55 protein-coding genes (2 of these 55 cut by a window edge) are annotated in these 57,671 nt (G+C 58.7%); 36 read left to right on the top strand and 19 right to left on the bottom strand.

The annotated features are described in order from the left end of the window. Window positions 1-639, top strand: partial view of an ATP-binding protein gene (locus GT019_RS19810; RefSeq protein WP_161744922.1) — the 3' portion only. It extends 618 nt beyond the left edge of the window; 639 of the gene's 1,257 nt are visible here — the last part of the coding sequence; its start codon lies beyond the left edge, outside the window; it ends in the stop codon at window positions 637-639. A 103-nt stretch (window positions 640-742) separates the two neighbouring features. On the opposite strand, the gene GT019_RS19805 is transcribed toward GT019_RS19810, so the two are convergent. After that, entirely contained in the window at window positions 743-2,599 is a 1,857-nt protein-coding gene (locus GT019_RS19805) for an LTA synthase family protein (RefSeq protein ID WP_161744921.1), read from the bottom strand. A 164-nt stretch (window positions 2,600-2,763) separates the two neighbouring features. Here GT019_RS19805 and GT019_RS19800 point away from each other — a divergent pair, with 164 nt between their 5' ends. Beyond that, window positions 2,764-4,005: an MFS transporter gene (locus tag GT019_RS19800; protein ID WP_161744920.1), complete on the top strand. Its 1,242-nt coding sequence runs from the start codon at window positions 2,764-2,766 to the stop codon at window positions 4,003-4,005. Between the two features lie 85 nt (window positions 4,006-4,090). On the opposite strand, the gene yhbH is transcribed toward GT019_RS19800, so the two are convergent. Both yhbH and GT019_RS19790 read right to left on the bottom strand, forming a co-directional pair. Next, complete coding sequence (gene yhbH / locus GT019_RS19795; RefSeq protein WP_161744919.1) at window positions 4,091-5,248, bottom strand: sporulation protein YhbH; 1,158 nt, start codon at window positions 5,246-5,248, stop codon at window positions 4,091-4,093. A gap of 175 nt (window positions 5,249-5,423) precedes the next feature. Then, window positions 5,424-5,882 carry a hypothetical protein gene (locus tag GT019_RS19790; protein ID WP_161744918.1) on the bottom strand — a complete coding sequence of 153 codons (459 nt, stop codon included), beginning with the start codon at window positions 5,880-5,882 and terminating at the stop codon, window positions 5,424-5,426. An 83-nt stretch (window positions 5,883-5,965) separates the two neighbouring features. Between GT019_RS19790 and GT019_RS19785 the strand changes: the two genes are divergently transcribed. Then, on the top strand, window positions 5,966-6,355 hold the full coding sequence (locus GT019_RS19785; RefSeq protein WP_161744917.1) for a DUF423 domain-containing protein: 390 nt from the start codon (window positions 5,966-5,968) through the stop codon (window positions 6,353-6,355). A 132-nt stretch (window positions 6,356-6,487) separates the two neighbouring features. Here the strand turns inward: GT019_RS19785 and GT019_RS19780 are convergent, their stop codons facing one another. Further along, window positions 6,488-6,949 carry a hypothetical protein gene (locus tag GT019_RS19780; protein WP_161744916.1) on the bottom strand — a complete coding sequence of 154 codons (462 nt, stop codon included), beginning with the start codon at window positions 6,947-6,949 and terminating at the stop codon, window positions 6,488-6,490. A gap of 194 nt (window positions 6,950-7,143) precedes the next feature. Between GT019_RS19780 and GT019_RS19775 the strand changes: the two genes are divergently transcribed. Both GT019_RS19775 and GT019_RS19770 read left to right on the top strand, forming a co-directional pair. Further along, window positions 7,144-7,449, top strand: a complete 306-nt coding sequence (locus tag GT019_RS19775; protein ID WP_161744915.1) for a YunC family protein — start codon at window positions 7,144-7,146, stop codon at window positions 7,447-7,449. A gap of 186 nt (window positions 7,450-7,635) precedes the next feature. Next, window positions 7,636-8,370, top strand: a complete 735-nt coding sequence (locus GT019_RS19770) for a suppressor of fused domain protein (RefSeq protein WP_161744914.1) — start codon at window positions 7,636-7,638, stop codon at window positions 8,368-8,370. A 130-nt stretch (window positions 8,371-8,500) separates the two neighbouring features. Here the strand turns inward: GT019_RS19770 and mtnA are convergent, their stop codons facing one another. Both mtnA and mtnK read right to left on the bottom strand, forming a co-directional pair. Then, window positions 8,501-9,565 (bottom strand): S-methyl-5-thioribose-1-phosphate isomerase, encoded by a 1,065-nt coding sequence (gene mtnA, locus GT019_RS19765; RefSeq protein WP_161744913.1) that lies wholly within the window; start codon window positions 9,563-9,565, stop codon window positions 8,501-8,503. Between the two features lie 18 nt (window positions 9,566-9,583). Next, window positions 9,584-10,804 carry an S-methyl-5-thioribose kinase gene (gene mtnK, locus GT019_RS19760; protein ID WP_161744912.1) on the bottom strand — a complete coding sequence of 407 codons (1,221 nt, stop codon included), beginning with the start codon at window positions 10,802-10,804 and terminating at the stop codon, window positions 9,584-9,586. A 157-nt stretch (window positions 10,805-10,961) separates the two neighbouring features. On the opposite strand from mtnK, the gene GT019_RS19755 reads away from it, so the two are divergent. The 6 genes from GT019_RS19755 to sufB all read left to right on the top strand — a co-directional run bounded on the left by GT019_RS19755 (window position 10,962) and on the right by sufB (window position 16,903). After that, a complete protein-coding gene (locus GT019_RS19755; RefSeq protein WP_235948725.1) occupies window positions 10,962-11,549 on the top strand; it encodes a DUF1802 family protein in 588 nt (195 codons plus the stop codon). Window positions 11,550-11,708: 159 nt separating this feature from the next. Beyond that, window positions 11,709-12,488: a Fe-S cluster assembly ATPase SufC gene (sufC, locus tag GT019_RS19750; protein ID WP_161744911.1), complete on the top strand. Its 780-nt coding sequence runs from the start codon at window positions 11,709-11,711 to the stop codon at window positions 12,486-12,488. A gap of 20 nt (window positions 12,489-12,508) precedes the next feature. Next, window positions 12,509-13,816 (top strand): Fe-S cluster assembly protein SufD, encoded by a 1,308-nt coding sequence (gene sufD, locus GT019_RS19745; protein ID WP_161744910.1) that lies wholly within the window; start codon window positions 12,509-12,511, stop codon window positions 13,814-13,816. Next, entirely contained in the window at window positions 13,813-15,039 is a 1,227-nt protein-coding gene (locus GT019_RS19740) for a cysteine desulfurase (protein WP_161744909.1), read from the top strand. Before sufD ends, GT019_RS19740 begins: the two co-directional genes overlap by 4 nt. After that, window positions 15,026-15,454 (top strand): Fe-S cluster assembly sulfur transfer protein SufU, encoded by a 429-nt coding sequence (sufU, locus tag GT019_RS19735; RefSeq protein ID WP_161744908.1) that lies wholly within the window; start codon window positions 15,026-15,028, stop codon window positions 15,452-15,454. The genes GT019_RS19740 and sufU overlap by 14 nt, the downstream gene beginning before the upstream one ends. Window positions 15,455-15,505: 51 nt before the next feature. Continuing rightward, window positions 15,506-16,903 (top strand): Fe-S cluster assembly protein SufB, encoded by a 1,398-nt coding sequence (sufB, locus tag GT019_RS19730; protein WP_161744907.1) that lies wholly within the window; start codon window positions 15,506-15,508, stop codon window positions 16,901-16,903. Window positions 16,904-17,003: 100 nt separating this feature from the next. On the opposite strand, the gene GT019_RS19725 is transcribed toward sufB, so the two are convergent. After that, window positions 17,004-18,059, bottom strand: a complete 1,056-nt coding sequence (locus GT019_RS19725; RefSeq protein WP_161744906.1) for an HD-GYP domain-containing protein — start codon at window positions 18,057-18,059, stop codon at window positions 17,004-17,006. A gap of 152 nt (window positions 18,060-18,211) precedes the next feature. Continuing rightward, window positions 18,212-18,949 carry a molybdenum cofactor biosynthesis protein gene (locus tag GT019_RS32320; protein ID WP_161744905.1) on the bottom strand — a complete coding sequence of 246 codons (738 nt, stop codon included), beginning with the start codon at window positions 18,947-18,949 and terminating at the stop codon, window positions 18,212-18,214. A 112-nt stretch (window positions 18,950-19,061) separates the two neighbouring features. Between GT019_RS32320 and moaA the strand changes: the two genes are divergently transcribed. From moaA to GT019_RS19655, 13 genes are all read left to right on the top strand, one after another. Next, window positions 19,062-20,063 carry a GTP 3',8-cyclase MoaA gene (gene moaA / locus GT019_RS19715; RefSeq protein WP_161744904.1) on the top strand — a complete coding sequence of 334 codons (1,002 nt, stop codon included), beginning with the start codon at window positions 19,062-19,064 and terminating at the stop codon, window positions 20,061-20,063. A gap of 50 nt (window positions 20,064-20,113) precedes the next feature. Next, window positions 20,114-20,581 carry a hypothetical protein gene (locus GT019_RS19710; protein ID WP_235948713.1) on the top strand — a complete coding sequence of 156 codons (468 nt, stop codon included), beginning with the start codon at window positions 20,114-20,116 and terminating at the stop codon, window positions 20,579-20,581. Window positions 20,582-20,603: 22 nt separating this feature from the next. After that, window positions 20,604-22,043: a bifunctional metallophosphatase/5'-nucleotidase gene (locus GT019_RS19705; protein ID WP_235948710.1), complete on the top strand. Its 1,440-nt coding sequence runs from the start codon at window positions 20,604-20,606 to the stop codon at window positions 22,041-22,043. Window positions 22,044-22,145: 102 nt separating this feature from the next. Further along, window positions 22,146-22,994 (top strand): undecaprenyl-diphosphate phosphatase, encoded by an 849-nt coding sequence (locus GT019_RS19700; protein WP_161744903.1) that lies wholly within the window; start codon window positions 22,146-22,148, stop codon window positions 22,992-22,994. Between the two features lie 123 nt (window positions 22,995-23,117). Further along, the gene (locus GT019_RS19695) at window positions 23,118-24,233 is read left to right on the top strand and encodes an HD-GYP domain-containing protein (protein ID WP_161744902.1); all 1,116 of its coding nucleotides are present in this window, start codon (window positions 23,118-23,120) and stop codon (window positions 24,231-24,233) included. Between the two features lie 192 nt (window positions 24,234-24,425). Continuing rightward, the gene (yfkAB, locus tag GT019_RS19690) at window positions 24,426-25,541 is read left to right on the top strand and encodes a radical SAM/CxCxxxxC motif protein YfkAB (RefSeq protein ID WP_161744901.1); all 1,116 of its coding nucleotides are present in this window, start codon (window positions 24,426-24,428) and stop codon (window positions 25,539-25,541) included. A gap of 52 nt (window positions 25,542-25,593) precedes the next feature. Continuing rightward, window positions 25,594-26,934, top strand: coding sequence for a hemolysin family protein (locus tag GT019_RS19685; RefSeq protein ID WP_161744900.1), 1,341 nt, complete (start codon window positions 25,594-25,596; stop codon window positions 26,932-26,934). 189 nt (window positions 26,935-27,123) lie between these two features. Continuing rightward, a complete protein-coding gene (locus GT019_RS19680; protein ID WP_235948697.1) occupies window positions 27,124-27,360 on the top strand; it encodes a spore coat associated protein CotJA in 237 nt (78 codons plus the stop codon). After that, window positions 27,353-27,616: a spore coat protein CotJB gene (locus GT019_RS19675; RefSeq protein WP_161744899.1), complete on the top strand. Its 264-nt coding sequence runs from the start codon at window positions 27,353-27,355 to the stop codon at window positions 27,614-27,616. The genes GT019_RS19680 and GT019_RS19675 overlap by 8 nt, the downstream gene beginning before the upstream one ends. A 27-nt stretch (window positions 27,617-27,643) precedes the next feature. Further along, entirely contained in the window at window positions 27,644-28,213 is a 570-nt protein-coding gene (locus GT019_RS19670; RefSeq protein ID WP_161744898.1) for a manganese catalase family protein, read from the top strand. Between the two features lie 91 nt (window positions 28,214-28,304). Continuing rightward, window positions 28,305-28,430, top strand: a complete 126-nt coding sequence (locus GT019_RS32315) for a hypothetical protein (protein ID WP_268896073.1) — start codon at window positions 28,305-28,307, stop codon at window positions 28,428-28,430. A gap of 341 nt (window positions 28,431-28,771) precedes the next feature. After that, window positions 28,772-29,845 carry a phosphodiester glycosidase family protein gene (locus GT019_RS19660; protein WP_161744956.1) on the top strand — a complete coding sequence of 358 codons (1,074 nt, stop codon included), beginning with the start codon at window positions 28,772-28,774 and terminating at the stop codon, window positions 29,843-29,845. A 128-nt stretch (window positions 29,846-29,973) separates the two neighbouring features. Continuing rightward, the gene (locus GT019_RS19655; RefSeq protein WP_161744897.1) at window positions 29,974-30,657 is read left to right on the top strand and encodes an HAD family hydrolase; all 684 of its coding nucleotides are present in this window, start codon (window positions 29,974-29,976) and stop codon (window positions 30,655-30,657) included. Between the two features lie 112 nt (window positions 30,658-30,769). Here the strand turns inward: GT019_RS19655 and GT019_RS19650 are convergent, their stop codons facing one another. From GT019_RS19650 to GT019_RS19625, 6 genes are all read right to left on the bottom strand, one after another. Continuing rightward, a complete protein-coding gene (locus tag GT019_RS19650) occupies window positions 30,770-32,050 on the bottom strand; it encodes a YheC/YheD family endospore coat-associated protein (RefSeq protein ID WP_161744896.1) in 1,281 nt (426 codons plus the stop codon). 325 nt (window positions 32,051-32,375) lie between these two features. After that, window positions 32,376-32,828, bottom strand: coding sequence for a GNAT family N-acetyltransferase (locus GT019_RS19645; protein WP_161744895.1), 453 nt, complete (start codon window positions 32,826-32,828; stop codon window positions 32,376-32,378). Between the two features lie 16 nt (window positions 32,829-32,844). Next, entirely contained in the window at window positions 32,845-33,990 is a 1,146-nt protein-coding gene (locus tag GT019_RS19640) for a YheC/YheD family endospore coat-associated protein (protein WP_161744894.1), read from the bottom strand. Then, the gene (locus GT019_RS19635) at window positions 33,990-35,366 is read right to left on the bottom strand and encodes a YheC/YheD family endospore coat-associated protein (protein WP_161744893.1); all 1,377 of its coding nucleotides are present in this window, start codon (window positions 35,364-35,366) and stop codon (window positions 33,990-33,992) included. The genes GT019_RS19640 and GT019_RS19635 overlap by 1 nt, the downstream gene beginning before the upstream one ends. After that, on the bottom strand, window positions 35,363-36,544 hold the full coding sequence (locus tag GT019_RS19630; protein WP_161744892.1) for a YheC/YheD family endospore coat-associated protein: 1,182 nt from the start codon (window positions 36,542-36,544) through the stop codon (window positions 35,363-35,365). The genes GT019_RS19635 and GT019_RS19630 overlap by 4 nt, the downstream gene beginning before the upstream one ends. A gap of 20 nt (window positions 36,545-36,564) precedes the next feature. Then, a complete protein-coding gene (locus tag GT019_RS19625) occupies window positions 36,565-37,932 on the bottom strand; it encodes a YheC/YheD family endospore coat-associated protein (RefSeq protein WP_161744891.1) in 1,368 nt (455 codons plus the stop codon). 290 nt (window positions 37,933-38,222) lie between these two features. Between GT019_RS19625 and GT019_RS19620 the strand changes: the two genes are divergently transcribed. Continuing rightward, complete coding sequence (locus GT019_RS19620; RefSeq protein WP_161744955.1) at window positions 38,223-39,521, top strand: DRTGG domain-containing protein; 1,299 nt, start codon at window positions 38,223-38,225, stop codon at window positions 39,519-39,521. Between the two features lie 25 nt (window positions 39,522-39,546). Here the strand turns inward: GT019_RS19620 and GT019_RS19615 are convergent, their stop codons facing one another. The 3 genes from GT019_RS19615 to GT019_RS19605 form a co-directional block, all read right to left on the bottom strand. After that, complete coding sequence (locus tag GT019_RS19615) at window positions 39,547-39,843, bottom strand: YtpI family protein (RefSeq protein WP_161744890.1); 297 nt, start codon at window positions 39,841-39,843, stop codon at window positions 39,547-39,549. Window positions 39,844-39,997: 154 nt separating this feature from the next. Beyond that, a complete protein-coding gene (locus tag GT019_RS19610; protein ID WP_161744889.1) occupies window positions 39,998-40,510 on the bottom strand; it encodes a hypothetical protein in 513 nt (170 codons plus the stop codon). Between the two features lie 3 nt (window positions 40,511-40,513). After that, entirely contained in the window at window positions 40,514-40,840 is a 327-nt protein-coding gene (locus tag GT019_RS19605; RefSeq protein ID WP_161744888.1) for a YtrH family sporulation protein, read from the bottom strand. A gap of 271 nt (window positions 40,841-41,111) precedes the next feature. Here GT019_RS19605 and GT019_RS19600 point away from each other — a divergent pair, with 271 nt between their 5' ends. The 8 genes from GT019_RS19600 (at window position 41,112) to GT019_RS19565 (ending at window position 50,958) form a co-directional block, all read left to right on the top strand. Next, window positions 41,112-44,936: a DNA polymerase III subunit alpha gene (locus GT019_RS19600; protein WP_161744887.1), complete on the top strand. Its 3,825-nt coding sequence runs from the start codon at window positions 41,112-41,114 to the stop codon at window positions 44,934-44,936. 231 nt (window positions 44,937-45,167) lie between these two features. Further along, complete coding sequence (locus tag GT019_RS19595; RefSeq protein ID WP_161744886.1) at window positions 45,168-45,665, top strand: phosphatidylglycerophosphatase A family protein; 498 nt, start codon at window positions 45,168-45,170, stop codon at window positions 45,663-45,665. Window positions 45,666-45,841: 176 nt separating this feature from the next. Then, window positions 45,842-46,036, top strand: a complete 195-nt coding sequence (locus tag GT019_RS19590; RefSeq protein ID WP_161744885.1) for a glutamate decarboxylase — start codon at window positions 45,842-45,844, stop codon at window positions 46,034-46,036. Window positions 46,037-46,291: 255 nt separating this feature from the next. Continuing rightward, the gene (gene accD, locus GT019_RS19585) at window positions 46,292-47,164 is read left to right on the top strand and encodes an acetyl-CoA carboxylase, carboxyltransferase subunit beta (protein ID WP_161744884.1); all 873 of its coding nucleotides are present in this window, start codon (window positions 46,292-46,294) and stop codon (window positions 47,162-47,164) included. Then, entirely contained in the window at window positions 47,154-48,161 is a 1,008-nt protein-coding gene (locus GT019_RS19580; RefSeq protein WP_161744883.1) for an acetyl-CoA carboxylase carboxyltransferase subunit alpha, read from the top strand. Before accD ends, GT019_RS19580 begins: the two co-directional genes overlap by 11 nt. A gap of 45 nt (window positions 48,162-48,206) precedes the next feature. Beyond that, entirely contained in the window at window positions 48,207-49,961 is a 1,755-nt protein-coding gene (gene pyk, locus GT019_RS19575; RefSeq protein WP_161744882.1) for a pyruvate kinase, read from the top strand. Between the two features lie 84 nt (window positions 49,962-50,045). Further along, entirely contained in the window at window positions 50,046-50,540 is a 495-nt protein-coding gene (locus GT019_RS19570; RefSeq protein WP_161744881.1) for an acyl-CoA thioesterase, read from the top strand. A gap of 25 nt (window positions 50,541-50,565) precedes the next feature. Further along, on the top strand, window positions 50,566-50,958 hold the full coding sequence (locus tag GT019_RS19565; RefSeq protein ID WP_161744880.1) for an FxsA family protein: 393 nt from the start codon (window positions 50,566-50,568) through the stop codon (window positions 50,956-50,958). 151 nt (window positions 50,959-51,109) lie between these two features. On the opposite strand, the gene ytvI is transcribed toward GT019_RS19565, so the two are convergent. After that, complete coding sequence (gene ytvI / locus GT019_RS19560; protein ID WP_161744879.1) at window positions 51,110-52,225, bottom strand: sporulation integral membrane protein YtvI; 1,116 nt, start codon at window positions 52,223-52,225, stop codon at window positions 51,110-51,112. 201 nt (window positions 52,226-52,426) lie between these two features. Between ytvI and ppk1 the strand changes: the two genes are divergently transcribed. Further along, entirely contained in the window at window positions 52,427-54,523 is a 2,097-nt protein-coding gene (gene ppk1 / locus GT019_RS19555; RefSeq protein WP_161744878.1) for a polyphosphate kinase 1, read from the top strand. Here the strand turns inward: ppk1 and GT019_RS19550 are convergent. Beyond that, entirely contained in the window at window positions 54,489-56,018 is a 1,530-nt protein-coding gene (locus GT019_RS19550; RefSeq protein ID WP_161744877.1) for a Ppx/GppA phosphatase family protein, read from the bottom strand. The two genes, ppk1 and GT019_RS19550, sit on opposite strands and share 35 nt — an antisense overlap. A 330-nt stretch (window positions 56,019-56,348) precedes the next feature. Here GT019_RS19550 and citZ point away from each other — a divergent pair, with 330 nt between their 5' ends. Both citZ and icd read left to right on the top strand, forming a co-directional pair. Beyond that, window positions 56,349-57,461, top strand: coding sequence for a citrate synthase (gene citZ / locus GT019_RS19545; protein ID WP_161744876.1), 1,113 nt, complete (start codon window positions 56,349-56,351; stop codon window positions 57,459-57,461). Window positions 57,462-57,611: 150 nt separating this feature from the next. Then, window positions 57,612-57,671: the 5' portion of an NADP-dependent isocitrate dehydrogenase gene (gene icd / locus GT019_RS19540; RefSeq protein ID WP_161744875.1), read on the top strand. The gene runs 1,233 nt beyond the window's last position; only the first 60 of its 1,293 coding nucleotides appear in the window; its start codon is at window positions 57,612-57,614; its stop codon lies off the right edge, out of view.

Below are 57,671 nucleotides of genomic sequence, written 5' to 3'. Positions count from 1 at the left end.
GCCGCTTCGATCTCCCACGAGGTGCGCAATCCGCTGACGATGACGAGCGGGTTTCTGCAAATGATGGGCAAGCCGAGCATCAATCCGGAGACGTTGGAACGCTATCGGAAACACGCGATGGAGGGGATCGATCACGCGACCTCCATCATTACGGATTATTTGAACTACGCCAAGCCGACGGTGGAGGAAGCGAGGCCGCTCGACGTCAAAGCGGAGATCGAAGCGCTGGTGCCGTGGATTTCGTCCATGGCCGTCATGGCCGGGGTCGAGATCCGGATCAAGCATGATCGCGAGGTTCCGATCTTTATCTTGGGTGAGCCGAAGAAATTCCAGCAGTGTCTCCTGAACATTATGAAAAACGCGATCGAAGCGATGCCCGGCGGAGGAACGCTGACCGTCAAGACGAAGGTGGACGACGGTCAAGTATGCATTACGATCGCGGATACCGGCGTAGGCATGAACAAGCTGCAGCTGAAGCGGATCGGCACGCCGTTCTTCACGACGAAAGAGAAGGGGACCGGTCTCGGGTTGATGGTCGTCGTCAGCCTCATCAACGTCATGGGCGGCCAAATCGCGTTCAACAGCAAGCGCGGGCAGGGCACGGTATGCGAGATTCGTTACCGCATCTGCAATGTCTGAACGGGCGTTCTCTGACGCGGGGGCGGTTGCTGCGTAATCACCATATCAAAAAATCCCCGAGCCGCATCCGGCAAGGGGATTTTTTGATTCGGTTCAAGTCTTGTCAGGGATTCACCGGCGGCAATTGGGTGACGTAGCTGTCCGATAGCTGAAGCAGCTTGAGCGCCCGATTATACTGATCCTCGGTCGTCGGCACGGCCGACTGCGCATTGCCGTGCAGCGGATGGTTGGTCCCGTCCTTGAACGAGGTGCCCGGAACGAACATCTCGGTATCCGTAATCAGCGAACCCGAAGGCAAGTAATAACGTTCGGGCAAAATATTCGACGGTTGGTTGAGCAGGTCCTGTCCGAAGTGAATATGGTCCTGCAGCGAAATGCCGAGGAGGTTCGCGACGGTCGGCATAATATCGGATTGGCCGCCGGTTTGCTTGAGCTCCATCGGCGTCGCGACGCCGGGCGAAGAAATGATGAGCGGAATGTTGATCATGTCCGTATTCCCGTATTCGCGGCCGTAAATTTCTTTCATCAGCTTCTTCTCGTCGCTGTTCAGCGAGTAGATCGGGAGACCGAGATGGTCGCCGTAGATGACGAAGACGCTGTTATCCCAGATGCCGCGTTTCTTCAGATCGTCGATGAACAGCCCCAGCGAATAATCGGCGTAGTTCTGCGCGCGAATATAATCGCCGACGAACGTCCCGTCGTAGCGGGCCGGCAGCTTGATCTTGTATTTTCGCTCCGGAATCGTGAACGGATGGTGGGACGACATGGTGATCAGCTGCGAGTAGAAAGGTCCGGCTTTCTGCATCTCGTCCAGCTTTTCGGCCGTCTTCTGGTACAGCACTTCGTCGGACGGACCGAAGAAGACCGTGTCGTCTTGGCCGAAGAAGTTCTGGTCGTAATACTTTTCGAACCCGATGGCTTTATACAAGTCGGACCGGTTCCAGAATTCCACGAAATTCGTATGGAACGTCGCGGTCTGGTAGCCGCTCGCCTGCAGCAGTTTGGGCAGGCTCGGCAGCGCCCGATCGGTATAGACGACGGAAGCGGCTCCAGTGGGCGGCGTATAGAAGGACGTATTCACGACGAACTCGGCGTCGGAGGTGTTGCCTTGTCCGACCTGCTGGTAGAAGTTCGAGAAATAAATATGCTCCTTGGCCAGCTTGTTCATGTTCGGGGTTACTTCCTGCCCGTCGATCTTCAAGCCGATCAGAAAATTTTGGAACGCTTCCATTTGCACGATGATCAGATTCTTGCCTTTCGCTGCCTGCCAATATTTCGGCGAAGCCGGCTCTTGGATGCCTTTCTGCTCATCGATGGCGGCCTGCGTAATCTCGCTCATCGGCACCGTCGGCTGCTTCGGATCGGAGAAGAGCGTGTACAGCTCATAATTGAGGATGCCCATATCTTCGGCTTTCACGATCTCGTTCATGCTCGCCCGGTTCGGCAAAATATTGAAGAGGCAGAGCGCCAGCGAGACGATGAAGACGACGGAAACGATCGCGCGGTTGATCGGCAGCTGGCTGAGCCGTTTCCAGTTGACGGCGTGCTTGCGCCGCAGCAGCAGGTAGAAGAACACGATAATATCCAGGAAGATAAACAAATAATAGGGATCGAGAAGCGAGAACACGCTGCTCTTCACAGCGGTCACCTGATTGACCTGCTCGAGCGCGTGATACGTGACGATAATGCCGAAATACTTGTAATACATGATGACGGCGAAGAAAATCGCGGTCACGAGCAGGTTTACCGTTACGTAGTAAACGAGCTTACGCTTCGACGCAAACCATTCGATCAGGCAGAACAGCAGCCAGAAGAACGGCATTTCGGTTACGAGCAGCGTCCACGACGGACCCCCGTCGAAAATAACGAAGTAAGCAAGCATGCTTTTAATGACCAATAGGATGGTAAAAAAGATGAACGGCTTGACCTCGAACAACCGTCGGAATGACCATGCGGGCATGAAAATATCCTTCCTTTCAAAACGCGTACTGCAATTCTCATAACGTTCATTATGCTCCCAATCATAAGGATTTGTCAAAATGGCAATGAAGCGAAATACTGGCGTCATCCCATGGTATACTGGGTCTGAAACGAACTGTTACCCGGAGAGGATTGCCGACCGTCATGATCGCATTCAAAACAAAGCTGGATTCCGTCAAGCTGAGCCTCGGGCCTCGAGCGTGGCATAATTTCCGTATCGATGTAGGCGCTTCCGTATTATTCAGCTTCTTTAATGTCGTGTTCAACCAGTTTTATCTTCCGATGGCCATTCAGCAGGGAGCGTCCAATCTGCAGGTCGGCATTATTTCGGCCGCGCCGGCGGTCGGGCTGCTGTTCTCGCCGCTATGGGCCGCTATCATCGAACGGTCGGATCCGAAGCCGTACGTCGTCGTCCCGAACCTCGTCGCGCGGGCGCTGATCGTGCTGCCGGCGCTCTTCGGCGTGCCGCTCGTCTATGTCGCCGCCGCGCTTTGCTTCCAGATGCTGATGGGCATCCAATCGCCCGGCTACGCCGCGCTCGTCATTCGCATGTACCCGCCGGAGCATCGGGGCAAGCTGATGGGCAACACCCGGGTCTTCATGGGCGGACTGATGGTTCCCGTGGCGTTCGTCATCGGCAAATGGACCGACGCGACGGGGCCGACGGGGCCGCTGCTGTTCGCCGCGGCGACCGGCGTGCTGTCCATTCTCGTATTCTCGCGCGTCAAGGCGCGGAAAGCCGCGCCGCCGAAGCTGCTCGGAGCCAAGCGGTTCAATCTCGGCGAGCAGCTGCAGCTCGTCAAGCAAAACAAGGAGATCGCCGTCTTCTTCCTGGCCTGCACGTTCACCGGCTTCGGCAATCTCGTGGCGGTGCCGCTGTACAATATCATGCAGGTCGACCGGCTCGAGCTCTCCAATACGCAGATCGGCATCGCCCGCGCGACGTACTTCGTCTGCTTGCTCTCGTCCTATTACGTATGCGGCCGCGTCATCGACAAGCTGTCCGCGAAGCACACGGTCGCATTCGGGCTGGCGGCCTTCAGCATCGTGCCGTTCTGTTACGCGCTGCTCGGCAATTACGGCGCGGTACTGATCGGAAGCGGCATCCAAGGAATCGGCGACGCGATATGGGACATCGGCTTCCTCGCCTATATGTTCCGGCTCGCGCCGGGGCGGGAAGCGGTCGTCGTCGGATTGCATTTCATGCTCTTCGGCGTCCGGGGCACGGTCGGCCCGCTGCTCAGCACGTACTTGTCCGACGCGGTACCGTTGTCGTATCTGTTGTCCGGCGCCGGCTGCTTTGGACTTGCCGGACTCGCGACGTTCATCGTCTATAACGGCGGGAAACTCGGATCGAGGGGAACGTCGAGGCGATTGGGCGGATAAAAGAAGCCTCCGCGGCTGCCGGGGTACGTCCCAGGCGCCGCGGAGGCTTTTTATGATTGGCGTAATGCCTTGATGCGCGTTCCCTTTATACGGCAAGCTCCCGTTTGCGGAAGAAGGATTTCAGCGCGTTGTACACCTCGCCTTTTTCCTTGATGACATAGTGCATGAAGTTCGGCAAATTGATGTGCTTGTAGGCGGACATCAACGTGCTCGAACGGTTGTATTGGTTGACCTCGCCGTAGCCGAACAAGTTGGCCCGTTTCAGCAGCTCGCCGATCAGCTTGACGCAGCGCTCGTTGTCGCTCGTCAGGTTGTCGCCGTCGGAGAAATGGAACGGGTAGATGTTGTACATGGAAGGCGGGAAGCGGTTGTCGATGATATCGATGGCCTTGATGTAGGCGGAGGAACAGATCGTGCCGCCGCTTTCGCCGCGGGTGAAGAATTCTTCCTCGGTCACTTCCTTCGCTTCGGTATGATGCGCGATGAAGACGATTTCCACGTGCTCGTATTGATGGCGGAGGAAGCGGGTCATCCAGAAGAAGAAGCTGCGGGCAACGTATTTCTCGAAGCTCCCCATGCTGCCGCTCGTGTCCATCATCGCCAGGATGACGGCATTGGATTGCGGCTTTACGATTTCCTCCCAGGTCTTATAGCGAAGATCGTCCGGCGAGATGTCGTGAATGCCGGGCGCGCCGCTTGTCGCGTTGCGCTTCAGATTCTCGAGGATGGTCCGCTTCTTGTCGATGTTCGACATGATGCCCTTCTTGCGGATGTCGTTGAACCGGATTTCCTTCGTTTCCAGCTGGTCGCGGTCCTTTTGCTTCAGGAAGGGCAGCTCCAGCTCCTCGAACAGCATCGTTTCGAGCTCCGCGAGGCTGATCTCGGCTTCGACGATATCGTCGCCGGGCTGATCGCCGGCGTTCTCGCCCTTGCCGCCCTTCTGCGAAGCGGGATCGACGCCGAGCACGTCCCCGACCTGGCTGTCGCCGTCGCCTTGGCCGACATGCTTGTTTTTGTTGAAATTATAGACGAAGCGGAATTCATCCAAGCTGCGGATCGGCACTTTGATGACCTGCTTGCCGTCCGACATGATAATATTTTCCTCGGAGACGAGGTCCGGCAAATTTTGCTTGATCGCCTCGCGGACTTTCTGCTGGTGTCTGGCTTGATCCTGATGCCCTTTCCGGTGCAGCGACCAATCCTCGCGCGACACGGTATACAGCGTTCCATTATTATCTGCCATGCGTAGACACCTCCCAAACCGATTGAGCTTGTTGTTATTCATTGTATTCACGTCGCGGCTCGATATGTGAGGCAATATGCCCGCATGCGGTCCCCGGCGCAATTCCGGAAGCGGCGTGCGGGCATGACAAAAGGAGGGACGGCGGTCGCCCGCAGTCCCTCCTTGCGTTTGTTCGCTATGCGGTTCCGCCCATCGCAAGCCCAAGCATGAAGAGGGCGATAAACCCGACGGGCAGCAGCGCGTTCACGACGATGCCGATGACGGGGAACGCTTTGTGCTTGCCTTTGGCGCAGGCGCCGACGATGCCCAGAATCAGCCCGACGAGGCAGCAGGCGGAGGAGAGCAGCATCAGCAGGCCCGCCGTGACGATCGGCATCAGATCGCCGAGATCGCCGTTCCCGTTTTCGAGCTCCGACAGGAAGGTCTCGTAGTTGCCCTCGTTCCCGATCTGGTCCATAATAAATGAAGTCGTCACGATAATGGCGACGACGGCAACGACCAGGCCGACGAGTCCGATAACGAACGAAGCGATGCCCAATTTGGATTGGGTTTTCTTCGGCGGATCATCGGGAGTCGGGAAGGATGCATCGCCGCCGGGCGGGTAATCGTACCGATTCGGTTCTTGCTCACTCACGGAGATCCACTCCTCTATGCGGTCGTTCGATATCGTATATTCTAACTCATTTGACAGACATTGGAAAGGATGAAGGAAGGAAGATGTTTAACAAATACGGGGCGTACGGCGCGATTCATGCGCTGCTGGCCGTTGCGCTGGGCGCATTCGGCGCCCACGGGCTGAAGGACAGATTGACCGAGGAAATGCTGAACGTATTCGAGACGGGCGTCCGCTACCATATGTTTCACGCCATCGGATTGCTGCTTATCGCCTTGGCCGCCGATCGCATCGGCAAAAACGACCAACGGATCCGATGGGCCGCCCGCCTGATGCACCTGGGAATCTTCCTGTTCTCGGGAAGCCTGTACGCGCTAAGCTTGTCCGACGTGAAGTGGATCGGCATCATTACTCCGTTCGGCGGTCTCGCGTTCATCGTAGCGTGGGGGCTCGCCGCCTATTCCATCTGGAAAGCCAAAAGCAGCAGCGATTAAGGGCCGTGCATGTCGGTTCTTCTACGTGAACCGCCGCTGCGCATGCACGACAAACGAGCCGCTCCGCGCCGATTACGAAGGCGGGAGGGGCTCGTTTTAGTTTGAGGATAGTCTAAGGGGGGCTCGCCGAGGTTAAGTGAAATCGTCGATTTCGTTCAGGCTGAACGTATAGACTTGTTTCTCGTCCACATGGTATACCGTCAAGATTTGGGTCGACTCGTCCAAGTTAATGAGGCGGCACGGAATGCTCAGCCGGATGCCGAAGCCTTTGTTGACCGTAATGCGAATCAAGGTGTTGTTCGCGATAAAGCCTTTGATGCGGTCCGTGACGGATGGGGCAGGTTCCGTATCCGCCTGCTGTCGAGGCGAAGGGAGCTCGACGGGGATCGCCCTGGGCTCGGCCTGCGCTTCCAGCGTTTCGATCAACCTGCCCAGCTCCACCCCCGATTTGATTCGGTAATCGGCGAATCCGGCTTTATTCAGCAGGCGGAGCAGCAGCTCCAGAGCCTCGGCGGCGGATCCGCTTTCGACGAGCAGGTCTACGTTAAACAAATGGGCGTCTGACTGTTTTTCGCTTTTGTGTTTGGGGTTCATTTTCCGGCTCCAATTAGTTCTTTAGGTAAATTCATCATACCACCAAAGCCCTAATTTAAGTAGTCCCATTGCTTCTTTATGTCTTTGTTAACCGGTATATCCGCCAACACTCCGCGGCGCGGCGCAGCATATAGTGAAGAAGCGATTTCCCGAAGGGAATGCTGGAGCGGCAAGCGCGGGAGGAGGTGGCTCGGATGATGCGAATGGTGCCGATTTCGCTTGCGGACGGCAGTACGGCTCTCGGCGTGGAAGTGCTTCTGCCGAAGACGACGCTGTTGGCCGTCGCGACGGATAAAGGCTATATCATGTGCGGCGCGCTCGACGTCGCGCTGCTGAACGAACGGTTGAAGGACCGGGGCATTATCGCCGGCCGTGCGGTCGGCGTGAGGACGCTGGAGGAATTGATGGCGGCTCCCCTCGAATCGGTGACGGGAACGGCCGAAGCGCTTGGCATTACGGTAGGCATGAAAGGGGCGGACGCCCTTCTCTTGATGGTATAGATAGCGATGTTCGAGCCCTCCTGCAACGGTCGGCCGCGACGTTCTTTTCCGGACGTTCGGTGCGGCAGCGCTGGAGGGGTTTTTTTTGTCAGGATTTTACTTGGGACGAACAAGGAGATTCGACAGGTTCTGTCAAATTGTTCGATTAGGCTCGCATCGGCCAGCCTGGAAAGCGGGGGAATACATATGGTAAAGCCAACGGAATACACGGCCTCGGGCCAACCGGTCTACAAGTACGAGCTGCGGGAACGGGAGTGGGAAGCGCCGGACTTCGGCGAAGAAGGCTGGATGGAGAAAATCCAGTCGCACGTGGAAAGTCACTACGGCGAGGTGGAGGCCGTGTTTCACGAGATCATTTCCGATCTCGTGCATGTGGACGTGCACTGGATCAAACCGTCGCCGGGACGGAACTATCACACGTTGTTCACGACGGGCATGAGCTACAAGCCGATGAATGCGCCGGAACCATTGCCGGATTATCGGTACGCGGAGTTGATGGTGTTCCTGCCGGCGTCTTGGCCTATTTCGCAGGAGGCCTTTCAGAACATGGACCATTATTGGCCGGTCTTCTGGCTGAAGAAGCTGGCGAGGTTTCCTCATGAATACGGCAGTTGGCTCGCGATCTCCCATACGATGCCGAACGGGAACCCCGCGAAGCGGCTGTCCGCCCGAACGAAGCAAAACGGATTCGTGCTGCTTCCGCCGCTCGATGCGGCTTCGGAGTTCCAGACGCTGCGGATGGACGAGGAACGTTTGATCCGTTTCTACGCCATCGTGCCGTTGTACGAAGAAGAAATGCAGGTTAAGTTGGATCGCGGCTTCGACGCGCTCATCGAGAAACTCGAGCAAGGCGGGGTCAGCCAGCTCATCCACGAGACCCGCGCCAACGTAGGCAAGAAACCGTCCTGGAAGTTTTGGTGACGGTCGGGAATTAAGTCGATCCGGACGCAAATCGATCAAACGGCGTTCAATCGGGCCGGAAAGCGAAAAGGCAGCACGGCGCAGGGATTCATGCGCGGGCTGCCTTGTTCGTGCGGGTGCTGCACGCCGTTTATAAATCGGCGAACAGCGCTTTGAGATTTACGTCGAACGGAGGGCGAATGATGCCTTTCTCCGTAATGATCGCGGTCACGTATTCGTTCGGCGTCACGTCGAAGGCGGGGTTGTACACCTTTACGCCTGCCGGTGCCGTGCGCTTGCCGAAGCCTTCCGTAATCTCCTCCGGGCTGCGCTCCTCGATCGGAATCTCGGCGCCGGACGGCGTGTTCAAGTCGATCGTCGACAAGGGACAAGCCACGTAGAACGGGATGTTATGCGCTTTGGCGAGCACGGCGACGCTGTACGTGCCGATCTTGTTCGCGACGTCGCCGTTGGCCGCGACGCGGTCCGTTCCGACGATGACGGCGTCGATCCAGCCTTTGCTCATGACCATCCCGGCCATGTTGTCGCAGATGAGCGTCACGTCGACGCCGGCCTGCTGCAGCTCGAACGCGGTCAACCGCGCGCCTTGCAGGACGGGACGGGTCTCGTCGGCGAATACGCGGAGACTGATCCCTTGTTCCAGCGCGAGATAGAACGGCGCGAGCGCCGTGCCGTATTTCGCCGTTGCCAGTCCGCCCGCGTTGCAGTGCGTCAGCACGCCCATGCCGTCCTGGAAGAGCGTCAGCGCATGCTCGCCGATGAGGCGGTTCGTCGCTTCGTCTTCGCTTTGAATGGCGATCGCTTCTTGGAGCAGCGCTTCCTTGCTGCCCGCCAGGTCAAGATCGGATGCGGCGAGCGTCTCCGCGCGGGCCGTCATCCGGTCGAGCGCCCAGAACAGATTGACGGCGGTCGGCCGCGATGTCGCGAGATGGGCGGCCGCGTCGCGCGCCGCTTGGAGCCACGCCGACTTCTCGCCGGCTGCGTCTCGGCTGCCCAGCACGACGCCGTAAGCGGCGGCGATGCCGATGGCCGGCGCCCCGCGGACTTTAAGGTGGCGAATCGCCTCCCAGACATCCTGCGCGGAGACGAGCGACAGGTAGACGATCTCTTCCGGCAGCAGACGCTGGTCGAGCAGATCCAGATGCGAGCCTGACCAGATGACGGATTGCAAGCCTTGATAAGCGGTAGATTCCATGATGTCGTACTCCTTTCTTTATGCCTTGACCGCTGCCGAAGCCGCAAGAACGGTATCGACGAGCTGGTTGATGGAAACGGCGCCGCGGTTCAGCTTGATGAGCGATTTGCCGATGCGCAGGGCCAGGCGCTGCGCGCGCTCGCGAGCGGCAGCGTCTGCGAGCTTGTCGATGTCCGCGACATGCGCCAGGCCGACGATGCGCCGGACCATTTTGCAGCCGGCGAAGCCGATCGTGTCCTGCAGAACGCGCTGCATGTAGTGCTCTTTATAGCCCGGCGCGGCATTTGCCAGCCGATCTACCCCATGCTCGTTCCACAATGCCAGGAATTTGGCCTCGAACTGCGCCCAGACGTCGGTGACGGTATCGAGCAGATAAGCGCGGTAATCTTCGCGTTCGGCATCGGATCCGTCCCTGCCTTCGCGCGATGCGTAGTTCAGGAGCAGGTTCCCGAGCACGGCGCCGATATCGAAGCCCATCGGACCGAAGTACGCGAATTCCGGATCGATGACCTTGGTCGATTCCGGCGTGATGAAGATGCTGCCCGTATGCAGATCGCCGTGGAGCAGCGCCTGCGCGTGCGTCAGGAACTTCTCGCGAAGGATCGCGACTTCCAGATGAAGCTCGCCGTCGCTCCACAGCGCCAGCGCTTCGTCGCGAATCGTTTCTTCGAAGCTGTTCGATTCGGCGTCGCGGTACGGATCGTCGAAGATGAGATCCTCCGTGATCTTGCATAGCTCGGGATTCGTGAAGCTGCGGGACAGCAGTTTCTTCTCCTGTTGGTTATGCCCGAGGTCGCTCGTGAAGAACAGCGTTTGCGCGAGGAAGGTCGAGATATGCCCGGCGAAGAGCGGGTAGCGGGAGCCGTTCATCAGGCCTTGACGCATGATGATATGATCGCTCAAGTCCTCCATGCCCGTAAGCGCAAGCTCCTGATCGTAGAAATACACCGCCGGAACGAGGCCCGGCGCAAGCTTGCCTTCCAGGCGGAGCGCTTCGCTTTCGATGCGCGCGCGGTCGAGCGTGAGCGGCCAGGATTCGCCGACGACCTTCGCGTAAGGGAGCGCTTGTTTCAGGATGATGCTGCGTCCCGCGGCGGGATCCGCGATATGAAAGACCAGGTTCAGGTTGCCGTCTCCGATCTCGCGGCAGGTAAGCTGCGCGTCCGGTTGAAATACGCCGTCCAGGCCGCGGGCGATGGCAATGGCCTCCGTTACGTCTAAAGGATGATAAGCAGACAAGAATAGTCCACCTCCGAATCGTTATAGTTGAAGTTCGGGCCAGCCGTGCGTACGCTTCGACCCCAAATAAGTATAGTATAGCGAAAATTATTTCGCGTTGGAATACCTCGGTTTGTTATAATGATTCTAAATGGATCGAAGCGAGGTTGAAACGAACATGGGCAGCGATAACGAAATGGATCAAAAAATCGCGCTGAAGGAATGGGCCGTGGCGGTCAAAGCCCTTGCAGAAGGCAAGCAGATCATGGTGCTCCGCAAAGGAGGTATCGCCGAGGAAACGAAGGATTTTCAGCTGAAGTCGCCGCGCTTCTTCCTCCTTCCGGCATACGAGCATCAACGGCCGGAGCTGCTGAAGGAAGCGTACAGGGACGATCTGCAAGCCGTCTTGGACGCGTGGACGCCGGGATCGTCGACCGTGGAGATCGCCGCTTACGCCGAAGCGGCGGACGATATCGAGATTCACGATCAAGCGACCGTGGATCTGCTCGCGGATTATCACATCTGGACGGATACATTTACCGAAGAGCGTCTAAAATGGAAAAGGAAGCAGCCGCTTCATCTGCTGCTGCTGCGCGTCTACTTATTAGACCGGCCTGTGCGGCTTCCGATGCAAGAAGCATACACGGGCTGCAAATCCTGGGTGAACTTGGAGCCGTTCGCGGCGGATGCTGTCGCGCATCCGGTTCTGAGCGACGAGGAATTCGAGCGGAGGACGGCGGAGATTCGCGCCGCGCTAACCCGGTAGACGGGCCTGAACCCCATGCGGGGACTAGGGCCGATTGCTTTATGGCAGAAGTTATACTAAGATATAATTGAGAATCAGTGAGAATCAATTTAGAGTAATTACTAAAGAGGAATTGTTTCAATATGAAACAACGCGACTTTTCGGAGGGAGCAGTATACCATGGCTACACATTTTAAAATCGATGGCTTGAAAGCCGCCATTGAAGGCAAAGAGATTTTGAAAGGCATCAACCTTGAAATCAAGGGCGGGGAAGTTCATGCCATCATGGGGCCGAACGGCACGGGCAAGAGCACGCTCGCGTCGGCGCTCATGGGTCATCCTAAATACGAAGTCACGGAAGGCGAAGTCGAGTTGAACGGCGAAGCGCTTCTGGAGATGGGCGTCGACGAGCGCGCGCGCGCCGGACTGTTCCTGGCCATGCAATACCCGAGCGAAATCACGGGCGTGACGAATTCCGACTTCCTGCGCAGCGCGATCAACGCCCGCCGCGAAGAAGGCAAGGAAATCTCGCTGATCAAATTCATCCGCCAGATGGAAGGCAAGATGAAAGAGCTCGAGATGAACCCGGAATTCATGCACCGCTACTTGAACGAAGGCTTCTCCGGCGGCGAGAAGAAGCGGAACGAGATTCTTCAAATGATGATGCTGGATCCGAAAATCGTCGTGCTTGACGAAATCGACTCCGGTCTCGATATCGACGCCCTCCGGATCGTCGCGAACGGCGTGAACGCGATGCGTTCCGAAGAACGCGGCTTCTTGATCATCACCCACTATCAGCGCCTGCTGAACTATATCACGCCGGATTTCGTGCACGTCATGATGCAAGGCCGCATCGTGAAATCGGGCGGACCCGAGCTTGCGGAACGCCTTGAGAACGAAGGCTACGATTGGGTCAAGGAAGAACTCGGCATCGTGGACGAAACGGTCGGACAGGTTTAATCGGAGGAGGAGCAAGTGAAATGAGCACACAACTATCAACTCCGGTAAACCGCCAAACCGTTTCGGCATTGTCCCAAAGCAAAGGCGAGCCGGCATGGCTTGAAGGAGTCAGAACGAAAGGCGTCGAACTGGCGGAAACGCTGGAATGGCCGACGCCCGAGAAAGTCCGCATCAACCGCTGGAATTTGATGGCGGTGGGCAATTACAAGGCACAAGCCGCGATCGCTTCGGCCGAGGAACTGCCAGAGACCGTGCGCGAGTTGGCGGGAACGGCTCCGGCTGGCTTGATCGTGCAGCGCAATTCCGCCAGCGTGCTCCGTCAGCTCGCGCCGGAATTAGCTGCGCAAGGCGTCATTTTCACCGATTTGGAGACCGCGGCCCGCGAGCACGGCGATCTCGTGCAGCAGTATTTGTTCCAAGCCGTTCCGCAGGACGAGAACAAGCTGACGGCGCTCCAATCGGCGATCTGGAACGGCGGCGTATTCCTGTACGTGCCGAAGAACGTCGAAGTCGAGCTGCCGCTGCAGGCGCTGCTCTACAGCGACGACGCGGAAGCGTCCTTCGCGCCGCGCGTGCTTCTCGTAGCCGACAGCCACAGCCGCGTCACGTACGTGGATAATGTGGTAAGTACGTACGGAGGCTCCGCGCAGCCGATCACAAAGCAGTCGATCATTGAAGTCATCGTCAGACCGGGCGCGCATGTTCGTTACGCCACGGTTCACAATATGGAAGACAACCTGATCGACCTGACCATCCGCCGCGCCGTCATCGAGAACGACGGCCGCATCGAATGGATCATCGGCGATCTGCATGACGGCCACACGCTGTCGGATACCCAGTCCTTGCTGAAAGGCAACGGCTCGTCATCGGACGCGAAGGTTATCAGCATCGGTTCCAAAACGCAGCAAATGAGCCTCACGACCGGCGCGGTCCATTTCGGACGCAATACCGAGAGCGACATGGTGACGCGGGCGGTAATGAAGGATCAAGCGACGGCGATCATCAACGGCGTGACGAAGATCGAGAAGGGCGCCACGAAGTCGAACGGCCAGCAGACCGAGAAAGTGCTGATGCTGAGCCCGAAAGCGCGCGGCGACGCCAACCCGATCCTGCTGATCGACGAAGACGACGTCAAGGCGGGCCACGCGGCGAGCGTCGGCCAAGTCAACCTCGAACAAGTGTACTATCTGATGTCCCGAGGCATTTCGAAAAAGGATGCGGAGCGCTTAATTATTTACGGATTCCTGGCCCCGGTCGTGACGGAAATTCCGATCGAGGCGGTACGGGAACAGCTCCAGCGTCTGCTGGAAAGGAAGCTTGAAGGATGAATGTGCAAGCGATCAGGGAGCAATTTCCGATCCTGCATCAAAACGTAAACGGGCATCCGCTCGTTTACCTGGACAGCGCGGCGTCTTCCCAGAAGCCGCGTTCCGTCATTGATGCGGTCAGCCGGTTTTACGAGCACGACAATGCCAACGTTCACCGCGGGGTTCATACGCTCGGTTCGCGCGCGACGGACGCCTACGAAGGCGCGCGCGAGAAAACGGCCAAGTTTCTGAACGCGGCCAGCCCGCAGGAGATCATCTTCACGCGGGGAACGACGACGGCGCTCAACCTCGTTGCATCCAGCTATGCCAGAGCGGTCTGCGGCGAAGGCGATGAGATCGTCATCACGCAAATGGAGCATCACTCCAATCTCATCCCTTGGCAGCAAGCCGCGAAAGCGACCGGTGCGACGCTCAAATATATTCCGCTTCAGAAGGACGGCTCCATCCGGCTCGCGGACGTCGAAGCGACCGTCACGGATCGGACGAAGCTCGTCTCGGTCATGTACGTGTCCAACGTCCTCGGCGTCGTGAATCCGATCAAAGAGATTACGGCGATCGCGCATAAGCACGGCGCCAAGATGGTCGTCGACGGCGCGCAAAGCACGCCGCACATGAAAGTCGACGTGCGCGATCTCGACTGCGATTTCTACGCGTTCTCGGGCCACAAGATGTGCGCTCCGACCGGCATCGGCGCGTTGTACGGCAAGAAGGCGCTGCTAGAGGCGATGGAGCCGGTCGAATTCGGCGGCGAAATGATCGATCACGTGGATCTGTACGATTCGACGTGGAAGGAGCTTCCATGGAAGTTCGAGGGCGGCACGCCGATCATCGCCGGCGCCGTAGGGCTCGGCGCGGCGATCGATTTCCTCAACGAAATCGGCCTCGACGAGATAGAGCGGCACGAGCATAAGCTTGCCGCGTACGCATACGACCGCCTCAGCACGATCGAGGGGATCTCGATCTTCGGTCCCGTCGAGAACCGGGCGGGTCTCGTGACGTTCAACTTGAACGACGTTCATCCCCACGACGTGGCGACGGTGCTGGATACGAAAGGCATTGCTATTCGCGCGGGCCATCACTGCTGCCAACCGCTCATGCGTTACCTGAATGTTTCTTCGACGGCAAGAGCAAGCTTTTATCTATACAATACCGAAGAGGACGTTGATCGGCTTATTGACGGCCTCCATCAGACAAAGGAGTTCTTCGGTTATGGAATTGGATGATTTGTATCGCAGAGTCATTATGGATCATTACAAAAACCCGCGTAACCGCGGCACTTTGGACGACGAAGCGCTCACGATCAACCTGAACAATCCCACTTGCGGCGACCGCATCACGCTGCAGCTGCAGGTGGAAGGCGGCGTCGTGAAGCAGGCGAAATTCACCGGCGAAGGCTGCTCCATCAGCATGTCCTCGGCTTCCATGATGACGGAAGCGGTCAAAGGCAAAACGACGGAGGAAGCGCTGGCGCTGGCCGAGAAATTCTCGTCGTTGGTCAAAGGCGAAACCGCCGAATTCGACGAGCTGGAAGATATCGAAGCGTTGTCCGGCGTCACGAAATTCCCGGCGCGGATCAAATGCGCGACGCTCTCCTGGAACGCATTGCGCAAAGGAATCGAGCTTCAACAGCAGCAATAACGAACGCGCTCCTGCGCGAAGCATAGAAGCAAGAAGAAGGAGGCAATCACAATGGCGAAGCAAATGCCCGATTTGGAAGAGTACAAGTATGGCTTTCGCGACGAGCATAAGGCGATTTTCCAATCCGGTAAAGGGTTGACGCCGGAAGTCGTCCGCACGATTTCGGAGATCAAGGGCGAGCCCGAATGGATGCTGGAGTTCCGTCTGAAGGCGCTCGAGCAATTCAACAAAATGCCGATGCCGAAGTGGGGCGGCAACATGGACGACCTGGATTTCGACGATATCCAGTACTACGTCCGTCCGTCCGAGAAGCAAGGCAAGACGTGGGAAGAGGTTCCGACGGAGATCAAGGAAACGTTCGACAAGCTGGGCATTCCGGAGGCGGAGCAGAAGTTCCTCGCCGGCGTATCCGCGCAGTACGAATCCGAGGTCGTTTACCACAGCATGCAGGAAGACCTGGAGAAGCAGGGCGTGATTTTCACCGATACCGATACCGCGCTTCGCGAATACCCGGAGATCTTCAAGCAGTACTTCGGTACGATCATCCCTCCGGCCGACAATAAGTTCGCTGCGCTTAACAGCGCGGTATGGTCCGGCGGCAGCTTCATCTACGTGCCGAAAGGCGTCAAGTGCGAAATTCCGCTGCAGGCGTACTTCCGGATCAATTCCGAAAACATGGGCCAATTCGAGCGTACGCTGATCGTGGCCGACGAAGACAGCTTCGTGCACTACGTCGAAGGCTGCACGGCTCCGATCTACAGCACGAACTCGCTGCACAGCGCGGTCGTCGAGATCCTCGTGCTCAAGAACGCCCGCTGCCGCTATACGACGATCCAGAACTGGGCGCCGAACATCTACAACCTCGTGACCAAACGCGCGGTTGCGGAAGAGAACGCGACGATGGAATGGGTCGACGGCAACATCGGCTCCAAGCTGACGATGAAGTACCCGGCTGTCGTTCTGAAAGGCCGCGGCGCGAAAGGCATGGTGCTTTCCATCGCCGTAGCCGGCAAAGGCCAGCATCAGGACGCAGGCGCCAAAATGACGCATCTTGCGCCTGATACGACGTCGACGATCGTTTCCAAATCGATCAGCAAGCACGGCGGCAAAGTGACGTACCGCGGCTTGGCATCGTTCGGACGCAACTCCGAAGGCTCCAAAGCGAACATCAAATGCGATACGCTGATTCTGGATAACCAATCGACGTCGGATACGATTCCGTACAACGAAATCATGAACGACAACATCACGCTCGAGCATGAGGCGACGGTATCCAAGGTGTCCGAGGACCAGTTGTTCTACCTGATGAGCCGCGGACTGACGGAAGCGGAAGCGACGCAGATGATCGTTATGGGCTTCATCGAGCCGTTCACGAAAGAACTGCCAATGGAGTACGCGGTCGAGATGAACCGTCTGATCAAGTTCGAAATGGAAGGCTCGATCGGTTAATTCGTCCGAGCGGCCAATCGATGCAAAGAAAAGCTCCGAGACCGGCTTCTTGCGAAGCCGCGTATCGGAGCTTTTCTCATGACGCGGATAATGGCGGATACTACATAAACACATGCTTTACTTCCAGGCTGCGCTCGACCGTTAAATCGATAAAACGCTCTTCGACGCGGATCAGGGGCCTGAAAAATTCCGAGGAATGCGTCATGATGATCGTGCCGGTCTCGCCGGTTTCCAATTCGACCTGCTTGCCGATGAAATTCGGGATCATATGCCGAATGAAGGTATGCGTCGTTTCCGGATCGAGCTCCGAGAAGCTCATTCGGTACAACTCTTTGAGCACGAACAGCAGATCGCGCTTCTTCTGATAAACCCGCGATGAGATCATGGCGCTGTACACGTCGGCCACGGCGACGATTTTGGAGACGGGATGCATGTCCGAGCCGGCGATGCGATTCGGGTAACCGGTACCGTCGATCCGCTCATGATGCTCGAGCGCAACGGTAGCCGCGAGCGAAGCGCCGAACGAATCCGTGATGATGCGATGGCCGAAGATCGTATGCTTCTTGATCGTCTCGAACTCGTCCGTGGACAGCTTGTCCGGTTTGTTCAAGATGGCTTCCTGGATCTGGCATTTGCCGATGTCGTGCAGGAAGCCGGCTTGACCGATCTTGACCGCTTCTTCTTCGCTGTAATCGAGCCATGAAGCGAGGAAATAAGCCAACATGCCGACCTGCACGGAGTGCTGGTACGTATAGTCGTCCTTCGTATTCAACAATAGCAGCATGGAGACGACGTCGCGCTCCATTCTGAAGTTGTCGACCAACGGCTGGAACGTATGCACGACGTCGTCTTCCACGATTTTGCCGTTCTGGAAGGCTTCCATGAACAATTGCTCGCAGCCGCTGACCGCGTCTTGATAGATCGGCTCTACGGTAGGGAGCCATTTCGGGCTCAGCCCGGATTCGATCGTGCGTATCGCCGGTTCTTCCGATGGTCTTGCGTCGATGTCGACGTAATCGATCTGATGCTGGAAGAGCTTCGATATTTCCCTCGCGAATAAATCCGTGCCCTTGGAGAGTACGTGCAGTCCATAGGAGTTGAATGTATCGTGGCTTAACTTGTCCCCGGCTTTAAGCTCCGTCACGTGTATACGCATGATCCACCTCTAAGCGGCTATGAAATAGGCAATAGGTACGTCAATGGTAGCAATAAAATGTAAATTTGGCAATAAGAGCATATAGTGGAACTAGTGCTATATTCCTTATCGGCATGCAAGGCTTTACATGTTAATGTTTCTTTAACGAGCCGCTATCGCCCCTGCGCGATCGGATTCCACGGACCCAGCTGAGAGCCTTTCCATTCGGAACCGTCTTCCCAGATCTCGCGTTTCCAGATGGGCACGATTTGTTTCAGCCGCTCGATCGCGTAACGGCTTGCCTCATAGCAAGCATCGCGGTGGGGGGAGGACACGGCGATCACGACGCTGACCTCGGCGATATCCACGACTCCGGTCCGATGCCAAATGGCGCATTTCGTTCCGGGCCAGCGCGCCTCGATCTCTTCCCCGATCTGTTCCAGCGTTTTGACGGCCATGGGGACGTAAGCCTCGTATTCGAGCCGGACGGTTCGCTGTCCCTGCGTCCACTCTCTCGTCGTACCCGTGAAAGTAAGGGTCGCGCCGTTATCGGGGACGATGACAAGCGCCGTCACGGCCTCGACGGACAACGGATCGGAAGTGACCCGGTATCGGTCCTCCTGCGCGGAGGATGTCCCGGCGGCAGGCCCTGTATCCTCGCCGCCCGATACGGGCGGGAGCAAGGCCAATTCGTCCGCGGCATGCAGCAGTTGGCCATCGGCCGCATAGGCCTGGTTGCGGGCCATGAACGAGATGGCGATGAGCGCGGCATGCGCAGGGTAAAGCTCGGCGAGCGTTTGTTTCAGCCGCGCCACGGTAAGCTCGTCATGCGGGAGCTCGAGCTGAATGGCAGGACTGCCGAATCGATCGGACAGGCCGGCAAACAGCTGAATATTCCACGTCACAGTCATGTCTATAACCCCTCGTCTTCATATGTTATTGATCCCCACAGCATACCATAATGAGTTCAAAAATGTTATGCTAGAGGCAGAAACGGGAACAACGCAAAGGAGAGTGCGTGCCATGTCAGCCCTAACAGATCGATTCGGACGCGTTCATGATTATTTGCGCATTTCCGTGACTGATCGCTGCAATCTGCGCTGTTTGTACTGCATGCCCGAAGAAGGCATGAAGTTCGAGCCGCCCGAAAATTTGCTCGGCTACGAGCAGATCGCGGAGGTCGTCCGCACCGGGGCGAGACTCGGCATCACGAAGCTTCGGATAACCGGCGGGGAACCGCTCGTACGGCCGGGACTGCCCGGTCTGGTGAGAGAGCTTGCTTCTATCCCGGGCATCCAGGACATATCGTTAACAACCAACGGCGTTATGCTCGCGGAGCATGCGGAAGAGTTAAAGGCCGCGGGGCTTAAGCGGGTGAACATCAGCCTGGATACGCTCGACTCCGCGCGGTTTAAGTTCATCGCGAGGCGCGGAGAATTGCAGCGCGTTCTGCAGGGCATCGAGGCGGCCGCGAGCGTCGGTTTCGCGCCGATCAAATTGAATTGCGTCCTGCTGAAAGGCGTCAACGAGGACGAAATCGCCGCATTTCTGGATATGGCGGCCAAGCAGCCGCTGCATGTCCGCTTTATCGAATATATGCCGATCGGCCACGCCGACGACAACTGGCGGAAGCATTATTTGCCGCTGTCGCGGGTGTTGGAAATCGCGCAGCAGAACAAGCTGGACGTGGAGCGGATCAGCGACGTGCTCGGCAACGGTCCCTCCGACGATTATCGAATCAAAGGCGGCGTCGGCACATTCGGCTTGATTCACCCCGTGAGCGACCAATTCTGCTCGCGCTGCAACCGGCTCCGGTTGACGGCCGACGGCAACCTGCAGCCTTGCTTGTACTGGGTGGACGAACTGAACGTAAAGCCGGCCTTGGGCAGCGCGGCCGAGATGGAAAAGCTGTTCTTGCGCGCGCTGGATATCAAGCCGCGGAATCACGAGATGGCCGCGAAGCTGGCGGACGAATCGCAGTCGCACGAACCGACGGCGCGCCGCATGTCTCAAATCGGCGGGTAAAACGGCCGGTTCGGCGCGATGCCGCAGCAGATGAAGAAAGGAAGCGGCCAATGACGCACATGATAACTGTTTATTATCCCGGCCTTCAGCCGGTCAAGACGATCCCGGAGGATATGGCCCGTCTGGCAGGCCGCGTTTTTCAGGCGTCCGATCGCGTCCCGGGCGCCGCGGGCGAAGCGTTCGACATCGGCGAATGGTTGGCACGATTTCGCGAGCAGCAGGGAATCGACCCGCAGGCGCCCCTGCCGACGCATTTGAAGATCGAGGCGGCCGATACGTTCGAGGCGATCATCCCATGGGAACAGCTGACGGACGCGTCGGTTCAGTTCGCCATCGACGGAGCGCCATTGCTCAAGAACGGACCGATCCGGCTCTACGTGCCGAACGGGTCAAGCGAGTGCTTGAACGTCAAAAGCGTGGTCGGCTGCCGGTTCTTGCAGGATGAAGAGAAGCGCGGCGAAGCATCGTTCGGATTCAAGCAGACTTTCTCAGCGGATGAGATGCGAATCAAGCGTTGAATCGCGCAACCGGGAGGCAAGCATGAGGGATATGGCAACGAATGCGCCCGATGTCGTCCTGCTTCACAGCAACGACATTCACAGCAGGCTGGAACAAGCGGCCAAAATCGCGGCATACATCGAAGAAGCCCGGGACACGCACGGCGTCAATCGCGTGTTGGCTCTGGATATCGGGGATCATATGGACCGCATGCGGGTCGAGACGGAAGCGAGCGACGGCCTGGCGAATATCGCCTTGCTGAACGCGGCCGGGTACGAAGCCGCGACGCTCGGCAACAACGAAGGCTTGACCTTTACGCCGGAGCAGCTGGACGAGGCTTTCGGCGCGGAGGCGAAATTCAAAACGGTATGCGCGAACCTGTACCGGAGGGAAGCGGGAACGCGCCCGTCCTGGCTGCTGCCGCACGCGATAATCGAGAAAGCCGGCGTTCGCTTCGGCATCGTCGGAGTCACGGCTGCGTTCGCGGAGTTTTACGAACTGCTGGGCTGGGAGGTGACGAATCCGCTTGTTGCGGTCGCGGAGCAAGTCGCGGTCGTTCGCGACGAGGTCGACGTGGTCGTCGTGCTGTCCCATGTCGGGCTGCCGCTCGACCGGCGGATGGCGGAATCGATTCCCGGCATCGACCTGATCCTGGGCGGGCATACGCATCATTTGCTGGAGGAACCGGAGATTATCGGCGAGACGCATATTTGCGCGACGGGGAAGTACGGAGAATATGTCGGCCGCGTGGAAGTCCGGTTCGACGGCGGGAAGCGTCCGGCTTTCAAGGCGACCTGCGTGCCGATGACGGACTATCCCGAGGAACCGGATGCGAGAAGCATCATCAATGCGTATCATCGAGGCAGCGTGGAGCGCCTCGGGCGGGTGATCACCGTGCTTGAAGCTCCGTTGCCGGCATTGGCGGATCGGGAATCGCCGCTCGTCAATCTGCTCGCCGCGGGATTGCGGCGCTGGACGGGGGCGGAAATCGGCATCGTGAACGCCGGACAGCTGCTCGGCGGACTTACGGCCGGCAAAGTGACCGCCGGCGAGCTCCACGCGTTATGCCCGTCGCCGATCAATCCGTGCCGGATCAAGCTTTCCGGCAGGGATATCCGGATCAGCCTGGAGCAATCGCTGCAGATCGGCTTTATCGAGAAGCAGATCCGCGGCTTCGGCTTCCGCGGGTCGGTGCTCGGAACCTTGGCCGTGGACGGCATGGTTATTCGTTACGATCCGATGGGGCCGCCGAACGCCCAGATCGCTTCCATCTCGGTCGATGGGCAAGAGCTCGACGATAACCGCGACTACGCGGTTGGGACGATCGACATGTTTACGTTTGGGGCCGGCTATGAGAAAATCAAGAACGGCACGGACATCGCGTATTTTTTGCCTGAATTTATCCGTGACGTGCTCGAACGGGAGCTGCAGGACCGAGATGCGGTCGCCGACAGCTTTCGGGAGCGATGGCTCTCCCGTTAATCGGGCCGGCGAAGCGATGTTAGTCCGGAAATCCGTCGTCTATACGAATGACACCGCTTTTGTATTCATTGTTGCACGTTAAGTATGTTTCAGGAGGGTTCCATGGGAGACATTATTCATTCGATTATTTTGGGGATTGTGGAAGGCTTGACCGAGTTTCTGCCCGTATCTTCGTCGGGGCACATGATTTTGACGAACAAGCTGCTTGGCATCGCGTCTGACGACCAAGCCATCGTCACGTTCGAGATCATCATTCAATTGGGAGCCATTCTCGCGATGGCGCTCGTTTACCGGCAACGGATCGCCGATTTGTTCGGCCTCTCCCGCAAGACGGTATCGCTTGGAACGTTCGGCGACGGCCGTTCCGCTGCCCGCAAGAAGTTGAACCTCATTCACGTCGCGCTCGGCATCGTGCCGGCGATGCTGCTCGCTTACGTGCTGAAGGACGTCATTAAAGGCGAAGGCTTTAACCAAGCCCCGGTTCTCATCTCCCTTGTCGTCGGCGGGATCTATATGATCGTCGCGGAGAAGCTTTCCAATTCGGGCCGCATCCGTGTCAAGGCGGAAACGATGGACGATATGACGTACCGCCAAGCATTCATGATCGGGCTTCTGCAATGTTTATCGCTCTGGCCGGGATTCTCGCGTTCGGGCTCCACGATCGCCGGCGGGATGCTGACGGGGACGAGCTATAAAGCCGCCGCGGACTTTTCCTTCCTGATGGCGATTCCGATCATGGTGGTCGCCTCCGGGTACGAGATGCTCGACAGTTACAAATACATCACGGGCGACAACCTGACCTTTTTTATCGTCGGTTTCCTCGTATCCTTCGTCGTGGCATGGCTCGTCATCGTGCTGTTCCTGCGCTTCATCCAGAAAGTCAAGCTGACGCATTTCGCGATTTACCGGTTTATTCTAGCAGCGCTGTTCTGGGTTTTTGTCATGAGATAGGAAAATTTTGTCGACATTTGGCGAAACTGTTCTTGCTCTTTTTCCTTAAATCCCTTACATTAACATTACGAGGTAATAGTCCTAAGCGTATAGGAAAATAGAAGCAAGGCAGGGGTCGATAGGATGCGTTTACTGCCCATTCATTTGTGCCAGCCCGGCATGAGGCTCGCGAAGAAGATTTATTCCGAAGAGGGCCTTGTTTTGCTCGGTGCGGACGTCGAATTAAATCATAAGCTCATCACCCGCCTCTATGAATGCGGCATTCATTACGTGTACATCCAGGATCCCCGTACGGCTGACCTGGTCGTGCCGGATCTCATCAGCGAGGAAACGAGACACCGCGCGCTAACCGAGATCCGTACGAATTTCCGGAACCTGATGGACAGGCCCAACCGCAAGAGCGGCGTCACCTACCCTTATATCGGAAAGTCGTTTCGCCAGATCATGGGGATGGTCATCGACGATCTGACCGGGCAGAAGGACGCCATGGTCATGTTGATGAACATGGGCATCGTCGATAACTATTTGTTCAATCATTCGCTGAACGTGTCGGTCTATACGACCGTGCTCGGCATCGCGAACGGCTATTCCCGGGACGAGCTCATGACGCTCGGTCTCGGCGCCGTTCTGCACGATATCGGCAAGACGCAGATCAGCGTGAATATCTTGAAGAAGAACGACAACCTCTCCCGGGACGAATACGAGGAGATGAAGCGTCATGCGGAGCGAGGCTATTATCTGCTCAAGGATGAGCCGAACATTCCGCTGCTCGCCGCCCACTGCGCCTACCAGCATCATGAACGGCTCGACGGCAGCGGTTATCCGCGCGGCATCAAGGGCGACGAGATTCATGAATACGCAAAGTGGATCGGCATCGTGGATTCCTACGACGCGATGACGACAACGCGCGTATATCGCAATCCCATGCTCCCGCACGAAGCGGTAGAATCGTTGTACGCCGGAACGGGGACGCTGTACGAGCAGCGCATGCTGCAGCTGTTTCGGGACAAAGTCGCGATTTATCCGCTCGGCGTGACCGTCCGGCTGCAAACCGGCGAAGTCGGCGTCGTCGTTGATATCAATTCGTCCATTCCGCATCGACCCGTCGTTCGGGTGCTGAACGACGAAGCGGGACAGGAGCTCAAAGCGCCGTACGAAGTGGATTTGTCCAAGCAGCTTACGACGATGATCGTCAGCGTGAACGAGAACCAGGCGCTGGCCGAAGCAGCGAGTTCGTAATGACGGATACCTGGCCGGCAGCAGAATATGAAGGTCCGAGGAGCCGTTCGGGCTCCTTTTGTCATGCCGCTGCAAGAACGAACGCTAATCGCCCAAGTCCGGGCCGTTTGCATCATGCCGCAATGGACATTACAATAAGAGGAAAGCAACGAAGAGTGACATGTAATTATGAAAAGTCAGGTGCTGAACACAATGTTAAATGCAATACCTTCGCCCTTTACGCCCAAGAATGATCCTTGGGACCCGATTCTCTCGCTGCGGAGCCATGGACGCCACCGGCTGACGAGCGTGGAGATGACGCTTACCAATCTCTGCAACATGCGCTGCGAGCATTGCGCGGTCGGCGATTCGCTGGTGCTCTCGGAGCCGGAGAAATTGCCGCTCGACTTGATGCTGCGCAGGCTCGACGAGATCGAACACTTGAAGACGATCAGCATTACCGGCGGGGAACCGACCTTCTCGGAACGCGCCGTCAAGGACTATATGATCCCGCTGCTTCAATATGCCCGCAGCCGGGGTATATTTTCTCAAATCAACTCGAACATTACGCTGGATTACGGCAGGTATGAGGCGATCGCGCCGTACCTCGACGTCATGCATATTTCGTTCAACTACACCTCGGCGGACGATTTTCACGAGATCGGCTTTGCCAAGAGCGGCCATCCGGTGCCGCAAGCCGTCGCCGCGCGGATGTACGACCGGATGCTGGAGAACGCGAGAAAGCTGAGCGACGGCGGACTGTTCGTATCGGCGGAATCGATGATCAACTATCGCACGCACCGCAAGATGCCGGACATTCACCGCCTTATCGCCGAAATGGGCTGCCGCCGCCACGAGGTGCATCCGATGTATCCGAGCGCGTTCGCCGCGGATCTGCCGGTCATTACGCCGGCGCAGATGCGCGACGCGGTCGGCGATCTGCTGGATCACCGCAATCCTGACCTATGGATGCTGTTCGGCACCCTTCCGTTCTACGGCTGCAGCGAGGATGCTTTGGATCGTGCGTTGCTGAAGCGGCTGGCGAATGAGCCCTTGGTCACGGTCCGCAACGATCCGGACGGACGCAACCGGCTGAACGTGAATTTATTCACGGGCGACGTGTTCGTTACCGATTTCTCGGACGTGCCGGCGTTCGGCAATATCCGGAACAGCCGCTTGGACAACCTGTTCGACCGCTGGCTGTCCCATCCGCTCGCGAAGAGCGTGGATTGCCATTGTCCCGCCGCGGGCTGCTGCGGTCCGAACTTGCTCGTGAAGGACATGTATTACCGCGACGTGGATTTCGGCACGCGCCAAGCGATCTTGTAATCGTACAGAGAGAAAGCGGCTGCAAGGCCGATGAGAGGAGCGAGTACGACCTTTGCAGGAATTTGAGTTCGGAAGGATCTTTTGGAATCTTTGCATCGTCCTCATTTTAGTGCTGTTGAACGGCTTTTTCGTCGCCGCGGAATTTTCGCTCGTGAAAGTAAGGCAGTCGCGGTTGACCCAGCTGGTCAACGAAGGCAATTCGCGAGCGCGGTATGCGATCAAGGTCAATCAGCGCCTGGACGCGTATTTGTCGGCAACGCAGCTCGGCATTACGCTCGCTTCGCTCGGACTCGGCTGGGTGGGGGAACCGGCCATATCGGATCTGATCGTGGAGCCGCTCTTTCACTTGCTCGGCTTGAGCGACGGAGCGGTCATGCATACCGTGTCGGTCGTGATCGGCTTCTTGGTCATTACGTTCCTGCATATCGTGCTCGGGGAGCTGGCTCCGAAATCGCTGGCGATCCAGAAATCCGAAGGCACGTCGCTGTGGGCATCCATGCCGCTGCTGTACTTTTACCGCGTCTTCCTGCCGGCGATTTGGCTGCTCAACGGTTCCGCCAACGGGCTGCTTCGCATCTTCGGCGTCAAGCCGGCGAGCGAGCACGACTCGGCGCATACGGAGGAAGAAATCCGCATCCTGATGGATCAGAGCGCGAAGAGCGGGATTATCGACAAGGACGAGCTGAAGCTGTTCGACAACATTTTCGAATTTTCCGACCGGCTGGCCCGCGAAGTGATGCTTCCGCGGACGGACATGGACTGCCTGTATGCTAATCTGCCGTTCGACGAGAACATGAAGATCGTCTATGCGACCAAACATACGCGTTACCCGGTCTGCGTCGAAGACAAGGACCAATTGATCGGCTTCGTACATATTACCGATCTGCTGACGGCAGACCCGGACGAAGAACACACGATGACCAAATTCCTCAGGCCGATCCTGAACGTGCCCGAGTCGATGGAAGTCAGCCACGTGCTGAAGCTGATGCAGCGCAAGCATTCGCAGCTGGCGATCGTCGTCGACGAATACGGCGGGACGGCCGGGATGCTGACGACGGAACAGATTCTCGAGGAGATCGTGGGAGAGATCCACGACGAATTCGACAACGAACAGCCGGAAATCATCGTGAAGGGCGACGTCACCTCCGTGGAAGGCCGCATGCTGATCGAGGAAATCAACGACATGTTCAACCTCGAGATCGAGGACGAAGACGTCGATACGATCGGCGGCTGGCTGTTCACGGCGTTGGAGGGCAATCCGGAGCGAGGCAAGAAGGTGAATTTTGACGGCTACGTCTTCGAGGTCGCGGAGAGCGAGCCGCTGCGCGTGCTGCGCGTCTTTATTTACCGCGCCAAGGTGGAGGAGCCCGGAGTGTTGCTATTGGAAGAATGAGGTAATATTGGTTGTTAAAACGGAGAAGAGCTTATGTCCTCGGACAGGAGCTCTTTTTTCGTTGCGCGCAATATTACCCGGGAAATCAATTATTTAATGGGCGTCCAAGCAAATTCGCCTAATGGCGGACATAAGTATAGGAGTGGTAAGCGAAGTCCGCAAAAACATCATGAGGAGGGGGAAGCGAAGTTGAACGCTGTTAAACCGACGCGCGATTGGTATCCCTTTGTTGGTCCGTTTGACCCATGCCCGCCCAAATACGTCAAAACCTATTACGTTGCGCCGAACCAGTACATCCCGTTTCAGCCGATGAATTTGCCGCAGTTTTCGCTCGCGGACGCGCTGAAGCTGGGTACCTTATGGCCGGCGCTTTACGGGCCCTACGAATCGAAATGCAATGCGAGGGGGCCGGAACAAGATGAATAAACAGCTGGACGAACAGTATTATCAGAAGCTGCTCGAGCTGCAGCAGCTTGATTTCGGGCTGGTCGAGCTGACGCTCTATCTCGATACGCATCCGAACGACCTTCAAGCGCTCCAGCAGTTCAATCAGCTGGCCCAGCAGCGCCAGCAATGCGCGCATCAATTCGAGATGCAGTACGGGCCGCTGCTGCAATTCGGGCTGAGCTATTCCAAATTTCCGTGGCAGTGGGTCGAAACGCCGTGGCCGTGGCAGGTGTAAGGATCATCCGAAGGAGGCGGGACGCTCGTGTGGATTTATGAGAAGAAGCTTCAGTATCCGGTGCGCGTGAGCAAATGCGATCCGCGGATCGCGCGCTATCTGGTCGAACAATACGGCGGCGCGGACGGGGAGCTGTCGGCGGCGCTCCGGTACATGAACCAGCGTTACAGCATCCCGGACAAGGTCGTCGGATTGCTGACGGATATCGGAACCGAGGAATTCGCGCATCTGGAAATGATCGCGACGATGATCTACAAGCTGACGAAGGATGCGACGCCGAAGCAGCTGGAGGACGCGGGGCTTGGGCCGAACTACGTGAACCACGACAACGGCATGTTCTACAACAACGCTTCGGGCGTCCCGTGGACGGCGGCCTATATCGCGACCAAGGGCGATCCGATCGCCGACCTATACGAGGATATCGCGGCGGAGGAAAAAGCGCGGACCACCTACCAGTGGATCATCGACATGACGGATGACGTCGATCTGCAGGACGGATTGAAATTCCTGCGCGAACGGGAAATCGTCCATGCGCTGCGCTTCAAAGAAGCGGTCGAGATCCTCAAGGCGGACCGCGACACGAAAAAAGTGTATTGAGGTCGAGCGGGAGGCTCTTGCGGCTGCGAAGGCTGCGGGAGCTTTTTTAGCTGCCTGTTCCCTCTATCCGGAGCGTTACGACGAGCTGGATATGAGCGCGATCCGGCAAAACCTGAAGGCGGTCAAAAACAAGCATGTCTACGTGCTGGATGGCCAAAAGTGGCTCGATTCCTCGTCGACCGGCCAAAGCATGGCGCTGGACGACGCCAAGCCGTGATGCCGGTTGTTCGCCGCTTCAGGTTCAACGATTCCCGAAATCGTCATAACCGGTTTCGCGCACATCGGGCGCGAGCCGGTTTTTTTGCGTCCGGCAGGCGGCGGAATATCGCCGATCTTGACGCTTCCGCACTACTTTTGTCGTATCCGACGCCATGGTGAAACTTTCGAGAAAAAATTCGCGTTTATTAGGTAACCGCATGTCGGATTGGATCTAAGGAGGGCGAAGGAGTGGGCACGAAGATTAGCGCCGAGATCGCAGGCGTCTCGCCCGGCGGGCAGCTGCAGGGCAAGAGACTGCCGTCGCGGCAGGCCAAGCGCAAGAGGAAGTGGGTACGCATCATGGCCGTCGCGTTCGCGCTGTTCTTGGCGATCGGCGCAAGCGGAGCGGTCTGGCTGTTTCTGACGCCTTCCGGAACCGACTTCCGCTACGTGATGGCGGATACCATAATCACGACGCAGCATCGGAAATGGGCGAAATATATTATCGGGCAAGAGGCGCTGGACGCGCGCGTGCAGGCGTACCAGAACCGGTTCAACGAAATGGGCGAGGAGCGGGATACGCACGAGATTCATCCGTCCGCGCCGGGCACGGGAACGCCGGTGCCCGCATCCGGCGCCGACGAGGCCGGACAGGAGGAGCAGGAGAAGCCGCTCGTCGAGATCGAACAAATCTCAGGACACGGCTACAGCGGCTACGTCATGACGGTCAACGATCCAACGAAGATCCGCATCGCCGTGCCCGAGAAGCCCGGCAGGGGCGAGCGTGTCTTGAGCATGGTGCAGCGAACCGGCGCCATTGCCGGGGTCAACGGAGGCGGCTTCGCCGATCCCAATTGGGAGGGCAACGGGTTTCAGCCGATCGGCATCGTGATGTCCGGCGGGCAGTTGTTTTACAGCGACTTGGGCCGATCGAACGCGACGCAGGTCGTCGGCATCGACGGCAGCGGCAAAATGGTCGCCGGCCGCTATTCGCTGAACGAATTGCGGCAGATGGGCGTGAAGGAAGCGGTCACGTTCCAGCCGCGCATCATCGTGAACGGCAAAGGCCTGATCAAGAACGCCGCCGACGGTTGGGGCATCGCTCCCAGGACCGCGATGGGCCAGCGCGAGGACGGCGCGATTTTGTTCGTGGTCATCGACGGCCGGCAACCGGGCCACAGCATCGGGGCGAATCTCTACGACGTCCAGCAAATCCTGCTGGAACGGGGGGCGGTTATCGCCGCGAATCTCGACGGCGGTTCCTCGACGGTGCTCGTGAAGGACGGCGCGGTCCTGAACAAACCGTCTACCAAGAGCAGCGAAGGCCGGTACCTCCCGAGCGCGTTCCTGGTCTTCGAGCATCCGGAGCAGGCCGATATCCGCAACGTCTGGGAAGGGCTGAAGCCGGGCGACATCGATCCCGGGAAGTGGTAAACCGGGCGGCCGGGCACGGGCCGCGGTGCTGGCGCCGGCAATGGGGACCGAGCCGTTTCCTTCTTGCGCGGCGGTCTTCTTTTCCAGTATGATTAAGGGCATCACAGACGCGAAAAGGAGATTTCACCATGCTCAGCAGCGAGACGCTTCCGCGGCCGGAAGCTTTGATTTTCGATATGGACGGCACGTTGTTCGAAACGGACACCCTGCTCAAAGGGGTGCATGACCGGATATTCGCGACGCTTCGGGCGGAGGGGTTGTACATGCAGCCGACGCCGCCGGTGGAGAAGCTGCTCGCTTGCCTCGGGATGCTGCTGGCGGACATTTGGCGCATCGTCATGCCGGACGGTTCGGAGGCCGCCCAGCGCCGGGCGGACGAGCTGATGCTCCGCTACGAGATCGAGGGGCTAGAGAATGGAGAAGGGCGGCTGTACCCGCATGTCGCGGAGACGCTGAGGGAGCTGAAGGCGCAGGGCTTCAAGCTGTTCGTGGCGAGCAACGGGCTGGAGCTTTACGTCAAGGAGGTCGCCCGCTTCCGGGGCATCGCGCCGTTGTTCGACGGCTTGTACAGCGCCGGCGAGTACGGCACGGCATCCAAGGTGCATCTCGTGGAAAGGCTGCTTCGGGACCATGGCGTCCAGTCGGCGTGGATGGTCGGAGACCGCTCGTCCGACGTGGAAGCGGGCAAGAAGAACGGCCTCCAGGTCGTAGGCTGCGCCTATGCCGCGTACGGCCGACAGGAAGAACTGAGCGGCTCCGACGCGCTGATCACGGATTTCCGCCAGCTGCTGGAAATGACCCGGCAGCCGTAACGCCAGAAAACCCGGCCTGCTCGCGGAGAGCGGACCGGGTTTTCATTGTTTTATTCGCTGCCGACGTGAATCGTGACCGCGCAAACCGTCGTCGGTCGAACCTTGGCGGCTCTTATATCGAACGAGTGCCGTCGTGCCTCGATCCCTCGAACCTAGTGCCGTCAAAATTCTGGCCGTCGAAACTCGAACCATCAAACCTCGAGCTATCGAACGTCGTGTCGCCGGACCCCGTGCCGTCGAACCTCATGCCGTCGAATCGCTTGCCGAATTCCGCGGACGTCTTCGCTTTCTCCCGCTTCTGCTTCTGGTCGTACATCCACACCGCGTATTCAAGCGGCCTGATGATGGCCCGCCGGTACGTCTCGCGCTCCCCGGCCTGAATGAAGACTTCGCGCGAAGGCTTGGGGTTGACCTCCAAAAGGAAGATCTGGCCCTTGCGGTCGATCGCCAAATCCAGCGCCAGCTCGCAGAGACGCCCGTAAGCGCGCTCCAGATACGCCGCGATCTCCACGCCGAGCTCCTCCGCTTTCCGTTTGACGGCCGTCACGGTCTCTTCGTTCTTGATCCAATCGCCGAGCAGCGTCTTCATCTTGACGGCTTGACCGCCGCCGTGCAAATTCGACGTGATGCTGCCGCTCGCGCCGATCCGGCCGGCGCAGCCCGTCACTTCCCATTCGCCGCTGCCGTTCTTCTGCACCAGCATCCGGTAATCGTGCACGCGGCCGCTCGGCAGCTTCAGCTGAATGCCTTGCTGCACCAGGTAGCGGTTTTCCCGCAGGTTCCACTTGGCCAGACGGCTGTGAATGCCCGACGTGCCGACCCGCTGCGGACTGACGATCCGCCTCGATTGGTCGCGCCCCTGAATGAGGTAGCTGCCGCTTTGCTCCTTCTCGATGCGGAGAATGCCTCGGCCGCCCGTGCCGTTGATCGGCTTCAGATAGACGAGCGGGTACTTCCGGATCAACTCCGTCAAGTCGCTTTGGCCCTCGTACAGTCGCGTGAGCGGCAGATGCGGCCGAAATTTCTCTTCGCGGCTCAAGGTTTTGTAGACCGTCCATTTGTTGCGCAGCACCCGGTTCAGGAAGGTCAAATGGCCGTATTTTTTGCGGAAATGGCTGAGCTGCACGAAGCGGTGGCTGCGCTGGATCCGGCACCGGTCGTAGATCATATGGGGAAAGGAACGCCATTTGCGGCTCCAGGTTTTCGAGGTCGTGTCATACATATGCGCGTGGATCCGATTCTGCGCAAAATTGACGTCGGCCGGCGTGAAGACGAAGATCTCGAGACCGAGATTTTTGCCGGCGTCCGTCATGCGGGCGTAAATGGACTTCTCTTCCATCAGGCCGCGGTCATTGAGATACAGGGTTAAAATGCCGAGTACCGGCTGACCCATAGTGTCTCCTCCTAAAAGTTTTACGAGTGTTTCGCAGCCGGGAATTCCGGCAAGAATAGCAAAACTCGCTTCGGAAGCATGCGCTTTAAGTTTGCGAGTGTCACGCAGCCGGGAATGCCGGCAAGAATAGCAAAACTCGCTTCGGAAGCATATGCTTTAAGTTTTGCGAGTGCGCTCGCAGCCGGGAATTCCGGCAAGAATAGCAAAACTCGCTTCGGAAGCATGCGCTTTAAGTTTTGCGAGTGTCACGCAGCCGGGAATGCCGGCAAGAATAGCAAAACTCGCTTCGGAAGCATGCGCTTTAAGTTTTGCGAGTGCGCTCGCGCTAATGTTCGAATCGAAGGGTCGGCTTGCCGGTAGGACCGGTATGCAGGCTGACGGCCTTCATGCCCGCGCGGAAGCACATATTCATGCTGGCGGGATTGTCGGAGGCGACGCTGCAGGTAAGTCGGCCCAGGCGGCGATGCAGCGCGCGCAGCAGGAGGCTGCCGGTCCCTTGGCCCCGGCATTCCGGAGAGACGACGACGAAGCAGGCGCGCTCGCCCCCGTCTTCCGCGAACGCGACGGCCGCAAGCCGCCCGTCTTGAATGGCGACGGCAACCGCCGCCGCCGCATCGCCGGAGCGGCCGTTCGCGGCGGCCAAGCGGGCGGGAGGCAGCGCGTTAAGCGCGGCTAGCCCCGCATGGGTAATGCGGCTGTCGCCGTACCTGTACAGAAAACGGGTGATTCGTTCCTTGGACGACGACCATTGAGACGGCGACAGCAGCTTTACCTGCATGCTTGTTCCCTCCTCGCTATTTGTCCTTCGTTTTCAACAAATAGCTGCTATATTGAAAGATCCGCTCCAGCGAACGCTTGCGAATGTCCGGCTCGTCGAATTTCATCGGCTTGGCGTTGGCTTCGAAGAACCAGATGTTGCCGGCTTGATCGATGCCGAGATCCATCGACATCTCGGCCAGGCTGCGCCCGGAGCCCCGTTCGATCTGGCGAGCGATGACGAGCGCCGTCGAGCGGGTCTTAGTAAGAAGTTTATTAGCTTCGTCTTGGCCAAATACGCCGACAAGCAGTTTCTCCGGATCCTCGATGCTGCCGCCGCGGGGCACATGCGTCGTGATGCTCATCGAGCCGGCCAGCCGAGCGCCGATGCCGGAGATATCCCATTGGCCGCGCTGGTTTTTCTGGATGAGCGCCCGCAGGTCGAAGGACCGGTCGTTGTACGCGGCAAGCTGGATGCCCTGCTGGGCGATATAGCGCTCGCCGCTGCTTTCCTTCTTGATGCGCGTCCACAGCTTCGAGATCGTCCCGCAGTTGTAGGTGGTGCTTCCTTTGTTGCCTTGGATTTTGAGCCGATACGGGAGCGGCTTCTCGGGCTGCAGCTGGATCGTCATGATGCCCTTGCCGGCCTTGCCGCTGACGGGCTTCAGATAGAGAAACCGGTGGCGCAGCATCATCCGGCCCAGACCGCTGACCGTCAGCATTCGGCTCGTGGCGGGGATGAAGGGCTTCGTGTTCTTGGACTGGCGCAGCCATTTGAACAGGCTCCACTTGTTGAAGAACTTCGGATTGAAGATTTGCACGCGGGGATTCCTGAGACAGGCGGCGATCTTCCGTCTCACCTCGGGCTGCAGCTCATCCTCGCGGAGCGGAATGCGGTTGTAGATCAACTCGGGAAAAGGGAATTTCTGCACCAGCCACGCATCCGAGCCGGGATCGTACGTATAGCCGTTCAGCGACTTGCGGCCGAGCTTCAGCTGTTTCACCGTGAGCACGTAAACGAGGAAGCCGTTGTCCCTGCCCGCGGCGATCAAATCGGCGAAATTCTGGCGGTTGCCGCGAAAGAGCTGCAGGTCATCCTCGATCGTAAGAATGGCGAGAACCGGCTGTTTGGCTCTGGTAAGGGCCGAGCTTTCCGCCGTATCCTCTTGTATGACAAAGGCCATCAGTCATTCCCTCCCTGTTCCTTGAACTTGCTCAGGTACAGGCAGTGCTCCAGAATGTGCGACATGGAATCCCGGCCCTGCGACCGGAGAGACGGATGGCTGAAGATCGATCTGCCCGGCTTGGCGTTCGCTTCGAACATCCAGATATCGCCATCCTTGTCGATGCCGATATCCAGGCCGAGCTCGCCGAGGGTATGCGGGAAATTCCGCTCGATGGCTTGCGAGAGTTTGATGGAGACCGCTTTGGCTTTCGACAGCATGTCGTCGGCCCGGTCGCCGAATGCCCGGCTCAGCGCCTGCTCCGGCGTCAGCAGCGATCCGCCGTTCTTGATATGGGTCGTGACGCTGCCGCGGCCGGCTTTCTTGGCGCCGATGCCGACGGGAACCCATTCGTTGCTGCCGTTCTTGTGCATGTGGAAGCGGAAGTCGATCGGGCAGCCGTCGATCTCGATCAACCGCACGCCCTGTTGGCTGACATAGCGTCCGAGCCCGCTGCCGTGGCGCGATTCCAGCATCTTCATCAAGCTGTTGAAGTTCGTGAACCGCAGCAGCACGTTCGTGTTGCCGCGCCGGTAGCGGGCGAAATAGCCGCGCTTCGGATGATAGGTGAGCCGGTAAATGCCGATGCCGAGGCTGCCGGCCGTCGGTTTGAAATAGACGAACTGATGGTTCTCCAGCATCTCCTTGATTTTCTCGGAGCGCGGGTTATTGACGGATTCGGGCAGATGCTCGAGCGCTTCCACGTCTTTGTCCAGCAGCTTATACACGTCGGATTTGTTGAAGAAGCTCCAGTTGAAGAACGGCACGCCTTTGCGGATGAACCGTTCCCGCATGGACATGATCGAGGCCGTCGTTTCCGCGTAGCGGCTCGGCAGCCGGTTATAGACGACGTTCGGAAGCGGCACGACCTTGCGGTACCAGCTGCCGGCGCTGTTCAGAAAATAGCCGTTGACCGTTTCTTTCGTCCAATTCACGTCCCGGGGCGTGAAGGCGAAGACGTAAGCTTTGTTCTCGCCCATGCGGATCAGCTGGCGAATGTAGCCGGAGCGCGAGCCGAACGGAGAATCGCTCTTGCGGGTGCCGTCGGTAAGGACGCCGATCAAGGGACCGAGCTGCAGATCGTTGTCTTCGCCCTGCACGTAGGAAATGCTGCCGGCTTTCGGGACTTTGATCGTTTGGCGCACGCCGGCGGACAGATAGAGATGGTTGCCCTGGCGGTTGATGGACTTCACCGCTGCCGTGAGGGTTTCGTGGCCGAACTTCAGTTGAATCGTCTTTTTGCCGGACAGCTTAAGGGATCGAAGGAGTGAGCCCGACAGGTAGACGATGCGTTCATTTGAGGGTGAGAAGTGTACATGACAAGATGTCAAACTCATGGATGAACCTCCTGGATGTATCTCCTTTGAATTCGGGTGGACGGGTAAACGGGTCGCTGGCGGGAGGCCAGCAGCATCGCGTAATCGATTGGACGACGAACGGCCAGCTCGGCGGTCTCGGCGTCGCTGTCGAAGGATTGTCGTCCCGGCTTGGCGTTGGCTTCCAGCAGCCAAAGCCGGCCATGGGGCTCAAGGCCGAAATCGAGGCCGAGTTCGGCCAAGCGGCCGAAATGCTGTTCCAGGGCGGCGGCGTATCGTTCGCTTGCTCCGCGGATGCGCTGCACGAGCGTTGCGGCTCCGTCGTCGCCGTACCTGGTCTTGAAGGCTTCCTCCGCTTGGACGGCCGTTCCGCCGCCGTGCAGGTTGGCCGTGACGCTGCCGGGACTTCCCCGCCGCACCGCCGCGCCGGTAAAGCGCCAACGGCCTTCGCCGTCTTTTTGCATGAGCGCCCGCACGTCGAAGGAACGTCCTTCCCCGTCGGTCAGCTCCAGGCAGGGCTGCACCAGATAAGGCGCCGCGGACGCGAACCGGTCGATCCAGCGGCCGAGCGCGGATCCGTCGGCGAAGCGGCGGGCCAGCGGACGGTTATGCCGGTCTCTGCCGTCGATCCGCCAGCCGTCCCCGTCCGCGAGCAGCCGCAGCGCGCCTTTGCCGTGCATGCCCGCGGACGGCTTGAGGAACAAGCCTGCCGGATGGCGCTCCAGAAGCGCCTCGAGCCGGGCGGCTCCTTCGTAGGGCTGCGTCTCGGGCAGCCAGCGCCGCAGGCCGGGTTCCTGCTGCAGGGCGTGGTAGACGTCCAGCTTGCCGGGAAGCGAACCGTTCAGCAGCGTATATCGCTTCCGGCGGCTCAGCCGATTCAGCGCTTCGTGAAACGAACGGGCCTGCGCCGACGACGACGGCAGCGCCCGGTCGTAGACCACGTCGGGAAGCGGGAAGCTGCCCGCCTGCCATTCGTCGCCCTGCAACCGATAGCCCGCGATCCGCTCGGAATCGGCGGCAGCGGCCTCGGAGGCGCAAAACAAAAACACGAGCATGCCGATCGTATGCCCGTAGGCGCACAAGCGGCGGCAAAAGTCGTCTTCCGGCATGGCGCGCGGAGGGCCGCTCAAGCCGGCGCCTTCGGCTTGCCGCCGGCTGATCATGATGCCGAGGATGCCGGATCGTGCTGGCTCAGCCATATCCGCTTCCTCCTTTAGCTTTAAAATTCGGCCAAGTGCCGTGCGTAGCGAATCATATTGCGGACGGAAGGGCGGATTTTCTGATCCTGCAGCGGCGTGTTGTCGTTTTTGGACGGTTTGGAATTCACTTCCAGAAGCCAAACGCGGCCATGCGTATCCAGCGCGAGATCGATGCCAAGCTCGCCGAAGTGCGCGGGAATGAACATGTCGACGCCGTGGGCGATGTCAAGCGCCGCGCGCGAGAGCTTCCCGGGCGCTTCCTGGCTGCTCGTGCCGGACAGATTGGAGCGGCCGACGGCTTCGCGTACCGTGCTCAGCGTGCCGCCGCGCGCCAGGTTGGAGACGAAATGATGGCTGCCCGCCGTGCGGGCGACGATGGACGTCAGCACCCATTTGCCCGTCTCGTTCTTCTGCACGAGCGCGCGAAAATCGACCGGGCGTCCCATGATGTCGATCAATTGCAGCCCTTGCTGAATTTGATACCGGACGGTTTTCATCTTGCCGGAGATCGAGCCGTAGAGCTTGAGCAGGCTGCTGAATTGATGCCTGCGCGTGCCGCCGACCGTGGCGTACTGCGCGGAATACGCTTCGCCCTCCGTCCGCGTGATGCGGATAATGCCTTTGCCCAAACTGCCCCGGACCGGCTTCAGGAACACGGTATGGTATCTGTTGCACATCGTCTTGAGCATCGGGAAATTTTTGAGCACATGCGATTCGGGCAAATATTTCACCAGCGAAGGGTCCTTCGCGAGCGCTTCGAACACTTCCGGCTTGTCGAGGAATTTCTCGTTGAAGACCGTGCTCCTGTGCCGCACCTTGACCTCTTGGATGAATTCCTGCACGTTGGGACGGTTTTCCAGCTTGCGCGAGGTAAGCCGGTTGTTGACGACGTCCGGCGACGGCAGGAAGGCTTTGCGCCAGCCGTCGGCGTACACCCAGCCCTCGACGGTATTGAAATTGCCTTTCAGGTGATGCGGGGTGAAGAAATACACATGGGCGCCCTGCGCGGCGCAGGCATCCACCAGCTCTTTGCAGAACATCGTAATGGAGCCGAACGGCCGATCGCGATGCTCCGGGTCGTCTCGGCTGATCAGCACGCCGATCAGCGGTCCCAAGGCAAGCACGGCTTCGTCGGCGCGGTAGCGGATGCGAAGGTTGGTACTCTCCAGAAGCCCCATTTTTCTCGCGAGACTCTGTCCGATCCGCATGCCGTCGAACCGTTCGACCGGAACGACCTTGACGTATTGGCGCATAGCCCCGAATTTAAGCGTCACCGGCTGACCTTGCGGGATTTTCCATTGTCTCAGATAGGCGTCGCCGAGCATGATGGCGTCATCCGGCAGAATGCCAGGACTGATAACCTGCACGGCAACTTTCGATTTCAGCATCGACGGATCTCCTTCCATGCCGGAGGATGATGACGTTTTGGCCAGGGGTCCATAGGGTTTTGACACGAATTAGTTCATCATATGAGGACATCTACCCCTTGGTGATTGGCGGACAGAGCCGATTTCGAGATAAAATAACGGTTCCCGGCGCCCAAAGAACCGTGCGTGCGGGCTGCCCTTTCTGCTAAAATGAAACCAAACAAGCAGGGTAAGGCGAAGAAAGACAAGGAGGGAACGCCGTGGGATCCGCAGGCAAATCGCCCGAAGCGCAAACGAAGCACGAGCGGTTGATGGAATACATTCGCCAGCTCGAGATCGGCACGAAGCTGTCCGTGCGCACGATGGCGGACGAGCTGGAAGTGAGCGAGGGAACGGCGTACAAGGCGATCAAGGAAGCCGAATCGACGGGGCTGGTCAGCACCAAGGAGCGGATCGGGACCGTCCGGATCCAGCGGCGCAACCGCGAATCGCTCGACCGACTGACGTTCGGGGAAGTGGCCGATATCGTGCAGGGCGAGCTGTACGGCGGCGCCGGCGGACTGGAGAAGACGCTCCACAAGTTCGTCATCGGCGCCATGGAGCTCGACGCCATGGTCCGCTATATCGACGCGGGCAGCTTGCTCATCGTCGGGAACCGGCAGGGCGCGCACCGATGCGCGCTGGAGCAGGGAGCGGGCGTGCTCATCACGGGGGGGTTCGGCACGAGCGAGGATATCAAGCAGCTCGCGGACGAGCTCGGCCTTCCGATCATCTCTTCGAAGCATGATACGTTCACGGTCGCCTCGATGATCAACCGGGCGATGTTCGACCGGCTCATCCGGCAGAAAATCATGCTCGTGGAAGATATCGTGACGTACACGCGGCACGTGGAAACGATGCGGCTCGGCGAGACGAAGGGCGATTACGTGCAGCTGGCCGCGCGCGTGGGCGGAACGCGGTTTCCCGTGTTGGACGAACGGGGGCGCGTGGTGGGCATGATGACGGCGAAGGATGCCGAGGGCGAGGACGACGGCCAGCCGGTGGAGAAGCTGATGACGCGCAGCCCCATTACGGCCGCGCCGAATATTCCCATCGCGTCCGCGGCGCATACGATGGCGGCCGAAGGGATCGATTTGCTGCCGATCGTGGACAAGAACCGCAAGCTGCTGGCGGCCATCAGCCGGGCCGAAGCGCTGGAGGCGATGCGGTATGCGGGCAAGCAAAAGGAATCCGGGGAAACGTTCGACGAGTTGATCGGCGCGGGTTTTCGGTTGAAGGAAGAGGGAGAGGATGGAGCTGATTTCCGGTACGAGGGACGAATCACGCCGCAGATGTCCGGCACGTTCGGGACGATCTCGGAAGGGGTGCTGGTCACGCTCATGACGCAGGCGGCCAGGGGGCTCATTCGGGAGCTGGGGAAGCGGGATTACGTGATCGAAAGCATGACGACGTACTTTGTCCGTCCGATCCAATTGGAGAGCGAGGTCGTGATCGTGCCGGCGCTGCTGGAGATGAGCCGCAAGAGCGCCAAGCTCGAAATCGAGCTGAAGGACCCCGGCGGCACGGCGGCCAAGGCGCTGCTCGCGGCGCAGCTGATCGATCCGTATTAGAGGATGTTCAAAATTCAGATCCGTTCTACCCTTTCATCGACCGGTAGACGCTGTTGTTGCGGAGGCCGGCGAACAGATTGAACAAGCCGATGACGATGATCAGTCCGCTGATGATGACTTTGACCGTCGAGCCCGTGAAGGCGAGCATCATGAAGAGGGCGATGAAGACTAGCATGACCCCCATGCTCATGTTGAGGCGCGCGCTTAGCATCCCCCTCAGGCGCGTGTCGGAGGCGCGGCGGGCTTTGAAGCTGAAATAGACCGACATCAGCGACGTGAGACAGATGACGAGAACGATGACCCAGTGTAAGGCATTGACCATGACGTGCGTGCAGCTCCTTTATCGTTGAACAAGCTTTCCGATTTGTTTCCCATTGTATCATGAAACGGGCGACAAGCGAAAACGCCCGTCGCCCATGCGGAGCGGCTGTTTTTGCGATGCTTGGGCGACGCTCGGCCGCGCTGCTAATGAAGCGTCATTTGAGCGGACGCTCGTAGGGCTTCGCGATGAACCAGACCTGCAGCACGTTGTCGACGACCAGCATCGTATGGATGCTCACGGTAAACTCCTTGTTGCCCCCGACGATGTATACCTTGCTGTCCAGCAGCAGCCTGGCCAACTCCGCGTTCGTGTTGATTTTGTAGATGCTCGTCCCCAGAAAGACGGAGAGGTCCTTCTTCAAACGGGTTTTGAGCGCCAGCCTCGTCCGCTCGTCAAACCCGTCTTCCGCCTCGTTTTCCTTCTGATCCAGCAAGATCGGCAAAATGCTCTTCACGACCGTATGCTGGTTCTTGAATTGATTCAGCTTCTCGATCCGGTCCTCGTAATCGATCAGTTTATCTTCCAATTCCGTATTCGTCGCGCGCAGCGCGTTGAAGTTCATGAAGAAGACGGCATGGTACGCCATGGCGCCGAGAATGCCGCCGAGCACGACGAAGGCGACGGCCTGCGTGAATCGCGCATAGCGTTCGAAAGGAGGCACGCGCATCCGCTAGACCGCCCCTCTGCAGAGCCAGCGAACAAGCTCCGTGCCCATGTGCGCGCCGAGGAAAGCGCAGAGAATGTAACCGATTTGCAGCACGACGGGCGAGAGATGGCCGTCCATCATGTTGCTTTCGATGACCCGCATGGGATCGATCGTCCCGCCGACGGCGGCGACGAGCGCCCATATTTTCAAGCGGGAAGCCGTATCGAGCATGATGGCGGCCGGGGCTGCCATGACGAACACGGATCCCATGCCGGCCAGCATCGAGCCGCCGAACACGACGCCGAAGGCGATGAAGAAATCGATCGTGGCTTTCGTGAAGAAAGAGTCCATGGTGCTTCGCTCCCTTCCGGTCAAGTCGGGGGGACGGGGCTTGTCCTCCCGGGATGCATGGGCGAGCAGTTGCGCGCGAGCGAAACGACCGGCCCCGGATGCATGGGCGAGCAGTTGCGCGCGAGCGGAACGACCGGCCCCGGATGCATGGGCGAGCAGTTGCGCGCGAGCGGAACGACCAGCCCTAGTCCCATTGTATGGGCGGGCAGGGCGCCAATATGATAAAATGATAGAAAATGATGCTCGTTTACGATAGAAAGAAGGAATGGCGATGAGCGGCGCACGCGAATTTGTACACTTGCATGTTCATAGCGAATTCAGCCTCCTGGACGGGGCCGCCCGGATCAAGGATCTGGTAGAGTCCGCCGCGGAGCAGGGCATGAAGGCGCTCGCGCTGACCGATCACGGCGTCATGTACGGCGCCGTTCCGTTTTACAAGGCGTGCCGGGCCCGCGGGATCAAACCGATCATCGGCTGCGAGGTCTATTTGACGACCGGCTCCCGTTTCGACAAAGGCACGCGCAAAGACAATCCGATCTATCACCTGATCCTGCTCGCCAAGAACGAGACGGGCTACCGCAATTTGATGAAGCTGAGCTCCATCGGCCATTTGGAAGGGTTTCACTATAAGCCGCGGATCGATTTCGAATCGCTGCGCGCGCACGCGGAAGGCTTGATCTGCCTCAGCTCCTGCCTCGGCAGCGAGATCGCCCAGCACCTGCTGCACGACCGGCTCGACGAAGCGCTTCGTTCGGCCGAGCGTTACCGCGCGATCTTCGGCGACGACTTCTACCTGGAGCTTCAGGACCACGGCATGCTGGAGCAGAAAAAAGTGCTGCAGGCGACGCTCGCGCTGGCGGAACAGACCGGCATCCCGACCGTCGCGACCAACGACGTGCATTACCTGCAGCCGTCCGATGCCGCGGTGCAGGACGTGCTGATCTGCATCGGCACCGGCAAAACCGTCGAGGACGACGACCGGCTGCAGATGCTGACGGACCAGATGTACCTGAAGCGCGCCGACGAGATGTTCCTCCAATTCCGGCAAGCGGAGGACGCGGTGCGCCGAAGCGTCGAGATCGCGGCGAAATGCGAGCTCGAATTGACGTTCGGCCGGGCGCTGTTGCCGGCGTTCCATCCGATTCCGGCCAGCATGACCTCGTCCGCCTACCTGGAAGCGCTCTGCAGGGAGGGCCTGGAGGCGCGGTACGCCGGCGATCCCGCCTGGACGTCTGACGAATCCACGAAGCGGAAGGCGCTCGAGCGTCTGCTCTACGAGTTGAAGGTCATCGACAACATGGGCTTCAGCGATTATTTCCTCATCGTCTGGGACTTTATCCGCTTCGCCCATGAGCAGGGCATCCGCACGGGTCCGGGCCGGGGCTCTTCGGCAGGCAGCCTCGTGGCCTACACGCTGAATATCACGGACGTCGATCCGCTCAAATACAAGCTGTTGTTCGAACGCTTCCTGAATCCGGAGCGCGTCTCGATGCCCGATATCGACATCGACTTCAACGACGAACGGCGCGACGAAGTCATCGGGTACGTGTCGGCGAAGTACGGCGACGAGCATGTCGCCCAGATCATCACGTTCGGCACGATGGCGGCCAAGGCGGCCGTGCGCGACGTCGGCCGGGCGATGGCGGTGCCGTTCGGCGAGGTCGACCGCGCGGCCAAGCTGATCCCGAATCAGCTCGGCATCTCGCTCGAAGAGGCGCTGCGGACCAGCGCCGAGCTCCGCGAGGCCTCGGAACGCCAGCCGAAGACGGCGGATCTGCTCCGCATGGCGATCAAAGTCGAAGGAATGCCCCGCCATGCCTCGACCCATGCCGCGGGCGTCGTCATCTCCGGCGAGCCGCTGACGAACTACGTGCCGCTGCAGGCGGGCACCGAACGAACGGCGCTGACGCAGTATTCCATGGAGAACCTTGAAGCCGTGGGTCTGCTGAAGATGGATTTTCTCGGCTTGCGCACGCTGTCCATCCTGGAGCGGGCGCTCGACTGGGTGAAGAAGCAGCAGGGCATCACGGTGGACTTCCGCTTTATCCCCGACGACGACCCCGTGACCTATGCGATGCTGGCCCGAGGGGAGACGACGGGCATTTTTCAATTGGAGTCCTCCGGCGTGCGCCGCGTGCTCCGCGACCTGAAGCCGACGCAGTTCGAAGACATCGTATCGGTCGTGGCGCTATATCGACCGGGCCCGATGGACTTTATTCCCAAATATATCGCAGGCAAGCACGGAGCGGCGGAAGTGGAGTACCCTCATCCGTCGCTGGAACCGATTCTCGCCGACACATACGGCATTATCGTCTACCAGGAACAGATCATGCAGATCGCGTCGTCGATGGCGGGCTTCTCGCTCGGCGAAGCCGACCTGCTCCGCCGCGCCGTCTCGAAGAAGAAGCGCGAGGTGCTCGACGAGCAGCGCGCGCATTTCGTCAGCGGGAGTTTGGGGCAAGGATATAGCGAGCAAGACGCCAACGCCGTCTACGACATGATCGTCCGTTTCGCCGATTACGGCTTTCCGCGCGCCCATGCGGCTGCCTACGGCGTGCTGGCGTTTCAGACGGCATGGCTGAAGGCGAATCACCCCGTGCCGTTCATGGCGTCCATGCTTGCTTCCGTTACGGGCAACCAGCGCAAGACGGCCGAATACGTCGACGAATGCCGCCGGATGGAGATCGAAGTGCTGCCGCCGGACGTAAACGAGAGCAGCGTGACGTTCACGCCGGTGAACGGCGCGATCCGCTTCGGCTTGGCCTCGATCAAGAACGTGGGCACGCAGGCGATCGAGTCCTTGCTGAAGGAGCGCGCGGAGCGCAAGTTCGAGAGCCTGCTGGACCTGTGCCGACGCGCGGATCTGCGCGTCGTGAACAAGCGCGTGCTGGAATCGTTGATTCAAGCGGGCGCGTGCGATACGTTGGGTGCCCACCGGGCGCAGCTTATCGCCGTGCTCGACGAGACGGTCGAAGCCGCGCTGAAGTGGCGCAAGGAACGCGAGGAGCTGCAGATCGAGCTGTTCGGCTTCGACGAGGTGCAGAACTGGGACGTCGAGCTGCCGGACGTCCGGCCGTTCACCACGGGCCAGCTGCTCGGGCTGGAGCGGGAGCTGCTCGGCATGTATTTGTCGGGGCATCCGCTCGACGATTTCGACGAGGCTTTGACCGGCCAGCCGATCGATCGCTTGGTCGACTTGGCGGAAGCGCCGGACGGCGCCTACGTGCTCGTCGCCGCGATGGTCGTGTCGAAGAAGCCCTTGATGACGCGCAAGGGCCAAGCGATGGCCTTTCTCGAGGTCGAGGATCGCATCATGCGCGTCGAGGCGGTCGCGTTCCCGACGGTATGGAAGCGGCACGAACAGCTGCTCGAGCCCGGCAATCTCGTCGTCGCGCTGGCCAAGCTGCAGCATCAGGACGAAGACTACAAGCTGCTGCTCGAGGACGCGATTTCGCTCGGCAGCGGCTTGTCCGGCGGCGGGCCGCCGAAGGAGCTTGCCGCGCAGCTGCAGCGGCTGCTGCGCTTCGGGCAGAGCCGGGCCGCGCGCGACAACGCGGCTCAAGGAGGCGGCGCGGCGGCAGCGCGCGATATCGGCGCAGCGCCGTCCGGCGCGCCCGATGCCCGTGCGGCGCGTACTGCCGCAGCGGCTTCTCCGGCGCAAGCCGTTCCGGGCGGGACCGGAAGGGCTTCGGGTCAGCGCGGTCCGGCAGGCGCCGCGGCTGCCGTTCCCGCGGCACCGCGGCCGAGCGCTGCCTCCGATGGCTCCGTAGCCGCGGAGCGGCATTCCGCATCAGCCGGCAGCGACCGCTCGCCGCGCCAAGCCAACGGCGAGGCTTCGGACAAACCGGGCGTCGCGCCGGCGAAACGGGTGCAGCGGCTCTATGTGAAGATCGTCGCGGGCCGCGAGGATTCCGCGGCGATGGAACGGCTGAAATCGCTGCTGACGGGCAGCGCGGGCCCGCTCGAGACCGTCCTGTTCTACGAACGGGAAGGCCGGACGGTGGCGTTGAGCGAAGCGTTCCGGGTGAAACCGTCGCAGCGGCTGCTGCAGGACATCGAGTCGCTCTTCGGCAAAGGCTCCGCGATCGTCAAATAACTCGCCGCAAGAAAGCGTGCTTCCGGACGGCATTGAGCGCTTGCCCGGATCATCGTTTATCGGCATGCACATGTTTCCGCATCTCCGCATACATTTAGGAGACACGGAGCTATGATTGACTGACGGCTCCGCATTTTCGAAGCTTGCACGCGATCGGGACTGCCGGCATGCCGGTCCAGTCGCCCGCCATGCGCGGCCCGATTCGTACAAGCCGATGCGGGGGGATAGGCTATGTCGTCCAATATGGAACAATGGCTGAGCAGACGCGGAGTAACGGTGAGCGACGTCGCGGATATCGTATTTTCGCTGCAGCGCCCTTATAATCCGGACCTGACTTACCAAGAATGCGAAGAGAGCGTGCTTCACGTGTTGGGCAAACGCGAGGTGCAATACGTGCTGTTTACCGGCATCGCGCTGGATGAGCTGGCCGAACGCAAGCTTCTGCCGGAACCGCTGCAGGCCATTATGGAAGCGGATGAGTCCCTCTTCGGCGTCGACGAGACGCTCGCGCTCGGCATCACGAACGTTTACGGCATGATCGGGCTTACGAGCTTCGGCTATCTCGACAAAGTGAAGCCGGGCATTATCCGCAAGCTGAACGAGAAAGGCAAGCATGTGCATGTCTTTCTGGACGACCTCGTCGCCGGACTTGCCGCCGCGGCTTCGGCGCGCATCGCGCATCAGGATCCGAAGGCCAACCGCTACGAGATCGCCGATCAATCGCAGTGACGCCGACGTTCCCGGCAGGCAAGCGGCGCGGCTTCCAGCCATGCGGCGTTGCGATGGAATCCAAACATATGGTATCATTATGACATCATATGCCCAGATAACGAGAGTTTATAGCGCGGCCATGGCTCCCCATGTGCGTTCAGATGATCCTTTAACAATGCTCAGGAGGTTCCTTCATGTGGACGGTTATCTATATCGCGCCTACGGCAAAAATTGCGGAGAGCATTAAAAACCGGCTGACCCAGGAAGGGTTTCTCGTAAAGATTCGACCGATTAATGTTTCGAAGCAGCAATTCGAAATATTGGTCCCATCTGGCGAACTGGAAGAAGTGCAGGAAGTGCTGAACGGCATTTTAAACTCGCAACGTTAAATCGAACCGGCGCGTCCCCGGGCGCGGCTTTGTACCTTTAAAACTACTTCCTTTCATGCGCAGCCTGAAAGTCTTAAAACTACTGCGTTCCCATGCGCAGGTTGTAAACATTAAAACTACTGCGTTCCCATGCGCAGGTTGTAAGCATTAAAACTACTGCGTTCCCATGCGCAGGTTGTAAACATTAAAACTACTGCGTTCCCATGCGCAGGTTGTAAACATTAAAACTACTGCGCCCCCAAAGAGGTGTCACTCGTGTTCAAGGACTTATTCCATAAAAAAAAATACGCCACGATTCCTTCGGGCCAGCCTCGCACGAAACCGGATATCCCGGAAGGCTTGATGTCCAAGTGTCCGAAGTGCGGCAACATCCAATTCAGCAAAGAAATCGAGAAGAATCTGAAGGTTTGCCCGAGCTGCGGCTATCACTTCCGCCTCAGCGCATGGGACCGGATCGCCATCACGCTTGACGAGGGCCGTCTGACGGAATTCGACGCCGACCTGTCTTCCGAGGATCCGCTCGGATTCCCGGGCTACGCCGGCAAAGTGGAAGCGCAGCAGAAGAGCTCCGGCCTGACCGACGCGGTCGTGACGGGAGAAGGGACGATCGGCGGGCTGCCGGTCGTCGCCGCTTTCATGAGCTTCGATTTCTTCGCGGGGAGCATGGGTTCCGTCGTCGGCGAGAAAATCACGCGCGCGATCGAACAAGCCTACGAGAAGAAGCTGCCGCTCATCATTTTCTCGACGTCCAGCGGCGCACGTATGCAGGAGAGCATCCTCAGCTTGATGCAAATGGCCAAAACCAGCGCCGCGCTGGCGAAATTCCAAGGCGACGGCGGACTTTACATTTCCGTCATGACCGATCCGACGACGGGCGGCGTCTCCGCGAGCTTCGCGATGCTGGGCGACTTCAATTTGGCCGAGCCCGGCGCGCTGGTCGGTTTCGCGGGCCGCGTCGTCATCGAGCAGACGATCCGCCAGAAGCTGCCGGACAATTTCCAGACGGCGGAATTCAACCTGCAGCACGGCCAATTGGATAAGGTCGTGCATCGCAAAGAATTGAAATCGATGTTGACCAAACTGCTGGATATGCATTCTGCGAAGGGGGAAACGATTAATGGCGGGTGAGCTGCCGTTTGAGAAACCGCTGAACGAGCTGCAAAAGAAGATCGAGGAACTGAAGAAATTCGGCCAAGAGTCGGGCATCGATTTCAGCGATGAAATTTCCCGCCTCGAGGAGCGCTGCAAGCAGCTGCAAGAGGAATTGTACAACGAATTGTCCCCTGCCCAGAAGATGCACCTGGCGCGCCATCACGGGCGCCCGACGTCGCTGGATTTCATCGGGGCGATTTTTACCGATTTCATCGAGCTTCACGGCGACCGCCTGTTCGCGGACGATCTGGCGATCGTCGGCGGCTTGGCGAAGCTGAACGGCGTGCCGGTTACGGTCATCGGCCATCAGCGCGGGAAAGACACGAAGGATAACATCGCGCGTTTCTTCGGCAGTCCGCATCCGGAAGGATTCCGCAAAGCGCTGCGGCTGATGCAGCAGGCGAACAAATTCCGCCGTCCTATCGTGACGTTCATCGACACGAAAGGCGCCTACCCCGGCAACACCGCCGAGGAACGCGGACAATCGGAAGCGATCGCCCGCAACCTGCGCGAGATGGCGACGTTCGGCGTGCCGATCATCTGCGTGGTCATCGGCGAAGGCGGCAGCGGCGGCGCGCTTGCGCTCGGCGTGGGCAACCGCGTGCTGATGCTGGAGAATGCCATTTATTCCGCGATTTCGCCGAACGGCGCGGCGTCCATTCTATGGAAGGACGCGGGCCGCGCGGACGAAGCGGCTTCGGTCATGAAAATCACGGCAGGCGATTTGCTCGGCTTCGGGATCATCGAAGAAATCATCGAGGAGCCGCAGGGCGGCGCGCATCGCGATCTGGCGGCGCAATCCGAATCGATCAAAGAAGCGGTATGGCGCCATTTGATCGAGCTGTCCCGCATGTCCCCGGAAGAGCTGGTCGAGGACCGTTACAATAAATTCCGTAAAGTCGGCGCTTACCGCTCGTCCGGCCCGGCCGTGGCGGCCGAGGCCGCCATCGAAGCCGAGTCGGCCCAAGTTTAACGAACCCAATCACGTATCCGCATTAACGGAGGATGGAAACCACTCATGCGCAAAACAAAGATCGTTTGTACCATTGGCCCGTCCAGCGAATCGCTGGAAAACACGAAGAAGCTCATTAACGCGGGCATGAACGTCGCCCGCCTGAACTTCTCGCACGGCGATTTCGAGGAGCACGGCAACCGAATCAAGAACATCCGCCAAGCGAGCAAGGAGCTCGGCAAGAACGTCGCGATCCTGCTTGACACCAAAGGCCCCGAGATCCGTCTCGGCAAGCTGAAGGAAGAACCGATCGAGCTGAACCAAGGCGAGACGATTACGCTCACGACGGAAGAAATCCTGGGCGACCGCAATCGGATTCCCGTAACGTATACGAACCTTCCGGCAGATGTCGAAATCGGGGCGACGATCCTGATCGACGACGGTTTGATCGGCCTGACGGTCGAGGAAGTCGAAGGCACGGAGATCAAATGCCGCATCGTCAACAGCGGACCGATCAAGAGCAAGAAAGGCGTTAACGTGCCGGGCGTTCATATCTCGCTGCCGGGCATCACGGAGAAAGACGCCGGGGATATCGTGTTCGGCATCGAGCAAGGCATCGATTTCATCGCGGCTTCGTTCGTGCGCAAAGCGACGGACGTGCTCGAAATCCGCGAGCTGCTGGAGAAGCATAACGCCAGCCATATTCAGATCATCTCCAAAATCGAGAACCAGCAGGGCGTGGACAACCTCGACGAAATCCTGGAAGTTTCGGACGGCTTGATGGTTGCCCGCGGCGATCTCGGCGTTGAAATTCCGGCCGAAGAGGTGCCGCTTGTTCAGAAGGAAATGATCCAGAAGTGCAACCGCGCGGGCAAACCGGTCATCACGGCGACGCAGATGCTGGATTCCATGCAGCGCAACCCGCGTCCGACGCGCGCGGAAGCAAGCGACGTCGCGAACGCGATCTTCGACGGCACGGACGCCATCATGCTGTCCGGCGAGACGGCCGCGGGGAAATACCCGGTCGAATCCGTTCAAACGATGTCCCGGATCGCGGTGCGCGCGGAATCGGCGCTGGATTACCGCGAGATCTTCACGAAGCAAGCCAAAGCGCAGCAATCGACGGTAACGGAAGCGATCAGTCAAGCCGTGGCGAATTCCGCGCTCGACCTGAATACGAAAGCGATCATCACGTCGACGGAAAGCGGTTATACGGCGCGCATGGTATCCAAATACCGTCCGAAATCGCCGATCATCGCCGTTACGCCGGTTGAGCAAGTGATGCGCCGTTTGGCGCTGATCTGGGGCGTGCTGCCGGTACTCGGCACGCCGGCGGAAACGACGGACGCCATGTTCGACATCGCCGTTCAAGGCGGCATCAACTCCGGCCTCGTGAAGCTGGGCGATACGGTCATCATCACGGCGGGCGTTCCGGTCGGCCGTTCCGGCTCGACGAACCTGATCAAGATCCATACGATCGGCGAAATGATCGCCAAAGGCCAAGGCATCGGCAGCCAAAGCGCCACCGGCAAAGTGGTCTCGGCCCGTACGCCGGAGGAAGCGATCGCGAAGACGACGGAGGGTTCCATCCTGGTGACGACCTCCACCGATCGCGAATACATGCCGGCCATTCAGAAAGCGGCGGCGGTCATCACCGAGCAAGGCGGCATTACGAGCCATGCGGCGATCGTGGCGCTGAACTTGGGCATCCCGGTCATTCTGGGCGTGCACAATGCGCTTGAGCTGCTGCATGACGGGATGGAAGTCACGGTGTATGCCGAAGTGGGCGTCATTTACTCCGGACAAGCCAAGGTCATGTAAGAAACCCCATACCCGCATAAACGTATAAAGAAGCGATGGCGCGCGAGCGCCGTCGCTTTTCGTTCAACTAAGGAGAGAATGCGCATGACCAATGAAGATAAGGATACGACGGTTCGCTGGCACCTGCACCCGCTGCGGGTCAGGTACCAGGAAACCGATCAGATGGGCGTCGTGTTCTACGGCAATTACGTCACGTGGTTCGAGATCGGACGAACGGAATTCGTGCGTTCGCTCGGCACGCCGTACGACGCGATCGAGAAGCAGGGACTCCTTCTGCCGGTCGTCGACTTGGACTGCGCTTACGTTTCGCCGGCCCGTTACGACGACAACGTGCTCGTATGCACGCGGATCGACAAGCTGTCGCCGGTGCGGCTGTCGTTCCGTTCCGAAGTGAGGCTGGCGGGAGAGGGAGAAACATTCCCGACGCTCTGGGAAGGGAACGAGCCGCCTGGCAAACTGCTCGTGAGAGGCGGTACGCGCCATGTCTGGGTAAACCGGGATTGGCGGCCCTCGCGCCTCGACAAGGCGCTTCCCGAGCTTTATGCAAGGCTGGAATCGCATGCGGCGGACATCTTATAAATAAGCCGAAGGAGGGATTGCGAAGATGCTCAAATGGTTGGTTGCGGCTATTATCGTTATCCCGGCGGTTGAATTGTGGGGCATTATCCGGATGGGACATTTGATCGGCGGTTGGCCGACGTTTCTGATCATCCTGCTGACCGGCTTCCTGGGCGCGAAGCTGGCCAGCTCGGAGGGCCGCAAAGCGTTCGCGGAGGTTCAGATGCAGCTCCAGAGCGGCAGACCGCCCGGGCATGCCATGCTGAACGGCATTTGCGTCCTGATCGGCGGACTGCTGCTGCTGCTGCCGGGCTTCTTCTCCGATATCGTCGGCGTGACGATGCTCCTTCCGTTCACGCGCCCCTTTTACCGAATCCTGATGTATCGCTGGTTGGAAAAGAAAGTGCGCAACGGCTCGTTCGTGATTCGGCGCAGGTAAATAATTCTTTCGTCGCATCCGCGCAATCGGCATAAGATTGCCCGGCATACTCGGAACGCGCTCCCCGCGTTGGCCGGCCATAACAAAAAGTCCTGCTTTCGCGATCGAAGGCAGGACTTTTGGCGTTTCGCCAAGAAACGGATCGGACCGGTTATTTCGGCCCGCGGACGATGAACGCATACAGGTCGCGGAAGACGTTCGCTTTATGTATGGTGGTCAGGATGACGAGCGAGACCGGGCCGATGATGAGCCCGAGCACGCCGAACAGTTTCAGTCCGACGAACATGGAGATGAGCGTCGGCAGCGCCTCGAGTCCCACGCTGCTGGCAAGGACCTTGGGCTCCAGCGTCTGTCTGGCGACGAGAATGACGCCGTAGAGGATCGAGAGCTCGATGCCGAGCGTGACGTCGCCGTAGATGAAGGTGTAGAGAATCCAAGGGATCATGGCCGCTCCTACGCCCAAGTACGGAAGCAGATCCACGAGGCCGATCAGCATGCCGATGGTGATCGCGTAATGGACGCCGATAATGAGGAGGCCGACGGTTACGACGACCGCCGTGATGGAAATCATAATGAACTGGGCGCGCAAATACCCGAACAACGCTTTCTTGAGATCGCCCCATACGATGGTCGTGGATTGCATGATGCCCTGCGGCAGCCACGCGGATGTTCGTTTGCCGAGCCGGTGCCAATCCTTGCTGATGAAGAAGGCGGCCAGCAGGACGACGACGGAGATCGTCGCGACGTTCGGCAGCGACGTGATGATGCTCACGATGCCGTTCAAGAAAAAAGTCACGATATTGGTGCTCGTTTGCGCGACCAAATTGGCGGTATCCGAGATCCGGCTGTTGATCGTTTCCTGGTAATTGGGATTGTCCTGGTAGAAGGAAGTGAGGTTCTCGATCAGGTTTTGGATTTCGGGCTTGTTCATCAAGAATTCGAATTGATCGCGCCACCAGTCGATGCTGTTGCTGAGCGATTTGGACAAGGTGATGATTTCCACGACGATCCGCGTGACGAGCGCCGAGACGATCGTCAGCATCGCGATGACGAAGACGACGAGCGTAATCGAAACGCCGATCCATCGCGGAAGTTTTAATTTTCTGTTAAGGAGATTGACGATCGGATTGATCGCGTACGCGAGCAGCCACCCCAGGAGAAACGGGTAAACGAGCGGCGTCACGTAAATCACGGCGAGCACGAAGACGACCAGCAGGGAGATCACCAGCGCGGCGCGCCATATTCGTTTCCAGATGACTCGGTCCATAACAACTATCACTCCTCAAAGTTCTAAGCGGCCGACATTCCTTTATACATTATTGTATAATTGTAGCATAGCGAGTATGGCCTTTACCAAAAAATAAGTCTTGTTCCGGTTTCTTTACGCCCCCTTTACAATCCATTAATATGCGAGAAACAATAAACCTACATAATGAGACTATTCGACAATCAGGAGGACCCTGGATCTATGAACAAAATCATGTCGCCCTATTTGAATCGCGACTTAAGCTGGCTTGAGTTTAATCGCCGCGTGCTGGAAGAAGCGCAGGATCCCGGCAATCCGCTGCTCGAGCGGGCAAAGTTTTTGGCCATCGTGTCGAGCAATTTGGACGAGTTCATGAGCGTCCGCGTTGCCGGCATCCAAGATCAGATAAAAGCCGGGTTCACCAAGCGCGACTTCACGGGTTACATACCTGCAAGCTTATGGAAACGGCTGATGAAACGGACCGGGCAGATGGTTGCGGACCAGTACCGGACTTACCGTGAAATACTGCGGGGATTAATGAAGGAAGGCATTTGCTTCCGAACCATAGATGAATTGAATCCGCAGCAGTTGAAGGCGGTCGACGAATATTTCCTCGAAATCGTATTCCCGGTATTGACCCCCATGGCGGTCGACCAAAGCCGTCCGTTTCCGCTGCTGCACTCCAAGGAGCTGTACTTGTCCGTTCTGTTGGGCCGCGGAGAGCGGCCGGAGCTCGACGAAGACCCGTTCTTCGCGATCGTGCAGGTGCCTTCCATCCTCCAGCGTTTCGTCCAGGTACCGGGAAGGGTCAACAGCAAGAAGCATGAATTCGTGCTGCTGGAGCAGTTGATCGAACGGCATATCAATACGTTGTTCAATGGTTATACGACGATCGCCGTCGATCCGTTTCGTTTGACGCGCAACGCGGACTTGACGCTGAACGAAGAAGGCGCGGAGGATTTGCTGGAGGAGATCGAGAAGGAGCTTCGCCGCCGCCGCTGGGGGCTTCCCGTACGTCTCGAATACGGCAAGGGCATGCACCCGTACTCGCTGCAAATGCTGAAGGAAGAGCTGGAGCAGGGCGAGAATCTGTTCGAGATCGACGGGCCGCTCGATCTCAGCTTCCTGATGCGGTTTACCGGCTCGCTGGAGGGTTACGAGAATCTGAAGTATCCTCGGATCGAACCCGTGTACCCGCATGAATTCGAGCACACGGAAGACATGTTCGCTGTCCTTCGGCAGGAAGACGTGCTGGTGTATCACCCGTACGAGTCGTTCGATGCCGTGACCGATTTCGTCATGGACGCGGCGCAGGATCCTTACGTGCTCGCGATCAAAATGACGCTGTATCGGGTCAGCGGCCAATCGGCGCTCGTTCAGGCGCTGGCCGTCGCCGCGGAATCCGGCAAACAAGTCACGGTGGTCGTGGAATTGAAAGCGAGGTTCGACGAGGAGCGGAACATCGCGTGGGCGCGCCAGCTGGAGAAAGCCGGCTGCCATGTCGTGTATGGCCTCGTGGGTCTGAAGACGCATGCCAAAATCACGCTGGTCGTGCGCAGAGAACAGGGCGTACTGCGCCGCTACGTGCATGTCGGCACGGGCAATTACAACGACAGCACGGCGAAGCTCTACACCGATATCGGCCTGTTCACGTCCCATCCGGTCATCGGCGCCGACGCTTCCGCCCTGTTCAACGAGATCACCGGCTATTCGTCCCCGTACGAATGGAAGGCGTTCGGCGTCGCGCCGACGGACTTGAAACAGAAGCTGTTCGGGCTGATCGACCGCGAGAAGGCGCATGCCGCAGAAGGAAAACCCGCCCATATCATCGCAAAAATGAACAGCTTATCGAATCAGGAGATGATCGATAAGCTGTATGAGGCTTCCATGGCCGGCGTCCGGATCGAATTGATCGTCCGCGGCGTATGCTGTCTGCGTCCGGGCGTGCCCGGCTTAAGCGAAAATATCCGCGTCATCAGCATCGTGGACCGGTTTCTCGAGCATTCCCGCATCATTTATTTCCGCAACGGCGGGGAAGAGGAATTGTTCCTGTCCAGCGCCGACTGGATGACGCGCAATCTGACCCGGCGGATCGAGCTCATGTGCCCCGTATTCGACGCGAGGCTGCGCGGCATGCTGATGAACGTGCTGCGCATGAATCTCGACGATAACGAGAAAGCCCGCGAGCTGCAGTCGAACGGCGGCTACGAGGCGGTCCGCAACGAGCTGCAGTCGCTGCGCAGTCAATTCCAGGCGACGAACATCCACCGATGGAAATATTCTTCTAACGCTGTTCCGGTGAATACAGGATCGGAGTAAGGCCCCAGAGCTTCTTGAAATCATCGGAAATCGAGTCGACCTCTTTGTGTTCGACCCCCAGCGCGCCGCTCGCCCGGACCGCCCGCAGATGCAGCTTGCCGTCCGATTCCGTGGCCTCCAGCTTGCCGATGGCCTGCGTTTCGCTGCGGTCGAGCGCGATCGCCAGCTGGAGCAGCGTGCCGAGCTTGCAGACCAACGCGATATCCTCCTCGGACAGCAGCGGCCTGTAGTACGCGGCGATTTGTTTCGTGCGGTTCTTGCTTTTATAGGACGCGATCAAAGCGCAGATCAGCAGCTCCCGGTGGGACAAGCCGTTCAGACGGGAGTTGATGATGAGGTAGAACGTATGCCGTTTGTAATCGTAATAATCGATGCCGGCGCCGATTCGGTGCAGCGTGGAGGCGATATCGATGAACAGCATGGCGTTGTCTCCGTCCGAGAGGCGGGCTTTCAGCAATCCGGTCAATTGCAGGACGATCCGGTTTACCTGCGCCGTGTGCTGCATCGGAGCTTCCGGATGAAGGGCCGCCAAATTATTGACGCTGTACATGGTGATGTCGTCCAGCCGCGGCCGATCCGGAAAGCGGGTCGCGTAGAAAAGACCGTCGCGAAGACCGGTGCCGCAGATCAAATAATGCGATGCGCCGACCGCGCGGAAGATCGTCCGCAGAATGGCGAGTCCCGGCACGATGATGTCGACGCGGTCTTTGGAAAGTCCGGGAAAGTTCTTGCGTTTGCCGATCGGCAGCTTGCGCAGCAGCTCGAAGAGCTCGCCGGCGGCTTCGCCGGTCAGCGGATAATTATGCGTGCTTTCGAACGGATATTTCACGTATGCCTGATGCATCTTGCCGAGCGCCCGGACGGTGCCGCCCACGCCTACGAGCGGGAGTCCGGGCGACTGCTTGAGCCAAGGCTGGCGCTGAACGGCTTGTTCCACGAGCTGCTCCAGCTCCTTCAGCGCCTGGTCGGACAGCATGCCGCCCTTGGAGAATTGGCGGGTCAGGCTGACGCAGCCGAACGGGAACGAGACCGCCTCGACGAGGCTGCGGTTCCTGAACAGCGATACCTCCGTGCTTCCGCCTCCGATATCGATCAGCAAGCCGTCCGTCACGGACATCGAATTAATCATGCCGAGAAAGCCGTAGCCGGCTTCTTCTTCGCCGGAGATCAGCTCGATCGCCAGTCCCGTCTCCGATTCGATCCGCTCGAGCACATGGCTGCGGTTGGCGGAATTCCGGATGGCGGCCGTGGCTACGGCACGGATCAGACCGGTTTTGTGGTGCGCGCAAATCAAGCGGAAATGGTTGATCATATCGACTATCTGTTGAATGACTTCGTCAGGCAGGGCGCCGTTCTCGTCCAAATGCTCGCTGAGCCTCGCGGCGCGCTTGCTGCCGTCGATGACGCGGTGCGCACCGCCGGAGGTCCGTTCATAAACGACCAGCCGGATGGAGTTGGAGCCGATGTCGATAATGCCGATGCGTTGTTCCGTCAATGCGTGGAGCCTCCTTCGGAAAATCGTGAACGTTGTTTCAGGTACTATCGCACATTTTACCACTTGCGGCGGGCTTCAACAAAGGTTTGTTTTGCAGGGGTAAAAGCACGGGGAACTGGGTAAAATCATGGGAGGATTCACCGCGAAAATGGCGAAATTTCGAACGGGAAAAAAGCTTTTATGGTGGCGATAAAGCATTTTTATGTCTTGTTTTGTTTCCTTCCGGATCGAAATCCGATATGATTAAAGATGACGATACGGAACTCGAATCCAACTATTGTTAATTGTTCCTCCATTTATGAAATAAAAGGTGTTAAAGGAGAGAGAAACATGACAGCAACCAAAGGTCTAGAAGGTATTGTCGCAACGACTTCCTCGATCAGCTCCATCATCGACGGCGTCCTGACTTACCGCGGCATCAATATTGACGACTTGGCGGAGAACGCTTCTTTCGAAGAAGTGGCCTACCTGCTTTGGTACGGCAAGCTGCCGAACCAAACCGAGCTGGGCGAACTGCTGAAGCAGCTTGGCGAATACGCCGCGGTTCCTGCCGGCGTACTGGATTCCTTGAAGCTCTACCCGAACGACACGAACTCCATGGCAGCTCTTCGCACGGCCGTGTCCAGCTTAGCTTTGTTCGACGGGCAGGCGAACGATATGTCCAAAGAAGCGAACATTCAGAAAGCGATTAAAATTCAAGCGCAAATCCCGACGCTGATCGCTGCCTTTGCACGCATTCGCGAAGGCAAAGAGCCTGTCGCGCCGAAAACGGGCGTTTCCATCGCTTATAACTTTCTGTATATGCTTAACGGCCAAGAGCCGGATCAAGTCGCCGTCAAAGCGCTCGATCAAGCGCTTGTGCTTCATGCCGACCACGAGCTGAACGCCTCGACTTTCGCGGCGCGCGTGACGGTTGCGACCTTGTCGGACATCTACTCCGGCATCACGTCCGCCATCGGAGCGTTGAAAGGCCCGCTGCACGGCGGCGCCAACGAAGCCGTCATGGTCATGCTGGAAGAAATCGGTTCGTTCGCGAACGTGGAATCCTATATTAACGAAAAGCTTGCGAACAAAGAAAAAATCATGGGCTTCGGACACCGCGTCTACAAGAACGGCGACCCGCGCGCGAAACATTTGCAAAAAATGTCCCGCGAGCTGGGCAAGCTGACCGGCAGCATGGAGCTGTACGAGATGTCCGTCAAAATTGAAGAGCTCGTAACGGGCCAAAAAGGGCTGAAGCCGAATGTCGACTTCTACTCCGCTTCGGTGTACACGACGCTGGGCATTCCGCGCGACTTGTTCACGCCGATCTTCGCGATCAGCCGCGCATCGGGATGGACCGCGCATATCCTCGAGCAATACGACAACAACCGTCTGATCCGTCCGCGCGCGGAATATACGGGACCGGTCGATCAAAAAGTAACGCCGATCGCGCAGCGTTAATCACGAACAGCAAATAGACGGCCGTGGGTAATCCTGTGACCGTCCTGCCTCTGACGGGGTGTTGACGCGCAGCTTGCCTCAAGCTGCGTTGCCGGCTCCCGTCATGTTATGTGTACCGAACCAACTACATTTTAGGAGGAATTCATCATTATGCAACTCGAAAAATTCGCATTGCCGACAGAAGGCGACAAAATCACGATCGATAACGGC

It is taken from the genome of Paenibacillus glycinis, assembly GCF_009909185.1.
GTDB classification, from domain to species: domain Bacteria; phylum Bacillota; class Bacilli; order Paenibacillales; family Paenibacillaceae; genus Paenibacillus_Z; species Paenibacillus_Z glycinis.
This window is presented reverse-complemented; position numbering and strand designations above follow the sequence as displayed.

Coding starts and splice junctions, on each gene's coding strand:
- GT019_RS19805 (WP_161744921.1), bottom strand. CDS start 2,599: ATGCCCGCATGGTCATTCCGACGGTTGTTCGAGGTCAAGCCGTTCATC.
- GT019_RS19800 (WP_161744920.1), top strand. CDS start 2,764: ATGATCGCATTCAAAACAAAGCTGGATTCCGTCAAGCTGAGCCTCGGG.
- yhbH (WP_161744919.1), bottom strand. CDS start 5,248: ATGGCAGATAATAATGGAACGCTGTATACCGTGTCGCGCGAGGATTGG.
- GT019_RS19785 (WP_161744917.1), top strand. CDS start 5,966: ATGTTTAACAAATACGGGGCGTACGGCGCGATTCATGCGCTGCTGGCC.
- GT019_RS19780 (WP_161744916.1), bottom strand. CDS start 6,949: ATGAACCCCAAACACAAAAGCGAAAAACAGTCAGACGCCCATTTGTTT.
- GT019_RS19775 (WP_161744915.1), top strand. CDS start 7,144: ATGATGCGAATGGTGCCGATTTCGCTTGCGGACGGCAGTACGGCTCTC.
- GT019_RS19770 (WP_161744914.1), top strand. CDS start 7,636: ATGGTAAAGCCAACGGAATACACGGCCTCGGGCCAACCGGTCTACAAG.
- mtnA (WP_161744913.1), bottom strand. CDS start 9,565: ATGGAATCTACCGCTTATCAAGGCTTGCAATCCGTCATCTGGTCAGGC.
- GT019_RS19755 (WP_235948725.1), top strand. CDS start 10,962: ATGGGCAGCGATAACGAAATGGATCAAAAAATCGCGCTGAAGGAATGG.
- sufC (WP_161744911.1), top strand. CDS start 11,709: ATGGCTACACATTTTAAAATCGATGGCTTGAAAGCCGCCATTGAAGGC.
- sufD (WP_161744910.1), top strand. CDS start 12,509: ATGAGCACACAACTATCAACTCCGGTAAACCGCCAAACCGTTTCGGCA.
- GT019_RS19740 (WP_161744909.1), top strand. CDS start 13,813: ATGAATGTGCAAGCGATCAGGGAGCAATTTCCGATCCTGCATCAAAAC.
- sufU (WP_161744908.1), top strand. CDS start 15,026: ATGGAATTGGATGATTTGTATCGCAGAGTCATTATGGATCATTACAAA.
- sufB (WP_161744907.1), top strand. CDS start 15,506: ATGGCGAAGCAAATGCCCGATTTGGAAGAGTACAAGTATGGCTTTCGC.
- GT019_RS19725 (WP_161744906.1), bottom strand. CDS start 18,059: ATGCGTATACACGTGACGGAGCTTAAAGCCGGGGACAAGTTAAGCCAC.
- GT019_RS32320 (WP_161744905.1), bottom strand. CDS start 18,949: ATGACTGTGACGTGGAATATTCAGCTGTTTGCCGGCCTGTCCGATCGA.
- moaA (WP_161744904.1), top strand. CDS start 19,062: ATGTCAGCCCTAACAGATCGATTCGGACGCGTTCATGATTATTTGCGC.
- GT019_RS19710 (WP_235948713.1), top strand. CDS start 20,114: ATGACGCACATGATAACTGTTTATTATCCCGGCCTTCAGCCGGTCAAG.
- GT019_RS19705 (WP_235948710.1), top strand. CDS start 20,604: ATGAGGGATATGGCAACGAATGCGCCCGATGTCGTCCTGCTTCACAGC.
- GT019_RS19700 (WP_161744903.1), top strand. CDS start 22,146: ATGGGAGACATTATTCATTCGATTATTTTGGGGATTGTGGAAGGCTTG.
- GT019_RS19695 (WP_161744902.1), top strand. CDS start 23,118: ATGCGTTTACTGCCCATTCATTTGTGCCAGCCCGGCATGAGGCTCGCG.
- yfkAB (WP_161744901.1), top strand. CDS start 24,426: ATGTTAAATGCAATACCTTCGCCCTTTACGCCCAAGAATGATCCTTGG.
- GT019_RS19675 (WP_161744899.1), top strand. CDS start 27,353: ATGAATAAACAGCTGGACGAACAGTATTATCAGAAGCTGCTCGAGCTG.
- GT019_RS32315 (WP_268896073.1), top strand. CDS start 28,305: ATGAGCGCGATCCGGCAAAACCTGAAGGCGGTCAAAAACAAGCATGTC.
- GT019_RS19660 (WP_161744956.1), top strand. CDS start 28,772: ATGGCCGTCGCGTTCGCGCTGTTCTTGGCGATCGGCGCAAGCGGAGCG.
- GT019_RS19655 (WP_161744897.1), top strand. CDS start 29,974: ATGCTCAGCAGCGAGACGCTTCCGCGGCCGGAAGCTTTGATTTTCGAT.
- GT019_RS19650 (WP_161744896.1), bottom strand. CDS start 32,050: ATGGGTCAGCCGGTACTCGGCATTTTAACCCTGTATCTCAATGACCGC.
- GT019_RS19645 (WP_161744895.1), bottom strand. CDS start 32,828: ATGCAGGTAAAGCTGCTGTCGCCGTCTCAATGGTCGTCGTCCAAGGAA.
- GT019_RS19640 (WP_161744894.1), bottom strand. CDS start 33,990: ATGGCCTTTGTCATACAAGAGGATACGGCGGAAAGCTCGGCCCTTACC.
- GT019_RS19635 (WP_161744893.1), bottom strand. CDS start 35,366: ATGAGTTTGACATCTTGTCATGTACACTTCTCACCCTCAAATGAACGC.
- GT019_RS19630 (WP_161744892.1), bottom strand. CDS start 36,544: ATGGCTGAGCCAGCACGATCCGGCATCCTCGGCATCATGATCAGCCGG.
- GT019_RS19625 (WP_161744891.1), bottom strand. CDS start 37,932: ATGCTGAAATCGAAAGTTGCCGTGCAGGTTATCAGTCCTGGCATTCTG.
- GT019_RS19620 (WP_161744955.1), top strand. CDS start 38,223: ATGGAATACATTCGCCAGCTCGAGATCGGCACGAAGCTGTCCGTGCGC.
- GT019_RS19615 (WP_161744890.1), bottom strand. CDS start 39,843: ATGGTCAATGCCTTACACTGGGTCATCGTTCTCGTCATCTGTCTCACG.
- GT019_RS19610 (WP_161744889.1), bottom strand. CDS start 40,510: ATGCGCGTGCCTCCTTTCGAACGCTATGCGCGATTCACGCAGGCCGTC.
- GT019_RS19605 (WP_161744888.1), bottom strand. CDS start 40,840: ATGGACTCTTTCTTCACGAAAGCCACGATCGATTTCTTCATCGCCTTC.
- GT019_RS19600 (WP_161744887.1), top strand. CDS start 41,112: ATGAGCGGCGCACGCGAATTTGTACACTTGCATGTTCATAGCGAATTC.
- GT019_RS19595 (WP_161744886.1), top strand. CDS start 45,168: ATGTCGTCCAATATGGAACAATGGCTGAGCAGACGCGGAGTAACGGTG.
- GT019_RS19590 (WP_161744885.1), top strand. CDS start 45,842: ATGTGGACGGTTATCTATATCGCGCCTACGGCAAAAATTGCGGAGAGC.
- GT019_RS19580 (WP_161744883.1), top strand. CDS start 47,154: ATGGCGGGTGAGCTGCCGTTTGAGAAACCGCTGAACGAGCTGCAAAAG.
- pyk (WP_161744882.1), top strand. CDS start 48,207: ATGCGCAAAACAAAGATCGTTTGTACCATTGGCCCGTCCAGCGAATCG.
- GT019_RS19570 (WP_161744881.1), top strand. CDS start 50,046: ATGACCAATGAAGATAAGGATACGACGGTTCGCTGGCACCTGCACCCG.
- GT019_RS19565 (WP_161744880.1), top strand. CDS start 50,566: ATGCTCAAATGGTTGGTTGCGGCTATTATCGTTATCCCGGCGGTTGAA.
- ytvI (WP_161744879.1), bottom strand. CDS start 52,225: ATGGACCGAGTCATCTGGAAACGAATATGGCGCGCCGCGCTGGTGATC.
- ppk1 (WP_161744878.1), top strand. CDS start 52,427: ATGAACAAAATCATGTCGCCCTATTTGAATCGCGACTTAAGCTGGCTT.
- citZ (WP_161744876.1), top strand. CDS start 56,349: ATGACAGCAACCAAAGGTCTAGAAGGTATTGTCGCAACGACTTCCTCG.